This is a genomic window from Paracoccus marinus (assembly GCF_007018965.1).
GTDB classification, from domain to species: Bacteria; Pseudomonadota; Alphaproteobacteria; order Rhodobacterales; family Rhodobacteraceae; genus Paracoccus; species Paracoccus marinus.
Map to the genome: position 1 here is coordinate 54,225 of NZ_VJYZ01000033.1, position 54,795 is coordinate 109,019.

Consider the following 54,795-nt stretch of genomic DNA (forward strand, 5'->3'; position numbering starts at 1 on the left):
GACGTGGTGCTGGTGGAAACGGTGGGCGTCGGCCAGTCCGAAACGCTGGTCGCCGACATGACCGACCTGTTCGTGCTGCTGCTGGCGCCCGCCGGCGGCGACGAGTTGCAGGGCGTCAAGCGCGGCATCATGGAGATCGCGGATCTGATCCTGGTGAACAAGGCAGACGGCGACCTGCGCGCGGCGGCGACGCGGACGGTGGCGGACTATACCGGCGCGCTGCGGCTGTTGCGCAAGCGCCCGCAGGACCCGCGCGGCTTTCCCAAGGCGCTGCCCGTGTCGGCGCTTGAGGCGCAGGGGCTGGATGCCGCCTGGACCGAGATGCAGGCGCTCGCCGACTGGCGGGCGCAGAACGGGCACCTGCGCGCGCGCCGGGCCGAACAGGCGCAAGGCTGGTTTCTGGCCGAGGTGCGGGCCGGGCTGCTGGAGCGGCTGGCCCGGCCCGATGCAGCGCAGCGGATGGCGGCGCTTGGCGCCGATGTCGCCGCGGGCCGGGCCGATCCGGTCGCGGCGGCGGCGGCGATGCTGGACAGCCTGCGGTGAACCGCCGGGGATCGCACCGCGCGGGGATTAAACGCCCGATATCCGGCCACGCGGCCGCCCGAATCGGGTAGGGTCCACGGCATGGACACGCTGTTTTCACTTCCCGAGCCCGAGACGCTCTATCGCGCGCTGCTCGCCCGCGATCCCGCCTTCGAGGGCCGCGCGCTGGTCGGCGTCACGACCACGGGCATCTTCTGCCGGCTGACCTGCCCGGCGCGAAAGCCCAAGCCGGAAAACTGCCGCTGGTTCGACGCGCCGGCGGCCGCGCTGGGGGCGGGCTTTCGCCCCTGCCGCCGCTGCCATCCGCTGGGGGCCGAGGCTGCGGGGGACCCCATGGTCGCGCCCCTGCTGGCCGAGCTGCGCGCCGACCCCGGCCGCCGCTGGACCGAGGCCGACGTGGTGCGCGCGGGCTACGATCCTTCCACCGTGCGCCGCGCCTTCCGGCGGCATTTCGGGATGACCTTCCTCGACCTCGCCCGCCAGATGCGGGTGCGCGAAGGGGTGGCGGCCCTTGCCAGCGGCGAGCCGGTGATCCAGGCGCAGCTGGACGCGGGGTTCGACAGCGCGTCGGGGTTCCGCGACGCCTTTGCGCGGCTCTTCGGCCATCCGCCGCAGGCGCTGCGCAGCGATGCGCCGGGACTGTCGGCCGACTGGATCGACACGCCGATGGGCGGCATGATCGCGGTCGCCGACGCACGCAGCCTGCACCTGCTGGAGTTCGTGGGCCGAAAGGGCCTGCCGGCCGAGCTGAAGCGCCTGTCCAAGGGCGCGGGCGGCCGCATCGGGCTGGGCCGCACCGCCGTGATCGACCAGGTCGAGGCCGAGCTTGCGCGGTTTTTCGCGGGCGAGCCGGGCGGTTTTTCGGTGCCGCTGACGTTTCACGGCACCCCGTTCCAGCGCCGCGTGTGGGAGGAGCTGCGCCGCATCCGCCCCGGCGAGACGATGAGCTACGGCGCCTTGGCGCTGCGGCTGGGCCAGCCCACCGCGACCCGGGCGGTGGCGCGCGCGAACGGCGCCAACCAGATCGCGATCGTGGTGCCCTGCCACCGGGTGATCGGCGCGGACGGCAGCTTGACCGGCTATGCGGGCGGGCTGTGGCGCAAGCAGGCGCTGATCGAGGTCGAGCGCAAGCTGGCGCTGGCGCAGGCCGGGGCGGCCGAGGCCGGGGCACCTAAGGCAGGCGCGATTCGGGCTTGACGCGCGGAACCCGCGCCACTAATCACGCGCAACGGATTTCCGGGCGCTGCCTTGCGTGGCGCCCTTTCAATTTCGGCGTCTCGCGGCTCAAGCCCGTGGCCGTCGCCGCTGCAACGAAGGATAAGACCATGTCGCGCGTGTGCGAACTGACCGGCAAGGGGCCGATGACCGGCAACAACGTGTCCCACGCCAACAACAAGACCCGTCGCCGGTTCCTGCCGAACCTGAACGACGTCACGCTGATCTCGGACAAGCTGGGTCAGTCGTATTCGCTGCGGATCTCGGCGCACGCGCTGCGCTCGGTCGATCACCGCGGCGGTCTGGACGCCTTCCTGGCAAAGTCCAAGGACGACGAGCTGTCGCCCCGCGTCCTGAAGATCAAGCGCGAGCTGGCCAAGGCCTGACCGCCGCTTCGTTCCGCATTGCAGCGGCCCTGCCCTGAAACGGGGGCGGGGTCGTTTGGCGTTTTGCAGGGTGTCTGGCTGCGGTGCGGAACCTGCGGGCGCCGGGCGTGCGACATCGTGACCGCGCGCGCGCCTTTGCCTTTACGCGCCCGCCGTCCTAAGCGTCCGACAGCCTCAACACGGGACGACCCCATGAAAACCCTGATCCTCGCCGCTGCCCTGACGGCCGCACCCACGCTCGCCGCGCTCGCCGACGCCCCCGGCATCACCGTCACCGACGCTTATGCGCGCTCGACCAACCCGCGTTCGGGCGCGGTGTTCATGACGGTCGCGAACGCGAACGCCGCCGATTGCCGGATCACCGCCGCCACCGCCGACGTGACCCCCAGGGCGGAGCTTCACACCCATGCCGAGGAAAACGGCATGATGAAGATGACGCCGGTTGAGGCGGTGACGATCCCGGCGGGCGGGACCCACGCGCTGGAACGCGGCGGCGACCACGTCATGCTGATGGCGCTGGAAACGCCGCTGAAGGATGGCGACAAGGTCGCGCTGACGCTGGACCTTGGCGCCTGCGGCACGCTGCCGGTCGAGGCGGTGGTGGACAACAAGCGCCCTGCTTCCGGCCACGCGGGCGGCCATGCGGGCGGTCACGCGGGCGGCCATGCGGGCCATACGATGCCCATGCCCGCCAACTGACGCCGCGCCGTCCGTCGCGGATCAGTTCGCGGCGGCCGGCTGTCGCGCCGCCGCCTGCGCGGCGAGCGTGGCGACCTCTGGTCCCAGCCTCTCGACCAGCAGCGCCACCCCCTTGGCCGAGGGGTGGATGCCGTCGCCCAGCAGATAGGGCGCGCGTTCGGCGCGCGGGATCGCGGCCAAGGGCGCATAGAAGTCCTGCAGCAGCAGCGTTCCGTGGGTGTTGGCGAGGCGCGGCCAGATCGCGGCCCAGCGTCGGCGCAGCGCCCGGTCGCGACCCGGGGCGTGGATGCCGACCAGAAGCGCCGGTCGCCCACCCGCCGTCGCGGTGGCCAGCATCGGCCCCAGGTTTGCCTCGGCCCGTTCGGGCGACCAGCCCAGCAGCATGTCGTTGCCACCCAGTTCGACGATCACCGCGTCGGGCGCGTGGCGCCGGATCGACACCGGCAACCGGACGCGCCCGCCATAGGTCGTGTCGCCCGACAGGCCGCCGTCGATCACCTCGGCCGCGATCCCCCGCGCATCCAGCCAGGCCTGCAACTGCGGCACCAGCCCCTGACCGGCGGGCAGCCCATAGCCCGCCGTCAGGCTGTCGCCGAAGGCGAGGATGCGCGGCCCCTCGGCCTGCGCGGGCAGCGCGCCGAGCATCACGGCCAGCGCGATCCCGGCAAGGCTGCGGCGGATCTGAACACTCATGGGCCCGTCCTTCGGTTCATGTCGTACCACCATGATGTAGGCGCGCGGGCCCCGGGCCTCAATCGCGTGGCGATGCAACGTGCCGCCGACACGGCCGGCGTCACGCCGCTTTGAATTGAACTGCCGGGGCGAAGCCGCTAGTCGCCGGACAAGAAGAACGAAACAGAACCGGAGGGACGGACATGCTTCGCCGAAATCTTCTGACGCTTGGCCTCGCGCTGCCGCTGCTCGCCGTGCCGGGTGTGACGCTGGCGCAGGCCGCCCCGCCGGCCAAGGCGGCCACGGCGGCCACGGCGGCCGCCGACCCCTACGCACCCGTCGAGGTGCCGATCCGCGAGGGTTTCGAGGTCGGCTCGATCGTCGTCGTGTCGGACGACTATTTCCTCTACCACGTCATCGCGCCGGGCCGCGCGATCCGCTACGGCGTGGCCGTCGGGTCGGCCGAGCTGGTCTGGCGCGGCCGCGCGCTGGTCGGCCGCAAGACCGAATGGCCCAGCTGGACCCCCACTCCCGACATGATCAAGCGCAAGCCCGAACAATACGCCAAGTACAAGGACGGGATGCCGGGCGGGCCGAAGAACCCGCTGGGGGCGCGCGCGCTGTATTTGCACACCGAAAGCGGCAACGACACCGCGATCCGCATCCACGGGACCACCGATCCGGGCTCGATCGGCAAGTCGGTGTCGAACGGCTGCATCCGGATGCGGAACGAGGCCGTGATGGACCTGTTCGACGAAGTGCCGATCGGCACCCCGGTCTACGTGTACTGACGCGTCCGGGCGGGGCGATCTTGCCCGGTCCGCGCGTCTTTCGCCTGACGTCACTGACGGACCCCGCGCTTGCGGGGTTCGACGACGTGATCGACGTGCGCTCGCCGTCGGAATACGCCGACGACCACATGCCCGGGGCGCTGAACCTGCCGGTTCTCGACGATGCCGAGCGGGCGCGGGTCGGCACGATCTACAAGCAGGTTTCGCCATTCGACGCGCGGCGCGTGGGGGGTGCGCTGGTCGCGGCGAACGCGGCCGCGCATATCGCGGGCCCGCTGTCGCAGCGCGACGGATCGTGGCAGCCGTTGCTTTACTGCTGGCGCGGCGGGCAGCGTTCGGGGTCGTTCGCGACGATCCTGGCCCAGATCGGCTGGCGCGCCGCGTTCATCGAGGGCGGGTGGAAGACGTGGCGGCGGCTGGTCCTCGATATGGTCGAGGCGCGGGGGCCGGCGTCTCCGCTGCTGGTGCTGGACGGGAACACGGGATCGGCCAAGACGCGGATCCTTGGCCGTCTTGCGGGGCGCGGGGTGCAGGTGATCGACCTCGAGGCGCTGGCCAACCATCGCGGCAGCCTGTTCGGCGCGATGCCGGGCGGGCAGCCGCCGCAGAAGCTGTTCGAAAGCAGGCTGGCCGTGGCGCTTGCCCGGCTGGACCCCGCCCGGCCCGTGGTGGTCGAGGCCGAAAGCTCGCGGATCGGCGAGATCGTGGTGCCGCGCGCGATGTGGCGCGCGCTGTGCGCGGCCCCGCGCGTCCGGCTGGCGGTGCCGGTCGCGGCCCGCGCGGCCTTCAGCGTGGCCGACTACGCCGACATGCTGGTGGACCCCGCGCGGATCGACGCGACCGTGACGCGGCTTTCGCCGCTGCACCCGGCGACGCGGATCGCCGCGTGGCGGGCGCTGGCCGCGGCGGGCGACTGGACCACGCTTGCGGCGCAGCTGATGCGCGACCACTACGACCCGCGCTACCTGAGCCACCGCGCGCGCCACGCCGGGATGGAAATCGCGGAGATCACGCTCGGCAGCCTGGACGACGCGGCGCAGGACGTCGCCGCGGCGCGTGTCGAGGCGGTGCTGGCGAGCCCGCGGTTTACGGGCTGGGCGGCGCCTGCGGGTCCTGACCGGGGCCCATGACCTCATCGACCCAGGTCGGGACGGTGACGGTCGCCGGGCCGGCGATGTGGCGGTGGAACAGGCGCGAGGTGGGGCGGGCGTCGAGGTTGATCTCGATGCAGTCGGCGCCCGCGTCGTGCGCGATCTCGACGAATCCCGCCGCCGGATAGACCTGCCCGGACGTGCCGATCGCGGCGAAGATCCGCGCCGACTGCAGCGCGCCCAGGATCAGGTCCATCCGCTGCGGCATCTCGCCGAACCAGACGATGTCGGGGCGCAGCGCCGCCTGACCGCAGGCGCGGCACGGGTCGGCCGGATCGAGATCGCCGGTCACGTCGAGCCGGTCCCCGCAGGCGGCGCAGACCCCGCGGTTCAGCGCCCCGTGCATGTGGACGACGCCACGCGCGCCGGCGCGGTCGAGCAGGTCGTCCACGTTTTGCGTAACCAGAAGCACGCCCGGTCGCTCTGACAGCCGCGCGAGCGCCCGATGCGCGGCGTTGGGCTGCGCCAGACGCGCCTGCCTGCGCCGTTCGTTGTAGAAGCGGTGAACCAGCGCGGGGTTGCGCCGGAACGCGCCCGGGGTCGCCACGTCCTCGACCGCGTGATCTTCCCACAGGCCGCCGCCATCGCGAAATGTCTTTAGCCCGCTTTCCGCCGACAGCCCCGCGCCGGTCAGGACGACGATGTCGATGTTCGGGTCGGTGTCGGGGTTGGGGTCGTGCTGCGCCACGTCGTCAGCCATCGGGTTTGTCACGTTTGCGAACGCTGCGCGCCACGACTGCGTGCGAGCCCGCACCGATTGCGCGGGCGGCGTGGTTTCACCGCGGCCACCGTCAGCGCGAGCAGTAAGCCTGCGCGGTCGTTGCAAAGGTCTTGTAGCGCGCCCAGAACGCGTTGTCGGCGTCGCGCTTGGACATCCGCACCTCCTGCGCCCTTTCCGCGTCGCGGAAGAACCCGGCCGCGCGGCGCTGGTCGGCCCGCGACAGGGTCGCGTCGGCCACCTGCTGGATACAGCCGCACAGGCGCGCCGATCCGCTGCGTTCCGACCCGTGGCAGGCCGAATCGATGGGTCCGGCGACCGCAAGCGGCGCGGTCAGCACCACGGCGGCAACGATGACTGCGGGTTTGAGCATCATCCCTCTCCTTCAAAGGCCGCCGTTTTCCCGGCGATCCGTGTGATCCCGTGCGTGCGGGACATGCCGAGCATAGCAGATCGGCAAGGGCCTCTCAACGATCGGGATGGGGCGCGGCGCGCGTCAAATGACAAGCCGAGGTGCCCGGCGGACCGGTGCGGCGGCCGTCGCGGCAGGCTGTTGCGGTGAACCACGCGGGCGGCACGCCGCCCCGAACGGCGCGGTGAACCCGATCGCGGACGAGCGGTCCTGCCTCGGCCCCCGCCCTCACCGCAAAAGCTGCAGCGCCGTCGCGTAGCTTCCCTGCAGCCCCTGCAGCCCTTGCGCCGCCTGCGACCGGATCAGGAATCGCTGGATCAGCTTTTCCATGTTCTGCGGCTCGGCCAGTCCCTTCGGGTCGGACGTGCCGAACATCTTGTCCGCGGCCGCCTTGAACTCATCAAGCTGGCGGTCGAGCGGCAGCTTGCTGTAGGACGTCCCGAACCCGAAGGCGCCGGCAACGACCTTGCGCAGCGGCGACGAGCCGAGAATCTGGTACCATTTGGTGTTCTCGGTCGACGGCGCGGCCGCGATCGCGCCCAGCTCGCGGCGCGTGTAAAGCGCGACCCGCAGGTCGGGATCGACCGCGCCGACCCGCGCCTCCAGCTCGGCCTGCCGGTGATTGCCGACGATCCTGTCGACCGCCGGCTGGCCCTTGCTGCCCATCGCGGCGGTGACCGACCGGGCAAGCGCGGCATAGCGCTTGTCGCTCAGGCGGTTGGCGAAGCTTTTCGGATCGGCCAGGTCGGATTCCAGCACCTTGCGGATGAAGAAGCGGTTCCTGACGTCGGTTTCCAGCCCCGCCGCCGTCAACGCCGTCCGCATCAGCCGGAAGTCCGACACGAACTCCTCGGCCGAGGCGACAGAGGTCATCTTCTCGCGGAAATACGCGTGGTCGCGGTTCAGCGCCGGGTCGCGGGCGATGACGGCCTGCTGCGCCGCCATCGTGCGGTTCAGAACCCGCCACCCGGCGTAACCCGGCAGGCCGACCGCGACCCCGGTCATTGCCGCGTGACGGCCAGCAGCCGCGCTTCCCGGGGCAAGAGCCCGCGCAGACGCCGCAGCGCCTGGTAGTAGTTCGCCTGCAGCACCGCCGCGGTGGCGTCGTCCAGAATCGTTCGGCTGTCCGGGTCCGAAAACACCTGCGACAGCTGTTCCAGTCCCAGCAGCAACTGCGCATGCCCTTCCTGCAGGTCCGCGTCGCCCGACAGCATCAGCTGCGCGACATAGCAGACCCGCGCGACCGGCGTTTTCGCCTGATCGGGATGCAGCGCATCCTTGAGCCGCAGGACGTTCGCCTGCGGGCTGCGGATCGAGATCTTCGTGCGCCTGTCGCCGTTCTCGATGATCGCGCCGTTGATCAGCAGCCGCTCGTTCGGCGCCAGCTTGATGACGAGGCCGGTCATTCGGCCGCCCGCCCGCGAAGCCCGGCCATGATGCTGGTGTTGACCTCGATCAGCGCCGAAAGATCGGCGTCGCCCGCTGCCACCCGAAAGCCGTGCCGCACCGAAAACAGCGCAAGCGACAGCAGTTGCGCCTTGAGCGCATCGGGCAGGGCATTGTCGGGCAGCGCAAGGTCGGTCGCGAGCGCCGACCAGAGCTGGGTGTTCATGTGGACGGCCTCACCGGCCGCGGCGCCGCGGCCCGCAACGTCGGCGGCCTTGAGCCGCCGCGTAACGCGCGCGAACGCGTCGTATTCGTTGTCGCGGTCGGTGCGGATCTGGGTCGTGGAAAAGGGGCTGCCGGCGCGGGCAAAGGCGGGCGCATTCATCTATTCGATCCTTCGTCAGGGTGCGCGAGAGCCGGGGCGCCGTCCTGGCGCCCCGGTCGGTTCAGATCAGCGGAACAGCGACAGGATCGACTGCGGCGCCTGGTTGGCGATCGACAGCGACTGGATGCCCAGCTGCTGCTGTGTTTGCAGCGCCTGCAGGCGGGCAGAGGCCTCTTCCATGTCGGCGTCCACCAGCGCGCCGATACCGGTCTTGAGCGAGTCGGTCAGCTTCGAGACGAAGCTGGCCTGATTCTCGATCCGGCTGCCGGCCGAGCCGAAGGCGGCGGCGGCATCGGTCGCGGTCTTCATCAGCGTTTCGATCGACGCCATGGCCGCGGTCGCGCCCGCCGCCGTCGACACGTCGATCGCACCCAGCGCGCCCAGGCCGCCCGAACCGGCGTTCTGGAACTGGGCCGAGATCGCCAGGTCGTTGGCGGTTGCCGTGGCGCCCGACTTGATCGTCAGTTCGCCCGCGTTGGCCGAGTCGTAGTCGACGGCGAGGCCGGGAACGCCCAGCTTCTCGATCGCGGACTTCAGCCCGATCGCCACCACGTCGTTGGGCGTGGTGGATGCGGCGTCGGAGTCGGTGACAGTGTAGGTCGCTTCCTTGTCGCCGACGCGGATCGAGATGCTGTCGCCAGCGGCAAGGGTGCCGCCGCCGCCGCCGATGGTCAGCGTGACCCCGGTGGTGTCGCCCGCTTCAAGGGACATCACCGCGCTGTCGCCTGAAGCCGACGCGGTGCCCGAGGTGGTGAAGATGTTCTTCGCCGCGTAGTTGCCCACCGAAAGGTCCTGGCTGGCCACCGAGATGGTCGAGGTGGTCGTGCCGGTCGCCGAGCGGTCGATGGAGGCGAGGAAGTTCACCGTGCCCGCGCTGCCGTCGAGCAGGTTCAGGCCGTTCACCTGCGAGCCCTTGACGATGTTGTCGATCTGGCCGCGCAGGTTTTCCACGTCGTTCTGCAGCTTGGTGCGATCGTCGTCCGACGTCGCGTTCTGCGCCGAGATGATCGTGTCGCGGATCTTGCCCAGCGTCGCGCGGATGTCTTCCGCGCCGTTCCGGGCGGTTCCGACCGACGCGCCGGCAATCGACAGGCCCGACGAGATCGCCTTGAAGCCGCTCACGTCCGCCTCCATCGTCTTCGAGATCGCCCAGACGGCCGCGTTGTCCTTGGCCGTCGACACGGCCTTGCCGGTCGAGATCTGGTCCTGGGTCTTCGCCAGGTTCGCGTTGACGCCCTTCAGGGTCTGTAGCGCGACCATTGCGCCATTGTTGGTCAGAATGCTGGACATTTTGTCCTCCGTTCATGGGCGTGATGCGCCCGGGTTTGACGAAAAGGCCTTCTGACCTGGGGGCTTCCATTTGCCCCGCACCGCCTTGGTGCGATCACCGTTCTAGACGCGACAGCTTAATGGCTAGTGAATTGGGGCGCGCCTATCAAACGCGGAACTCGGCGAAATCGATTCAAAAACGATGCGTCTGCCGCGACGCAATCACGTCGATCTGGCGGCGGCCGCAGTTGTCGTAGGTCTGCAGGCTGCGGGCGGCGCGCTGCGCAGCCCTAACCCCGTCGATGGCCGCCGCCAGCCCCTGACTTCGCGCGGCCGTCAGCGCCATCATGCGCGCGACGACCTGACGGGATTGCAACGCCCGGGCCGGATCGACGCCGGCCGCTTCCACTTCGCCGAGCAGGGCTTCGGCCTTGTCAAGGTCGCCGTGGTCGAGAGCCGTCTGTGCATCGTTCAGGATTTCCAGCAGTTCGGTCATCATGCCACCATGAACTGCGAAAAGCCGAGGTCGACGCGCCGCGACAGGGCATCGGCCCGCTGTTCGGTCAGCCAGCTTGCGAACTGCGACTCGCCGACGCCGCCCGAAAACGACGATTCGGACGATTCGATGCCGGTATACTTCAGCATTTCGGCAAGAAAGGCCGATTCGAGCCGGTCTGCCTGTAAGGCGGAAGGCTTGCCGGGCGCGGCAGGCTGAAAACTGGCTTCAATCTTCACGAGTTATTCCTTTCCGTGTTGATGCCGCTGCAATAGCACCTAGCGGTAAATAATTTGGTAATTCGCGGGTGGTAGAAGCAGCCAAACGACGGGAATCAGATGCACCTAGCCCCGATCCAGATCGCGCTCTTTGCCGGCCAGCCGAAAACGCTGATCGAACCGCCCATTTCTTTTGGGGGTGGTTTCGAGGCGGTGCTGCAAATGCTGACGCCAGGCGCGCCGCCGGTTGCCGGTCCGCAGGTGGGGACGCTTGCCGACGGGCCGGGCGAGAATGAAAGTCTCGAAGGCGAGGAGCTCGCCGATGTTGGCTCGACTGACCGTCCGACGGTGCAGCCGAATGGCATGGAAATGCTTGTGGGCGTTCAGATCGCTGAAGCCCCGCCGATCGACAGGGCTGCCGGCAGGGCTGCGACTAGTTCTTCTTGCGAGCGGATGGTGGACGGTCGGGACGATAATCCGGCCAGCCCGGCGGAGCTGGGGTCAGCCACTCAGCCGCTGCCCTTTGGTGCGGGCGTTCAGCTTGCGTTTGCTGAGGAAAGCAGGGTTGTGCCGGCCGAGAGCTTTGCCACGAAGATCGGGGGATCGCCCGCTTCCAGCGTCAGTGAGGGCGATGTCGCGCTGGCCCGGGTTACTGCGGCAAGCGGGCCGGCGAACGTTGACGGGGACGTCGAACCCTCAGCGGCGCTGACCCTGTCACCTGCTGCCGTATCGGCGCAATCGTCTCAGGACCTGCCGAATGCGGCGGCTGATGCTTCGATATCCGTGCTGATGGAGAACCGCGACCCCGCTTCGCACGTGCAAGCCTCGTTGAGTGCCGCGCCGAAGGGCGAGGCTGTGCAAGCCGACCCCGACTTGGTGTCCGTGGGCACTTCGCAAGGTCGCGAGGCGGCGGATGCGAAGGGGAAAATAACGAGCGCGGCAAAGGCGACGATGGGCGGCGTTACACGGGTGCAGACCGACGCGCTTGAGGGTCGATCAGGTAACACCGGCACGGTCGCGCCGGCCCCGCTGATCGGCTCGACGGAGGCGGGCGCGGACGTCCAGACGCTTCGTTCTATGGCGGACCGCGGCCAATTGCTGCCTTCAGTCCAATCTGACGCGGAGGCCGAAAACTACACGCGCCCGACGCGATCGGCGGAAGCCACAGCTTCAGACGCTGCTCAGGCCGAGGCTCCACATCTCTTTAAGATGAAGTTACCCGAGTCCGCGCCCGGAGCCGCCTTTGTTAGGAACACCATTTCGACCGCAGAACATGGCTCCGAGAAGGCTGTGGTGGTCGCGCCGCTCACCTGGGAAAACGCCTTGGCCTGGCAGCCCCCGCTCGTCGCCGCCGCGCCTGATGCCAACGTTGCAGCGCCTCTCACGCAAGGCGGCACCCGCCCGATTTCCGTTCCCGCCACCATGGCGCAGATCGCGGACGTGATCGTGGCGCAGCGCGACGGCACGACCGAGATCACCCTGAACCCGCACGAACTCGGGCGCGTGAAGGTCACGATCTCGGGCGACAGTTCGGATCTGCAAGTCGGCCTGATCGTCGAGCGGCCGGAAACCCTGGATCTCGTCCGCCGCCATGCCGACCTGCTGGTGCGCGAGCTGCGCGACAACGGCGTTGCCCAGAGCCGCATCGACTTCACGGCGCAGGACGACGCGCCCCGCGGCAGTCCGGCCCAAGGCGGTGCGGATCGCGGTGGGCATGGCTCGGCTCAGCGCGACCCGCCGCGCGCGGGTTCTGGTCTGGGCGACGCTCTTCACGTGGATACAGCGAACGACTCGGGCTTGCCGATAAAGCATGCGCCGGGTGCGGCGCGGGGCGGGCAGGCGGGCAGCGGCCGCCTCGACATCAGGATATGAGGGATTTGATGGTCAATTCGGTTGCAGCAGCCAGCGCGGGCACGCCCCCGGCCGGTTCAGGCGCGGGTGCGGGCGCGCCAGCCGCGTCGTTCTCGGGTGGCGATTTTCAGACGTTTCTGAAGATGCTCACGACGCAGATCAAGAACCAGGACCCGCTGAACCCCATGGAAGGTTCGGACTTCGCGGTGCAACTCGCGACCTTTTCGGGCGTCGAGCAGCAGGTGCGGACAAACGACCTGCTGGCGCAGATCGCCGCGCACTCTGCAGGCAGTCTTTCCGCTGTGTCGCAGTGGATCGGGAAGGAGGTCCGCACGACCGACCCGGTTGCCTTCGACGGCAGCCCGCTCACGCTGACGATCGACCATGCGCCGGATGCAGACGGGGTGACGCTGGTCACCTATGACGCGGCCGGAACCGTGGTCTCGCGCGAGGAGGTCGGCCCGGGCGACGGCGAGGTCGACTGGGTCGGGCGCAGCGAGAACGGGACCACGCTGCCGGCGGGGCTATACAGTTTCCGGGTCGAAAGCACCAAGGCGGGGACGGTGATCGAAACCAGGGATGTGGGCGTCTATTCGCGGGTGATCGGCGGCGAGGTGACGGCGACCGGCATCAAGCTGTCGCTTGAAGGCGGGGCGAGCACGATGGAGGCGGACGTTACCGGCTTGCGCGAACCGGCCGACTGACGTGCGATCGCCGCGTTATCCTGCCGAAAGGGGTCGTGACGGGCTGGCGCGCGGCTGGTTCGTTCGCGTCTGTCGGGCCGTGACCACTTTGATCGGCCGGTGGTTGCTGTGGGGTGCCGCCGCAGCAGGATCTCGCCTGAACCGTTCGGGCGTTTGCCGGCAGGTCGCGTCCGCCTTGCTCTCAGCCGAGCGCGTATCCCAGCACCAGGCCCGCCGCCAGCATCGCCACCGGCACGATCCATCCGGTCGCGATCCGCGGCTGCGCGCGACGCGCCGGTTCGGGCTTGCGCGCCAGTTCGCCCAGCCGTGTCTCGATCAGGTCGGGCAGCACGGGGCCGAAGCGGAACACGGTCTGCGCGATCCGCAGCCCGTCGCGCAGCGCCGCGCGGGGGCCGAGATTGTCGCGGACATAATCCTGAACCACAGGGCGCGCGGCTTCCCACATGTTGATCTGCGGGTCGAGCGAGCGGGCGACGCCCTCGACCACGACCATCGTGCGCTGCAGCAGGATCAACTCGGTCCGGGTCTGCATGCCGAAGCGATCGGTCACGTCGAAAAGGTAGGACAGCAGGTTCGCCATCGAGATGCGGCTGGCATCCGCGCCGAAGATCGGCTCGCCGACCGCGCGAAGCGCCCTGGCGAATTCGGCCATGTTCTGGTCGCGGGGCACGTAGCCCGCTTCGAAATGGACGCGCGCGACGCGGGTATAATCGCGCTGGATGAAGCCGAGGATGATCTCGGCATAGGTGCGGCGGGTGTATTCGTCGATCTCGCCCATGATGCCGAAATCGAACGCGACGATGTCGCCGTTCGGCCCCACGCGCAGGTTCCCTTGGTGCATGTCGGCGTGGAAGAACCCGTCGCGCAGCGCATGGCTGAGAAAGAGCTGGATCATCCGCGAGGCGAGCGCGCCGGTGTCGTGCCCGGCCGCCCGGATCGCGTCCACGTCGGACATCGGCGTGCCGTGGACCCAGTCGCTGGTCATGACCCGGCGCGACGACAGCGCCCAGTGCGGATGCGGAACGGTGAAGCCCGCATCCTTCCCGATGTTTTCCGCGAAAAGCGACGCGGACGCGGCTTCAAGCCGCAGGTCCAGCTCGCCCAGCACCACCGACTGGAAATGGGACACCACGTCGCGCGGGCGAAGGCGGCGGCTTGCCGGCGACAGCCGCTCGATCAGGTTCGCGGCCAGGTGGAAGGCGTCGAGGTCGCGGCGGAACGCGGCCTCGATCCCAGGCCGCAGCACCTTGACCGCGACCTCGGCCCCGTCGTCGGCGCGCCGCGCGTAATGGACCTGCGCGATCGAGGCCGCGGCGACCGGTTCGGAGAACTCGGTGAAAAGCGCCTCGACCGGCTGGCCGAGCTCGGCCACGACCATGGCGCGGGCGGTGCTTGTGGGGAACGGGGGCAAGCGGTCCTGCAGCACGCGCAACTGTTCGGCCATCTGGGCGCCGACCACGTCGGGACGGGTGGACAGGATCTGCCCGAACTTGATGTAGGCGGGCCCCAGCGCCGTGATCGCCCGGGTGACCGGGGGCAGGGTGGGATCGCCCCGGTAGCCCAGCCACGCGAAGGGCCAGCCGAGGATCCGCGCGGCCAGCCGGACGCGCGCAGGCGCGGCCATCGCGTCAAGCGCGGCCCCCATCGCGCCGGTGCGTTCAAACGTGGCGCCGGTGCGGATCAGCCGCCAGATGTTGTGCGGTCCGCGCAACGGTCAGAGCTTCCAGCCGGAATGCAGCGCGGCGATCCCCATCGACAGGTTGCGGAACTGCACCCGGTCGAAGCCCGCGTCGCGGATCATGCCCGCGAAGGTTTCCTGGTCGGGGAAGCGACGGATCGATTCCACGAGATACTGGTAGCTGTCGCGATCGCCCGCGACGAGCTGGCCCAGGGGCGGGATCACGTTGAACGAATAGCGGTCATAGGCCCACTGCATCGCCGGCACCGGCAGCTGCGAGAACTCCAGCACCATCAGCCGCCCGCCGGGCTTGAGCACGCGAAACGCCTCGGACAGGGCCTGGGGGATGCGGGTCACGTTGCGGATGCCGAAGCTGATCGTGTAGCGGTCGAAGCTCGCATCCGCGAAGGGCAGCGCCATGGCGTCACCCGTGACCCAGTCGAGACGCCCTTCCAGACGCCCGGCCTCGGCGCGCTGACGCCCCTCGACCAGCATCGATTCGGTCATGTCGCAGACGGTGACGTGCCCGCCCGGCGCGCGGTCGAGGAACCGGAACGCGATGTCGCCGGTGCCGCCCGCCACGTCCAGCAGGCGCTGACTGTTCCGGGGCGCGAGCCAGTCCATCATCGCGGTCTTCCACAGCCGGTGGACGCCGACGCTCATCAGGTCGTTCATCACGTCGTATTTCGACGCGACGCGGGAAAAGACGCCGTGGACCAGCCCCGCCTTTTCGTCCTCGGCCACGTCGCGGAAGCCGAAATGGGTTTGCCTGCGCTCGTCGTCGTTCATAGGTCTGGGTCCGGTCGCCTGTTTCGGGCGGCACCATGCGACGAACGGGGCCCGAATGCCAGAACTGCCAGAGGTCGAGACGGTGCGCCGCGGCCTTGCACCGCATCTCGAGGGGCGCGTGATCGCGCGGGTGGACCAGCGCCGCCCCGACCTGCGCTGGCCGATGCCCGAGGATCTGGTGCAGGTGCTGACCGGGGCGCGGGTGACGGCGCTCAGGCGGCGGTCGAAATACATCCTGGCGGACCTCGACCGGGGCGGCAGCCTGCTTCTGCATCTCGGCATGTCGGGGCGGGTGCGGATCGAAGGCGCGCAGCTGGGCGAGTTCCACCACGACTCCACGAGCCTGCCCCAGCACGACCACCTGGTCCTGACCACCGACGCGGGGACGACCGTCACGCTGAACGACGCGCGGCGGTTCGGGGCGGTGGACCTGGTGCGCGACGGGCAGGATCATCCCCTGCTGGCCGCGCTGGGGCCCGAGCCGATCGATCCCGACTTCACGCCCGCGCGGCTTGCGGCGGCGCTGGCCGGCCGGCGCAGCTCGGTCAAGGCCGCGCTGCTCGATCAGCGGATCGTGGCGGGTCTGGGCAACATCTACGTGTGCGAGGCGCTGCACCGGGCGCGCATCCACCCGGCGCGCGCGGCGGGGCGGATCGGGCGCGACCGGATCGCGCTGCTGCACGGCCTCATCCGCGAGGTGCTGGCCGAGGCGATCGATGCCGGCGGATCGAGCCTGCGCGATCACCGCCAGGCGTCGGGCGAGCTGGGTTATTTCCAGCACAGCTTCCGCGTCTATGGACGCGAGGGGCAGCCGTGCCCGCGTCCCGGCTGCGCCGGCACCGTCCGCCGGATCGTGCAGGGCGGCCGCTCGACCTGGTACTGCCCCGTCTGCCAGCGCTGACTTTGGCCCGGCGTCTTACCCCGGGACCGCCACACGCCGGCGCCTTCGGGGTTCCGCGCCGCGCCGGGGTTTGCTAACGAAAGCCGATCCATGAGGGAGGGATGCCATGGCCTACCAGACGCTCATCGTTGAGGTCGAGGACAAGATCGCGCTGGTGCGCCTGAACCGGCCCGAGGCGATGAACGCGCTGAACGGCCAGCTGCTGGGCGAACTTGCCGACGCGCTGGACGCGCTGGACGCCGACGACAAGGTCCGCTGCATCGTCCTGACCGGCAGCGAAAAGGCCTTTGCGGCCGGCGCCGACATCAAGGAGATGGCGCAAAAGACCTTCGTGGACGTGTCGACCCAGGATCTGTTCGGCGCCGACATCGACCGGATCGCGCGCATCCGCAAGCCGCTGATCGCGGCCGTGTCGGGTTATGCGCTGGGCGGGGGGTGCGAGCTGGCGATGATGTGCGACTTCATCATCGCGGCCGAGAACGCGAAGTTTGGCCAGCCCGAGATCAACCTTGGCGTGGTCGCGGGCATCGGCGGCACCCAGCGCCTGACCCGCTTCGTGGGCAAGTCCAAGGCGATGGACATGAACCTGACCGGCCGCTTCATGGACGCGGCCGAGGCGGAGCGGTCGGGCCTCGTGAGCCGGGTCGTGCCCACCGACAAGCTCATGGACGAGGCGCGGGCCGCGGCCGGCAAGATCGCCGACAAGTCGCTGATCGCCGCTCGCGTCGCCAAGGAGGCCGTGAACCGCGCCTACGAGACCACCCTGCGCGAAGGGCTGCTGTTCGAGCGGCGGACGTTCCATTCGCTGTTCGCGACCGAGGACCAGAAGGAAGGGATGAGCGCCTTTCTTGAAAAGCGCGAGGCGCAGTTCCGCGACCGCTGAGCCGCGAACGCCGGGCAGTCCGCCGCCCCGCGGCGGATTGTGTGGCCGATGCCGCATCGCGGCGCTTGACTACAACGGCGCGCGCCCATAAAAGCACGTCTTCAAGAATTACCCAGTCGCTACGGAATCGCACAAGACATGGCCAACTCGCCCCAGTCCAAGAAGCGCGCACGCCAGATCGAGCGCCGCACCGCCGTCAACAAGGCGCGTCGTTCGCGCATCCGCACCTTCCTGCGCAAGGTCGAGGAAGCGATCGCCGGCGGCAACGCCCAGGTCGCGGCCGACGCGCTGAAGACCGCGCAGCCCGAACTGATGCGCGGCGTGTCGAAGGGCGTCGTTCACAAGAACACGGCGGCGCGCAAGATCTCGCGCCTGTCGTCGCGCGTGAAGGCGCTGGCGGCCGCCTGATTCCAGGCGGATCGGGCGGGATTTCCTGCCCTTCCACAACGTTCAGGACTGACCCGGGCGCGCCGCAAGGCGCGCCTTTGCTCGTTTCAAGCTACTGATTTTCCGACATTTTCTTTCAACTGTGGCGTGCAGGGGATTCGGCGCGGCAAAGAAGCTGTCAAGCGCGAAGATACGTTGCGGGGTCTTGGAGCTTGGGCGTAGCTTGACCGGAGCGATTCACGTCGCGCTGCTTTCAGGGGACCATATCGCCCGCACCCGGTTCTGCCGCCGGGACGGGGCGACCGGCAGACAAGGTCGAACGACCGCTGCCGGGAACGTCGAAGCGGATCGCCTGCCAGCGATCGGCCAGCGTTCTGTCAGGGTAAAAGTCATCGGTCGCACCGCGACCCGTCCGTAACCGGCGTTTTGCCGGGCGAACGAACTTTGCCCCGTGATCCCCTGGGCTGTGCGTGATTCGCCACCCGCCGGGCCTGCCGGCGGAAATCGGGGACAAGGAACTGACGACGATGGATAGAGTCTGGGGCCAGGCAAAGACCGAACTGGAACGCCTGGTCGGTGCGAACAACTATGCCAACTGGATCCAGCCCCTGCGGCTCGCCTCGCTTCGCGACGGGACGGCCGATCTGGTCGGGCCGACCAAGTTCCTGTCGGACTGGGTCGCGCGCCATTATGCCGAGCCGATCCTGAACGTGCTGGTGCGCCACGGCTGCGAGGTCGAGCGCCTGACCTTCCGCGTCGATCCGGCCGTCGCCCGCGGGTCCGCCGCGCCGCTCGCTTCCCCCGGTTCGACCGACGCGAGCCCCGCCAGCGCAGCCATGCCGCAGGTCCAGGCGCCGTCGCCGAAACCCGTCGGCCGCCCCGAGGAAGAACTGACCTCGACCCTCGACGCGCGCTTCACCTTCGACAACTTCGTTGTCGGCAAACCGAACGAGCTTGCCCACGCAGCCGCGCGCCGCGTGGCCGAAGGCGGCCCGGTGTCCTTCAACCCGCTGTTCCTTTACGGCGGCGTGGGCCTGGGCAAGACCCACCTCATGCACGCGATCGCGCGCGAGCGTCAGGCGCGCGACCCGCAGGCGCGGATCCTATATCTTTCGGCCGAGCAGTTCATGTACCGCTTCGTCCAGGCGCTGCGCGAGCGCACCGTCATGGACTTCAAGGAGCTGTTCCGCACCGTCGATCTGCTGATGGTGGACGACGTCCAGTTCATCGCCGGAAAGGATTCCACGCAGGAAGAATTCTTCCACACGTTCAACGCGCTGGTCGATCAGGGCAAGCAGATCGTCATCTCGGCCGACCGCGCGCCGGGCGAGATCAAGGACATGGAGGAACGGATCAAGTCGCGCCTGTCCTGCGGCCTGATCGTGGACCTGCACCCGACCGATTACGAGCTGCGCCTGTCAATCCTGCAGTCCAAGACCGACCTGTTCCGCCGCACCTATCCCGGCCTCGTCCTGAAGGACGGCGTGCTGGAGTTCCTTGCCCACCGCATCACCTCGAACGTGCGGGTGCTGGAAGGCGCGCTGCAGCGCCTGTTCGCCTTCGCGAGCCTGATGGGGCGCGAGATCGACCTGGACATGACACAGGAATGCCTGGCCGACATCCTGCGCGCGTCGGACCGCAAGGTCTCGATCGAGGAGATCCAGCGCAAGGTGGCCGAGCATTACAACATCCGCCTGTCCGACATGATCGGGCCCAAGCGGGTCCGCACGCTGGCCCGGCCGCGGCAGATCGCGATGTACCTGGCCAAGCAGATGACCAGCCGCAGCCTGCCGGAAATCGGCCGCCGTTTCGGCGGGCGCGACCACACCACGATCATGCACGGCGTCCGCAAGATCGAGGAGCTGCGCGCGCAGGATCGGGGCCTTGCCGAGGATATCGACCTGCTGCGCCGCACGCTCGAGGCGTGAGCGCGGGCGACAGCGCACATGCGTCGGGCTTGACCGCCGCAACCTATTGATCAAACTGTCCCCCGTCGCGCCGGCGCGGCGCGCGTGCGACGACAGCGAAGGGCTTAACCCATGAAATTCTCGATCGAACGGGCGGTGCTCGTGAAAGCCGTGGCGCAGGCGCAATCGGTGGTCGAACGTCGCAACACGATCCCGATCTTGTCGAACGTCCTGATCGAGGCGCAGGGCGACGGCGTCAGCTTCCGCGCCACCGACCTGGACACCGAGGTGGTGGACAAGGCCCCCGCGATGGTCGAACGCCCCGGCGCCACGACCGTGTCGGCCGCGCTTTTGAACGAGATCGCGCGCAAGCTGCCCGACGGGGCGCTGGTGTCGATCTCGACCGAAGCCGAGGGGCGGTTGACCGTGCAGGCGGGGCGGTCGAACTTCAGCCTCGCGACGCTGCCGCGCGAGGATTTCCCGGTGATGGCGTCCAGCGAATACAGCGCGAACTTCTCGGCGCCGTCGCAGCTGCTGCGGCGGCTGTTCGACAAGTCGCGCTTCGCGATTTCCACGGAGGAAACCCGCTATTACCTCAACGGCGTCTACATGCACGTGGCGGATGGGGAGGGCGGCCGCGTCCTGCGCTGCGTGGCGACCGACGGCCACCGGCTCGCGCGGATCGACGCGGCCCTGCCCGAAGGCGCGGACGAGATGCCGGGCGTGATCGTCCCGCGCAAGACCGTGGCGGAACTGAAGAAACTGCTGGACGGCGACGACGCCGAGATCGCGGTGTCGGTCAGCGAGACCAAGGTGCGGTTCGCCACGCCGACGATCATGCTGACCTCGAAGGTCATCGACGGCACCTTCCCCGACTACACCCGCGTGATCCCCCAATCGAACGCCCGCAAGCTGGAAGTTGACGCGAGCGACTTCGCCCGCGCCGTGGACAGGGTGGCGACCGTCAGTTCGGAACGGTCGCGCGCGGTCAAGCTGGCGCTGGACGACGACCGGCTGGTCCTGTCGGTGAACGCCCCCGACGCGGGCGCGGCGGACGAGGAGCTGGCGGTCGCCTATGCCGACGAGCCGCTGGAGATCGGGTTCAACGCCAAGTACCTGCAGGAAATCGCCCAGCAGGTGGACCGCGAGAACGCGGTGTTCCTGTTCAACGGCTCGGGCGACGCGGCGCTGATCCGCGAGGGCGGGGACGAATCCGCCGTCTATGTCGTCATGCCGATGCGCGTGTGACGCTGACGCGGCTGTCGCTGGCGCAGTTCCGGTCGTGGCCGCGACTTGACCTGGACCTTGGCGCGCGGCCGCTGGCGATCCACGGCGCGAACGGCGCGGGCAAGACCAACATCCTCGAGGCGGTGTCGATGCTGTCGCCTGGGCGCGGGCTTCGCGGCGCCGCGCCCGGCGAGCAGGCGCGGCAGGGACCGGACGCGGGCTGGCGCATCCGCGCGACTGTGGACGGGCGGCCGGTGGAGACGGGGGCGGCGCCGGGCGAGTCGCGGAACGTCCTGATCGACGACAAGGCCGCGCCGCAGGTGGCGCTAGGGTCGCTGATGCGGGTGGTGTGGATCGTGCCCGCGATGGACCGCCTGTGGACCGACGCGCCCGAGACGCGCAGGCGGTTCCTCGACCGGATCGCGCTGTCGTTCCACCCCGAACATGCCGACGAAACGCTTGCCTACGACAAGGCGATGCGGGAACGGAACCGTCTGCTGCGCGATCAGGTCGGCGACGCGGGCTGGTATCGCGCCCTGGAATCGCGGATGGCGCAGGCCGGCGCGGCGATCACCCGGCACCGGTTGGACGCGATCGACCGGATCGCGCAGGCGCAGCAGGGGGCGGAGACGGCGTTTCCCGCCGCGACGCTGACGCTGCTCGCGGGCGACGGACAGGCCGACGACGCGGATGCGGGCTCGATCGCGGATCGGCTGGCGGCGATGCGGCCCCGCGACATGGCCGCAGGCCGCACGCTGACCGGGCCGCACCGCGCCGACCTTGGCGCGCACTGGGGTCCGCAGGACATGCCCGCCGCGCTGAGTTCCACGGGCGAGCAAAAGGCGCTGCTGCTCTCGGTGCTCCTGTCGAACGCCCGCGCGCTGGCCCATGCGCGACCCGTGCTGCTGCTGGACGAGGTCGCGGCCCATCTCGACGCCGACCGCCGCGCCGCGCTTTACGACGAGATCGCGGCCCTGCCCGCGCAGGCGCTGCTGACCGGGACGGGGCGCGAGTTGTTCACCGCGCTGGACGGGCGGGCGGACTTCATCCACGTTCGGCGTGACGGCGGCGCGTCCTTCGCCGCGATCGAGTGAAAGGGGCCGACCATGCTGCCGAGCAACCGGGTCACGCTGATTACGCTGGGCGTCGCCGACCTCGACCGGGCGGCGCGGTTCTATGCCGAATGGGGCTGGGTCCCGCACCCGGGCTCGCCCGACGGGCTGCACCTTTTCCAGATGCACGGCGCGGCGCTGGCGCTGTTCTCGCGCGCCGAGCTTGCCGCCGACCAGAACCGCGCGGCGGGCGATCTTGGCACCGGCGCGATGACGCTGGCGCAGAATTGCGAGGATGTGGCGCAGGTGGACGCCGTGTTCCGGGCGGCGCTGGATGCGGGCGCGACCGAACTGAAGCGGCCCGAAAAGGTGTTCTGGGGCGGCTATTCGGGTTACTTCGCCGATCCCGACGGGCATGTCTGGGAAATCGCGCACAACCCGGGCTGGCCGCTCGCGCCGAACGGGACGCTGACCCTGCCGTGACCGGCTGATGCTCGACTGGCAGGGCGACGCGACCGTTCTGGCCCGGCGCAAGCATGGCGAAACGGCGGTGATCCTGACCGTGTTCGCGCGCGACGCGGGCGTCATCAACGGGGTGGTGCCGGGCGGGGCGGGGGCGCGGCGGGGGCCGATGCTGCAACCCGGCAACCGGCTGTCGCTGCGCTGGCGGGCGCGGCTTGCCGACCAGCTTGGCACCTTTACGGCCGAGCCGCTCGCATCGCGGGCGGGGCTGATGGACGATCCGGCGACGCTCGCCGGGTTGAACGCCGTGACCGCGCTTCTGGCCTATGCGCTGCCAGAGCGCGATCCGCACCCGCATCTGTGGGACCGGACCGAGGATCTGCTGGATGCCATGCAGGCGGGCGGCGACTGGGCCGGGCGGTACCTGCGTTGGGAACTGACGCTTCTGGACGAGCTGGGCTTCGGGCTGGTGCTGGACCGCTGCGCGGTGACCGGCGCGACCGAGGGGCTGGCCTATGTCAGCCCGCGCACCGGCCATGCGGTCAGCGCGGCGGGGGCAGGGGAATGGGCGCCGCGCCTGCTGCCGCTGCCGGCGTTGCTGGGCGGCCCGGACAGCAGCGCCGGCAGCGGCTCAGTCCACGGCTCGGGCGGCGGCTCAGGCGGCGGGATCGCCCAGGCGCTTGCCGTCACCGGCCATTTCCTGAACGCCAACCTCGCCGAGGCGCAGATCGGCCGTCCGCTGCCCGCCGCGCGGGACCGGCTGGTGCGGCGCCTGTCGCAGCGAAATGCGACGCCGGGTCCGTCGGCGCATGGGTCATCCGGGGCGTGACCCCGCGCCGATCGGTCCTGCGTCCGCGTCAGTCGCCGGTGCGTTCCAGCGTGATGTAGGTCGGGCCGATGATCTTCAGCACGCCCCCCTGCCACTGCGCCTGCTCGGCCTGGGTCAGGGCCTGGAACAGACGCCCCTCGAACCCCTTGTGGCCGCAGGGAATGTCGGTCCAGTTCATGGTCGAGATGTGGATCTGCGGCAGGGTCGCGGTGTTGGTCGCGGTGAAGGTGTTGCAGGGCCCGCTGCCGGCGATGGTGCCCGGCCCCAGGCGGATGCTGCCGTCGCGCGTGGGCACGGCCTCGCGCCCGAAGCCGACGACGGTGTAGGTGCCGTAGGGAACGCCCCCTTCCCAGCCGGAAGCGGCGGCGGTCGCGGCAGGATCCTCGCACGCGGAAAGGGCCGCGACGGCGGCAGCGGCCGCGGCAAGGCGAATGGCAGTCTTCATGACGGATTTTCCCCGGTGAAACATCGTGTTGGCCGAACGCTTGGTGAAGGCGTGCGTTCCCGATCTTGTCAAGGGGATGCGGCGCCGTGGCAGAAGGGTCACGGGCGCGCCTTGCCGATCCAGCCACAGGACGGTCCCGCGCGATACCCGTCGCCCCTTGCCGCGCCCCGCCCACGGGGGCAGATTCGGGTGGCGGGCGGCCCGGCCCCGCCATGCAGGATGATCCGATGACCGACGCCGCCGACCTGACCGCCCGCCTGATCCGCTGCCCTTCGGTCACCCCGGAGGAGGGTGGCGCGCTGACGCTGATCCAGTCCCTGCTGGAGCCTGCGGGCTTCGCCTGCACCCGCGTCGATCGCAACGGCACCCCGAACCTCTTTGCCCGCTGGGGCGCCAAGGGTGCGCGGACCTTCGGCTTCAACGGTCATACCGACGTGGTGCCGCCGGGCGATCCGGACAACTGGACCCACCCGCCGTTTTCCGGCGCGGTCATCGACGGCACGATCTGGGGGCGCGGCGCGACCGACATGAAATCCGGCGTCGCGGCCTTTGTCGCCGCCGCAATCGACTTCGTGACCCGCACCCCGCCGGACGGCGCCGTGATCCTGACCGTCACCGGCGACGAGGAAGGGCCGTCGCGCGACGGCACCCCCGCGCTGCTGGACTGGATGGACGCCAACGGCGAGCGGATGGACGTCTGCATCGTGGGCGAGCCCTCCAACCCCGAGGTGATGGGCGAGATGATCAAGATCGGCCGCCGCGGCAGCCTGACCGTCCACGTCACCGCCATCGGCAAGCAGGGTCACGCGGCCTATCCGCACAAGGCGCTGAACCCGCTGCATCCGCTGCTGATGCTGCTGGCCGACCTGACCGCCGCCCCGCTTGACGAAGGGACCGAGCATTTCCAGCCGAGCGGCCTTCAGGTCACGACCATCGACGTGGGGAACCCCGCGTCCAACGTGATCCCCGAACGGGGCCGCGCGACGGTCAACATCCGCTTCAACGACCTTCATTCCGGCGACAGCCTGACCGCGATGCTGCGCGAACGCGCGGCGGCGGTCGAGGAACGCACCGGCGTCCGGTTCGAGCTGGATTTCCACGTCTCGGGCGAAAGCTTCCTGACCGCGCCGGGACCGTTCGTGGACCTGGTCCGCGACGTGGTGGCCGAGGCGTGCGGCCGGGTGCCGGTGCTGTCCACCTCGGGCGGGACATCGGATGCGCGCTACGTCAAGAACCACTGCCCGGTGCTTGAATTCGGCCTTGTCGGCGCTTTCATGCACCAGGTGGACGAGCGCGTGCCTCAGGCGCAGGTGCGGCAGTTGCAGGACATCTATCACACCATCCTCGCCCGGTATTTCGCATGACCTCGGCCCCTTCCATCTCGCGCACCGACGATCTTGCCGCCTGCCACGCGATCCGCCGCGCGGTGTTCATCGAGGAACAGGCGGTCCCCGAGGACCTCGAGATCGACGATCTGGACGGCGAGGCGATCCACCTACTGGCCGTGACCGGGGGGCGGGCGGTGGGAACCGCGCGGATCCTGTTGGCGGGCGAGACGGGCAAGATCGGGCGCGTGGCGGTGTTGGCCGATCAGCGCGGGACCGGCCTTGGCGCGGCGCTGATCCGGGCTGCGCTGGACGAGCTGCGCGCGCAGCCCGGCGTCACCACCGCGAAGCTCGGCGCGCAGACCCACGCGCTGGGGTTCTATGAACGGCTGGGGTTCGTCGCCTTCGGTCCGGTCTACGACGACGCGGGCATCCCGCACCGCGACATGTCGCGGCCGCTCTGACATGCGGCGATGGCGCTGATCCGGCCCGAACTCGCGCTGCGGCTGCACGACTGGCGCGAGGTGATCGCGGCCGGGTTGCTGGGCCTTGCCGGCGCGTGGGTGTTTTCGCTGGGCGGGCTGGTCTTTCGTCCGCTGGGCCTTGCGGCCATGGTGGTGGCGGTCGCCTGGGGGATTGACGCGCGCCGCCGGATGCGGTTCCGGCGCGAGATCGCGGCACCGGGCGTCGTGGAACTGATCGAGGGCGCGATCCGCTACTACGGCGCGCGGGCGCTGGGCGGCGAGATCGCGCTGCGCGACCTGGTCGAGGTGCGGCTTCTGACCCTGCGCGGGCATCCGCACTGGCGGCTGCGCAGCGATGCGGGCGAGGCGCTGCTGATCCCGGTCGAAGCGGCGGGCGCATCGGCGCTGGCCGATGCCTTTGCCACGCTGCCGGGGTTCGACATGGCGGCTGCCGCGCGGGCGCTGCAGGCGCGGGCGGACGTCGCGGCGGTGCAGACGGTCTGGCGGCGGCGCTGAAAGGATAGATACCCAGATGAACGAAGGGCCGCAGGATCACCTGCGGCCCTTTGCCTGTCGTGGGTGGGCGGCGCTTATTCCTGTTGCGCCAGCAGGTCCGTGATCCGGCGGATCGAGGCGCGGCGGTTTTCGCGCACATCGCCTTCGGCCGGCACCCGCAGGATCTGCTCGCCATAGCCCTGCACGACCATGTTCTCGGGCGGAACCTGGAAGTATTCCGTCAGCGCGAGCGCCACCGACTCGGCCCGCCGGTCGGACAAGGCGAGGTTCGCGGCATCCGAGCCGACCGTGTCGGTGTGACCCTCGACGATGAAGATTTCCTTCGGATTGTCGCGCACCGCGTCGGCGATCACGTTGCCCAGCACCGACAGCTGCTGCGCCTGTTCGGGCACGATCGCGGCCGATCCGGTGTCGAAGGTGATCGCCTGGATGTCCACCGGCGCGACCAGCGCCCGCACCGCCGGGATGTTGCGGATCTGGCTTAGCGTGAAGCGGCGGTCCACGCCGACCTCGCGCTGAAGCGCCTGGCGCAGTTCATCCTCGGTGAAGGGGCGGCTCGTGTCGAGGACCGGGCGCGCGGGCGGCGGCAGGTCGGCCACGTCCACGGGTTCCACCTCGACCGTGTCGTCGATCAGGGTGGTGACGGTGCCGTCCGCGCGTACGAGCGAGCGGCGCAGCACCCGCAGGTCGGCATCGCGGATCGTGACGACGCGGCTGCCATCCTCGCGCAGCACGCTGGTCCGGGTCGAGCCGTCCTGGAAGTTTTCCGTCTGGACGGTCGCACCAGGCCGCAGCAGCAGCGCGTTGTCGTTCTTGATGACTTCCTGGCTGCCGTCGGGCCGGGTGACGATCACCCGGTCGCCCGTGTTCAGCGCGACCTGCCGGTTGTTCGACAGCATCTGCCCGACGACCAGCCCGGCGACGCCCGCCAGCGCGATCTTGGCCAGGTCGCTGTTGTCGTTGTCGTCATCGTCGTTTTCCGCCCCGTCTTGCGCCCGGCGGGCCGCGTCCTTGGCGGTCGCGCCGGTCGCCCCTGCGGTCAGGGCGTCGCGCACGCTGGTCTCGAAGTCCTCGCTCGACGAGCGGGCGTTTTCCTTGGTGACGAGCGTTTCGATGATGTCGCCCGCGGCCGCCTCGTCCGCGCTGAGCGCGGCGGCGCTCGGCGGGGCGGTTTCGGTTGCGGCCTGCTTGGCGGCCTCGGTCACGGCCGCCCGCGTTTCGGGGACCGCGTCGGCGGCTCCGGCGGCACCGGCGGCACCCGCCGCACCGGCGGCACCGGTCTTGCCAAGCGCGTCACGCAGCTGGTCGGCGGTGGGGGTCGAGGCGCCGGGGGCGCCGGGCGCGGTTGCCCCGGCTCCGGCAACGTTTGGCTGCGGGGCGCCCGGGACTGGCGGGGTCTGTCCGCCCGGCACAGGGGCACCGGGGGCACCGGGCGCGGCAGGGTTCGTCGGCGTGGCCGTCGCCCCGCCGGCGGTGGCGCCCGGTGCCGTCGCGCCGGGGGCCGTGGCGTTGGTCCCGGGCGCGGCAGGCGCACCGGGCGCACCGGGCGCGGGCGGCGTCGCCGTTTTCCCTTGCTGAATTTCCTTCAGCTTCCGCTCAAGCTCGGCCGCATCGGGACGAGCGGGATCGGCCGCCGCAGGGGCGGCTTTCGCATCGGGCGCGGGCGTCGCCGGCGCGGTTGCTGCGGGGTCCGGCACCGGGACCGCAGGTTTCTGGTCGATGGGCGCGACCGCATCGGCGTCCCCTGCCGACGGGGCCGCGGGCGGGATCGCAACAGGGGTCGGCGGCGTGTCCGTCGCCGAACCGGGCGCGGGGGCGTCTGGCGTCGCCTCGGTTACCGCGTCGGCGGTGGTCGAGTCGTCGTTGGCCGCGTCGTCATTCTGATCGGCCTGCAACGCGCGTTCCAGCGCGGCCGGGTCGGGCCGGTCGGCGGCGGGCGCATCGGGGTTGGGGGCGTCCGCTGCGGGGGCGGCGTCGGCCGGTGCCGGTTCGGGCGAGGCTTCGGCAGCAGGCTCGGTCGCGGCGGCGGGTTCAGGCTCGGCCGCGGGTTCGGGCGCGGCGGCGGGTTCGGGGGTGGGTTCGGGCGCTGGCGCAGCCTCAGGTTCCGGTGCGGGGGTGGCGGGTTCGGCTGCCGCCGCCGGTTCGGCGGCGGGTTCCGGGGCCGGTTCGGGCTCTGCCGCCGGCGCCGGCGCGGCTTCGGCCGCAGGCTCAGGCGCAGCCTCAGGCTCTGGCGCAGCGGGGGCCTCGGCCGATGGCTGCGGGTCGGCCGCCGGGGGGATCGGCGGGACGGCGGCGGGCGCGGCGTCGGTCTGGGTTGCGGGCGGGGTCGCGTCATTCTGCGCGGTCCGCGCGACCGGCGCGAATGTCGTGAGCGCGCCGTAGGTCGCAGCCCCGGTCTTGTCCGTTTCGGGAATGGGCGGCGACATCATCACCGCGTTCGGATCGAGCGTCAGGTTCCCCTCGGCATCGGCCCGGTGCGTCTGCATCAGCCGCGGCGCAAGGAAGATCGTGCCATCCTGCGCCACCTCGACCGCGACCCCGCGCGGGGTGAAGCGCAGCGTGGTCGGGCACGCCACCGGCGCGTTGCCGGGGCACGACAGCTGGTCGGCGGTCAGGCCCGCGTCCAGTTCCATCCGCAGCGCCTTGTGCAGTTCCGGCATCTCGGTCGCGCGGTCGGTGGCGGCGCTTGCCGCCTTGGCGTCCGGGACAGGGGTGATCGCGGCCTGGGCCACGCCTGTCTGGGGCAGCATCAGCGCCACGCCCACGGCGATCGCCGTCGAGTTGTTGAAGATCCGACGCATGTTATCCTCCGGGTGAAAGGCAGGTGTAAGGCGGGATCCGCCCATCGGCTTGCGACCGTAACGACCAAAATCCCGCCGCGTTCCCGACAACTGCGTGACAGCCCCCGACAACTGCGTGACGGGGGCGTGATGCGGGTCCCGGATGCGTCCCGATCCGGGTCCGGCGTGCGGCACCCGCCATTGATCCCCGCACGCGGAGGCTTTATCCCGATGGCGTCACGCAGGAGGAAACGATGGCCCTCAAGCCCAAGGATGCGCCCGACCTGAACCGGTTCGACTGGGAAGATCCGTTTCGCCTGAGCGACCAGCTGGCCGAGGACGAGCGGATGCTGCGCGACGCGGCCCGCGCCTATGCGCAGGAAAAGCTGCAGCCCCGCGTGATCCATGCCTACCGCGAGGAACACACCGATCCGGCGATCTTCCGCGAGATGGGCGAAATGGGCCTTTTGGGCGTCACCATCCCCGAGGAATACGGCGGTCTCGGCGCGTCCTACGTCGCCTATGGCCTTGTCGCGCGCGAGGTCGAGCGGGTGGATTCGGGCTACCGGTCCATGATGTCGGTGCAGTCGAGCCTCGTGATGTATCCGATCTACGCCTACGGGTCGGAAGAACAACGCATGAAGTACCTGCCGAAGCTCGCCAGCGGCGAGTTCATCGGCTGCTTCGGCCTGACCGAACCCGACGCAGGCTCCGACCCCGGCGGGATGAAGACGACCGCGCGCAAGACCGCCGGCGGCTACGTGCTCAACGGCGCGAAGATGTGGATCTCCAACTCGCCCATCGCCGACGTGTTCGTCGTCTGGGCCAAGTCCGACGCGCATGGCGGCAAGATCCGCGGCTTCGTGCTGGACAAGGGCATGAAGGGCCTGTCCGCGCCCAAGATCCAGGGCAAGCTGAGCTTGCGCGCATCGATCACCGGCGAGATCGTGATGCAGGACGTCGAGGTGGGTGAGGACGCGCTGCTGCCCAATGTCGAGGGGCTGAAGGGCCCGTTCGGCTGTCTCAACCGCGCCCGCTACGGGATCAGCTGGGGCGTGATGGGCGCGGCCGAGTTCTGCATGCACGCCGCGCGCCAGTACGGGCTGGACCGCAAGCAGTTCAACCGCCCGCTGGCCAACACCCAGCTGTTCCAGCTGAAGCTCGCCAACATGCTGACGGAAATCAGCCTTGGCCTGCAGGCATCGTTGCAGGTGGGGCGGCTGCTCGACGCGGCGCAGGCGGCGCCCGAGATGATCTCGGTCGTCAAGCGCAACAACTGCGGCAAGGCGCTGGAAATCGCGCGGACGGCGCGCGACATGCACGGCGGCAACGGGATCTCGGAGGAGTTCCAGGTGATGCGCCACGCGGCGAACCTGGAAACGGTGAACACCTACGAGGGGACGCACGACGTCCACGCGCTGATCCTGGGCCGGGCGATCACCGGGCTGCAGGCCTTCGGCTGAAACGCCCCTCCCGGGGGCTTCGCGCCCCCGGACCCCCGCGGGATATTTCCGCCCGCCCGAGAGGGCGCGGGGGTGCCCGGTCGAATCAGCTTGAAAAAACCTTGGTCCGGCCGCATATCGCAGCGGCCCGCAACTGAGCGGGGCGCTTTCAGGAGAGATCATGGCCAAGGAAGAGATGCTCGAATTCCCCGGCGTCGTGACGGAACTCCTGCCCAACGCGACATTCCGGGTCGAGCTCGAAAACGGCCATGAGATCATCGCGCATATGGCAGGCAAGATGCGCAAGAACCGCATCCGCGTTCTGGCCGGCGACAAGGTGCAGGTCGAGATGAACACCTACGACCTGTCCAAGGGGCGGATCAATTACCGCTTCAAGTGACGTGGCGCAGGGTTCGGACCGGCCGCGTCTGGTGCTGGCGTCGGCCAGCCCGCGGCGTCTGGACCTGCTCGCCCAGATCGGCATCGTCCCCGACGCCGTGACCCCCGCCGACATCGACGAGACGCCCCTGAAGGGCGAGCCGCCGCGCGATTACGTGCGGCGCATGTCGTCTGAAAAGGCGGCGGCGGTGCCGTGCGCGGACGACGCGGCGGTGCTGGCGGCCGACACCGTGGTGACTGCGGGGCGGCGCATCCTGGGCAAGCCCGCCGATGCGGACGAGGCGGCAGGGTTCCTGCGGCTTTTGTCCGGGCGGCGGCACAAGGTGATGACATCGGTGACGCTGGTCCATGCGGGCCGCGCGCGCGACCGGCTGGTCGAGACGACGGTGCGCTTTCGGCCGCTGACAGCTGCGGAAATCGCGGCCTACGTCGCTGGCGGCGACTGGCACGGCAAGGCGGGCGGTTACGGGATCCAGGGGCCCGCCGCGGCCTTCGCGCCGTGGATACAGGGGTCGTTCACGGCCGTCGTCGGGCTGCCGCTGGCGGAGACCGCGGCGCTGCTGGCCTCGGTCGGGATCAGGGGGCGCGCATGAAGGGCACGCAGGTCGTTCTGGGGCATCTCTGGGGGCGCGAGGCCGCCGCGCTGATGGTGGACGGGCGGGTCGAGGATCTGGCGCTGGACGCATCCGCCCTGACGCCGCTGCCGCCGGGCGCGATCTGCCGCGCCGTCGTGGACCGGCTGGTGAAAGGGCAGGGCGGCGTGTTCCTGCGCCTGCCCGACGGCCAGCGCGGCTTTCTGCGCGAGGCCAAGGGCATGGCCGAGGGGCAGTCGCTGATCGTGCAGGTGACGGGTGTGGTCGAGGACGGCAAGGCCGTTCCGGTGACGCAGCGCGTTCTTTTCCGCGGCCGCAGCGCCATCGCGACGCCGGGCGCGCCGGGCGTCAACGTCTCGCGCCGCATCCGTGACGAGGGCGAGCGGGCGCGCCTCGTCGCCCTGGGCGAGGCCGCGCTGGCCGATGCGGGCGCGCCCGAGGGCTTGGGCTTCGTTGTCCGCACCGCCGCCGCGCTGGCCGACGACGACCAGATCGCGGCCGAGCTGTCCGACCTTGCCGGGCTTGCCATGCAGGTCACCGCCGACGCGCAGGGCGGGCCCGAACTGCTGCTGGACGCCGAGCAGCCGTGGCGCGCGGCGTGGATCGACTGGGCAGACCCGGTGCCCGACGCGATCGACGATGCCCCTGGCGCGTTCGACGACCACGGCGTCAGCGAGGCGGTCGAGGCGCTGCTGTCCGCCGACGTGCCCCTGCCCAATGGCGGCCGCGCGGTGATCGAGCCGACCCGCGCGCTGGTCGCCGTGGACGTGAACACCGGCCCGGACAATTCGCCCGCCGCCGCGCTCAAGGCCAACATCGCGCTGGCCCGCGACCTGCCGCGGCAGCTGCGGCTGCGCGGCCTGGGCGGGCAGGTGGTGATCGACTTCGCCCCGATTTCCAAGCGCGACCGGGGCACGCTGGACCAGGCATTGCGCGCGGCTTTCCGCGCCGAGGGGACCGAAACGACGCTGATCGGCTGGACCGCGATGGGGCTTTACGAACTCAGCCGCAAGCGCGACCGGGTGCCGCTGGCGGCGTTGGCCGCCGTTGGAAGGGGGCGCTGATGGCCTGTCCGATCTGCGGCAAGGAGGCGGACCCGAAATACCGCCCGTTCTGCTCGCGCCGCTGCGCCGACGTGGACCTGGCGAAGTGGCTGCGCGGCGACTATGCCATCCCGGGCGAGCCGGTCCCGCCGTCCACGCGGGACGACTGACAGGGCCCCGGGCGGCGCGTCGATTCGGGCTGGACAGCGGCCACGGCGTTGTCTAGTTACGCCCCACTTCGGGCGGCATGGCCCGACCCCGAACGGGGCCCGGATAGCTCAGTTGGTAGAGCAGCGGATTGAAAATCCGCGTGTCGGCGGTTCAAATCCGTCTCCGGGCACCACAATCTCTGGATTTTGCTGGTATCTGGTCACTCACCGCGCAGACGGCCATCGCTTATTGGCGGCGCTGACTACGTGAACCGGCTGTCACCCGCGTCAGAACCGCGATAAGCCGTCGTCATGAGCGGGATGGGGTCAAACGCATGCTAAGACAGAGCGACTTTTCACTTTTCTTCGTCATCGATCCGCCTGCGCTGCTTCTGGACAGCGTGATCCTCGCCAGCACGGCCAGGTATCACCTGCCCGACGTGGAACTCGTCGCCTACTGCCCCGACGCCAAGCGCGAGTTTGTCCCCGAATTTCTGAAGGAACTGTATTCCTCTCTGAATGTCGATCTTTCACGTGGGGAAAACCGCAAAGCCTCTGGTCGCGTGTCTACGCAATGTTCGACATGGACGTGCCTGATGAACGTGTGACCCTGAGCCGCTCGAACCTGCAGAGCATTCCGTACTTCAACGCTGGTGTCGTAAGTTTTCCGTCGAACTCTTCGTTTGCAGAAATGTGGATGGAAACCGCCAAGGCGATCGACGGAAATGACGAGATACGTCATCGCCGTCCATGGCTCGACCAGATTGCGTTGCCCCTTGCCATAACACGGTCGGGCATGAGCGCACACGTGATGGAACCCGGTTTCAACCTTTCACTCAGCCGTAATCTGGACAAGCCGCATCTGGCGGCGCGTGACGTTTCAAAAATGAACGCCACAGACGGGAGAGTTATCCATTACCATGATCCCGTCTATATCGAGGGCACCCGTTATGCCGCGGATATCGACAAGGCGATCAGCACCTTCACGAAGTATCCAGGCGCCGCCGCACTGACCCAGCAGACGCGAGACCGTCGCGCGGAGGCCGCAAGGGTCTGGAGGGTTTTCGACTCGCTGAAGAAAAAGAAGCGCACGGAAGAAGAAGACGTTCTTTTCCGTGAAGCGCGGCAGAGAAAAAGCGAGATCAAGGCATCCCGCATCAATACCGTTGCCAGCCTGTCGCGCTATCCCGGGACAATTTTGCCCTCGGGCTAAGACGAGGGCATGCTGGCTGCCAAGCAGCGGCTGAAATCCGCAACGTCTGGCTGAGGGTGTCCCGCGCTCAGCCTGGCGCAGCCGATCCGCATGCCCATGCGCGTGGCTGCCCCCATTCCGCTTTCGCGCGCAGGCTGATACTCGACCCTCGCGCCACCTCGCCAGCGTCGGAGTCTGCATGAAGTCGGGTCTTTCATCGAAATCTTCGCCCACGCGGGCCATCGCGGACGTTCCGGCGATCGTGGGTGTCGTCGTCGCGATCGCGTTCTTCGTCGTCAGCGGCGCGGTGGTCGCCACGAACATCCGGACGATGCGCGATCACAACCGCGAAATCATGCACTCGCACGAGGTCATCAAGGGCCTGGGCGACCTGCAGTCGTCGATGCTGGATGCCGAGACCGGGCAGCGCGGGTTCCTGCTGACCGGCGATCAAAGCTATCTCGAGCCCTACGTCGCCGCCATGACCGACATCGAGCAAAGCCTCGACACGCTCGGCGTGCTGACCGCCGGGGACGAGGTGCAGCGCGCCAACCTCGAGCCGCTGCGCCGCCACGTCGCGGCGAAGATGGAGGAACTGCGGGAGACCATCGACCTGTACCGCACGGGCGGGATTTCGGCCGCGCTTCCGCTGGTCACGACCGACCGCGGCAAGGCCGAGATGGACGCGATCCGCGGGCTTCTGGACAGCATGCGGCAGGAAATGACGCGCCAGCGCGAGCAGCGGGTGCTTGAACTGGCCGACGCCTATCAGCGGGCTTGGGTCAGCGGCGTCATGTCGGCGCTTCTGGGGATCGCGCTGGCGCTGGTGATCGGGTACCTGACGCGGCGCGCGGCGACCGCGCGGGCGCGGCAGGACTGGTTGCAGCAGGGGCAGGTCGGGCTTGCGGGCGTCTTGCAGGGCGACAAGTCAACCACGCAGCTGGGCGACGGCGTGCTGAGCTTCCTTGCCGATTATGCCGGCGCGCAGGCGGGCGCGCTGTTCGCGGGCGAGCGCGGTTATTTCCAGCGCAGCGCGACGCTGGGCGTCGCCGCCGGCGGCAGGGTCGCCGACAGCTTCACCCTGGGTGACGGGCTTCTGGGACGGGTGGCAAGGGACGGCAAGCCGGTCCTGATCGAGAACGTGCCCGACGGTTACCTGACCATCGGCTCGGCACTGGGCGAGGACCGGCCACGCCACCTCGTCATCGCGCCGCTGGTCGCGGACGAGGTCGTCAACGGCGTGATCGAGCTTGGCTTCCTGCAGGCCGTCGATCCGGCGACGCTGGACCTTTTGCAGGAAGGCGCGGGTGCCATCGGGGTCGCGCTGCGGTCCGCCAACTTCCGCACCGAACTGAAGGACCTGCTGGAGGAGACGCAGCGCCAGTCCGAGGAACTGCAAGTGCAGAGCGAGGAGCTGCGCGTTTCCAACGAGGAACTCGAGGAACACGGCCGCGCGCTCAGGGAATCGCAGGTGCGGCTGGAACAGCAGCAGGTCGAGCTGGAGCAGACGAACGTCCAGCTCGAGGAACAGGCGCAGCGGCTGGAGGCGCAGGCCGAAGGGCTTGGCCGCGCCAAGGCCGCGACCGAACTGAAGGCGCGCGAGCTTGAGCAGGCGAGCCGCTACAAGACCGATTTCCTCGCCAACATGTCCCATGAATTGCGCACGCCGCTCAATTCGCTGCTGATCCTGTCGAAGCTGCTGGGCGACAACGCCGACGCCAACCTGACCGACGAGCAGGTGCGATTCGCGCGCACGATCCAGGCGTCGGGCAACGACCTTCTGACGCTCATCAACGACATCCTCGACCTGTCCAAGATCGAGGCGGGCCACCTTCAGGTGCAGGCCGATCCGCTGCCGCTGCATGTGCTGGCGGCCGATCTTGAACGCATGTTCCGGCCCGTGGCCGACGACCGCGGGATCGGGTTCAGGATCGAGATCGCACCCGATTGCCCGGCGTCCATCACCTCGGACCGGCAACGGCTGGAACAGGTGCTGAAGAACCTTCTGTCGAACGCCTTCAAGTTCACGGAAGCGGGCAGCGTCACGCTGGCGGTCCGTCCGGCGGATGGCGAGCGCGTCGCGTTCGCGGTGACCGATACCGGGATCGGGATTTCCGAGGACCAGCAGGCAAGCATCTTCAACGCGTTCCACCAGGCCGACGGCGCGATCAGCCGCAAGTACGGGGGGACGGGCCTCGGGTTGTCGATCTCGCGCGAGCTGGCGCGGCTGCTTGGCGGGGCGATCACGCTCGACAGCACGCCGGGCGAGGGCAGCACCTTCACCGTGACGCTGCCCGTGACCTACGACCCCGCCGGCGTCGCGCCGCGCGATGCCCGGCAGGCGCCGGCCCCGGCCGCGATGCCGCGATCCGTGCCGCGCATGTCGGCGACCACGCCTTCGCAGGTCCGCGCGCCCGTGCGGGTCGAGGATGACCGCGACAACCTGACCGGCGGCCGCCGCGTCCTGCTGATCATCGAGGATGACGGCACATTCGCCGAAATCGTCCGCGACCTGTCGCGCGAGATGGATTTCCAGTGCCTCGTCGCCGGCACCGCGGAAGAGGCGCTGCGCCTTGCCCGCCAGTACAGGCCCAACGCCATCGTCATGGACGTGGGCCTGCCCGACCATTCCGGGCTGACCGTCCTTGACCAGCTGAAACGCGACGACGCGACCCGGCACATCCCCGTCCACGTGGTCTCGGCCGCCGATCACAGCCAGACGGCGCTGTCGCTGGGCGCCGTCGGCTACCGCGTCAAGCCGGTCCCGCGCGAGGAATTGGCCGAGGTGCTGCAGACGCTCGCGTCCAAGCTGACGCACAGCCTGCGCCGGGTGCTGATCGTCGAGGACGATCCGGTGCAGCGCGACGCGGTGGGGGCGCTTCTCGCCTCGCGCGATGTGGAAACGGTGGGGGTCGGCACGGCCGCCGAGTGCCTGGAACGGCTGCGGCACGAGACGTTCGACTGCATGGTCCTTGACCTGTCGCTGCCCGACGCCTCGGGCTATTCGCTGCTGGAAACGCTCAGCGGCGACGACGGCCAGGCGTTCCCGCCGGTGATCGTCTATACCGGCCACGACCTGTCGCCCGACGACGAACAGCGCCTGCGCCGGTATTCGAACTCGATCATCATCAAGGGCGCGAAGTCGCCCGAGCGGCTGCTGGAGGAAGTGTCGCTGTTCCTGCACCAGGTCGTGTCGGACCTGCCGCCCGAGCAGCAGAAGATGATCCGCAGCGCCCGCAACCGCGACGCCGTGCTGGAGGGCCGCCGGATCCTCATCGTCGAGGACGACATCCGCAACGTCTATTCGCTGTCGAACGTACTGGAACCGCGCGGCGCCAAGGTCGAGATCGCGCGGAACGGGCAAGAGGCGATCGCCGCGCTCGACGCCTCGGCAAAGGACCCGGACAAGGCGATCGACCTTGTGCTGATGGACGTGATGATGCCGGTCATGGACGGCCTGACCGCCACGCGGGAAATCCGCGGCGATCCGCGGTGGGCGTCGCTGCCGGTCATCGCGCTGACCGCCAAGGCGATGCCGGACGATCAGGCGCGCTGCATCAGCGCGGGCGCGAACGACTACATGGCCAAGCCCCTCGACGTGGACAAGCTGCTCTCGCTGGTCCGCGTCTGGATGCCGAGATAGGCGCGCGGGCATGGACGACAGGGTCGAGGACATCGAAATCCAGCTGCTGCTGGAGGCGCTGTTCCAGCGCTATCACTACGACTTTCGCAACTACGCCCGCGCCTCGATCAAGCGGCGGCTGCGGCAGGCGCGCGATCAGATGGGGTTCGCCAGCTTCTCGGCCCTGCAGGAAGGGCTGCTGCACGACCCCGCGCGGCTGCCCCGGCTGCTCGACTACCTGACCGTCCAGGTCAGCGAGATGTTCCGCGACCCGTCCTATTACCGCGCGATCCGCGAAAAGGTGATCCCGCACCTGCGAACCTACCCCTCGCTCAAGGTGTGGATCGCCGGCTGCAGCGAGGGGGAGGAGCTTTATTCCTTCGTCATCATGTTCCGCGAGGAAGGGCTGGAAAAGCGGACGCTGTTCTACGCGACCGACATCAACCCCGATGCGCTGGACGCGGCGGCGCGCGGGATCTATCCGCTTGACCGGATCAGCGCCTTCACATCCAATCACCGGCACTCGGGGGGCAAGTCGTCCCTGTCGGACTATTACCGCGCGGATTACGGCCGCGCCGTGTTCGACAAGTCGCTGCGGGATCGTGTGGTCTTTTCCGACCACAGCCTCGTCACGGATGCCGTTTTCGCGGAGATGCACCTGATTTCCTGCCGCAACGTCCTGATCTATTTCGACCGCAAGTTCCAGGACCGCGCCATCGGCCTGTTCCGGGGATCGCTGGCGCGCAAGGGGTTCCTGGGGCTGGGGTCCAAGGAAAGCCTGCACTTTTCCGAACACGCCGACGCCTTTGCGCCGTTCGTGCGGGATGAAAAGATTTATCAAAGGCACGAGCAATGATCGCGTCCGCGCAAGCGAATGGGGCCAGTCCCACGCCCGTCACCGAGGCGGTCGTGATCGGCGCGTCGGCGGGCGCGGTGCAGGCGCTCGCGCGCATACTGCCTGCGCTGCCCGCCGATTATCCGCTGCCGGTGCTGGTCGTGGTCCATGTGCCCGCCGACCGCGACAACATGCTGGTGCCCCATTTCGCCGCGACCTGCCGGATCGCCGTGCGCGAGGCCGAGGACAAGGAAGCGATCCGCGCGGGCACCGTCTATTTCGCGCCGTCCGACTATCACATGCTGGTGGAACCGGACCGCACGATCTCGCTGTCGCTCGATCCGCTGGTGCATTACTCGCGCCCCTCGATCGACGTCCTGTTCGACAGCGCGGCCGACGCCTATGGACCGGCGCTTGCCGGGGTCGTGCTGACCGGCGCGAACGACGACGGCGCGGCGGGGCTGAAGGCCGTGGCCGACGCGGGCGGCGTCGCGCTGGCCGAGGATCCGGCGACCGCCTATTCCCCCGCGATGCCACGCGCGGCCCTTGACGCCTGCCCGGCGGCAAGGTCCATGTCGCTGGACCAGATCGCCTCATTCCTGGCCGCCTTGGGCGGTGCGAGACCGTCATGACCGAACCCGTGAACATCCTGCTGGTCGACGACCTCGAGGAAAACCTGCTGTCGCTCGAGGCGCTGTTGCGCCGGGACGGGCTGACGCTGCTCAAGGCGCGGTCGGGCGAGCAGGCGCTGGAACTGCTGCTGCGCCACGACATGGCGCTGGCGCTGCTGGACGTGCAGATGCCGGGGATGGACGGGTTCGAACTGGCCGAGCTGATGCGCGGGAACGAACGCGCGCGGCATATCCCGATCATCTTCCTGACCGCCGGCACCACCGACGAACGCCGCCGCTTCCGGGGTTACGAGGCGGGGGCGGTGGATTTCCTGCAAAAGCCGATCGAGCCCGACATCCTGCGCAGCAAGGCCAACGTGTTCCTCGATCTCTACCGCCAGCGCCAGCAGCTCGCCGCGCAGCGCGACGCGCTGGAAGCGCAGGCCGAGACGCTGAAGCGGTTCGAGGCGCTGACCCGCCAGCAGCTGGCGCAGGAACAGGAAACCGCGCGCCTGCGCGAGCAGTTCATCGCCGTTCTGGGCCACGACCTTCGCAACCCGGTCGCCGCGGTCGGCGGCGCGGCCCGGATCCTGCGCCGCCAGCCGCAGGACGAACAGTCGCTTGAGGTCATCTCGCTGATGGAGGAAAGCGTCGGGCGCATGTCGCGCCTGATCGACGACGTGATGGACTTCGCCCGCGCGCGCATGGGCAGCGGCATCGCCCTGAACCGGCGGCCCGCGGCGCTGGAACAGGTGCTGCGCCACGTCGTGGCCGAACTCGAGGCCGGCAATCCCGGCCGTCGGATCGACAGCGAGATTGCGCTGCCCGAGCGGATCTGGGTCGATGACGGGCGGATCGGCCAGCTTGTGTCGAACCTGCTTGCCAACGCGCTGGCCCACGGCGACCCCGAAAAGCCCGTGGAACTGGACGCGGCGTTCGACGGGGGCGAGTTGACGATCTGCGTGACGAACACCGGCCCCACCATCCCTGACCCGGTGATGGAGCGGCTGTTCCAGCCCTTCGTGCGCGGCGAGGTCGGGACCAACCAGGCGGGGCTTGGCCTGGGCCTGCACATCGCGTCCGAGATCGCCAAGGCGCATGAGGGCACGCTGTCCGCCACGTCGGCGTCGGAGCGCACCTGCTTTACGCTGACCATCCCTGCCGAGGTCGAGGCAAAGGCGCTGCTGAACCGCGCCTGACGACGGCGCGGGCCGCCGCGCCCGCGCCACGGACCTGTCACCTCATTCCGCCAGCAGTGTCGCGTTGCCGCCTGCGGCGGTGGTGTCCACGCACAGGTGGCGTTCGTGCGCGACATGGGCCAGGTCCGGGATCGCGGTCACAAGCTGCACGATCTCGCCCTCGCGTTCCGCCAGCGCCCTTGCGCGGGCGCGGCCCTGCGCCTCGTCGCCCCACCACAGCACGGCCGCCATGGCGGGCAGGCGGGTCAGCGCGCCCGGCGCAAGGTCGCCGTCCACGCCCACGGCGTCGCCGCCCAGCGCGGTGACGGCCGCGACCTGCGCCGCGACCGCCTGCGGCCCGGGGCCGAGGCACAGGACCGGCGGGCGGGTGTGGGCGGTCAGGCGATTCATCTCTCCGGTCGGGCCGGGCATCAGGCGCTCGTCGATCTTTCTGGACCGGAAGGCGGCAAGCTGGCGGGCGATCCGGTTCTCGTCGGCCTGCGCCTGCCACCCGGTCCCGGTCGCCTTCGGGGCTTCTGGCGCGAAGAACCGGCGCACGTATTGCGGCCCGCCCGCCTTGGGGCCGGTGCCCGACAGCCCCTCGCCGCCGAACGGCTGGCTGCCGACGACCGCGCCGATCTGGTTGCGGTTGACGTAGATGTTGCCGACCCGGACCGCGTCGCTGACCGCCTGGACGCGGCTGTCGATGCGGGTGTGCAGCCCGAAGGTCAGGCCGTAGCCGCGCGCGTTGATGTCGTCCACCACCCGGTCCAGCCCGTCCCCCTTGAAGGTCGCAACATGCAGGACCGGGCCGAAGATCTCGCGTTCAAGATCCGCGATGCCGTCCACCCGCAGCATGGTGGGGGGAACGAAGGTGCCGTGGGCCGGAACGCCAAGCCCGTGGATCACGCGGTTTCCGTTGGCGGCAAGGTAGCCCGCGATGTCGTCCCGCGCGGCTTCGTCGATCACCGGACCCACGTCGGTCGCAAGGTCGCGCGGATCGCCCACCACCAGCTCGTCCATGGCGCCCCGGATCATCTCGATCACGTGCGGGGCGATGTCTTCCTGCACGTAAAGGCAGCGCAGCGCCGAGCAGCGTTGCCCGGCCGAGCGGAAGGCGCCGTTCACCACGTCGCGCACCGCCTGTTCCGGCAGCGCCGTGCTGTCCACGACCATCGCGTTCAGCCCGCCGGTTTCCGCGATCAGCGGCGTGCCGGGGCGCAGGTTCGCGGCCATCGTCGCGGCGATGGTGCGCGCCGTGTCGGTCGATCCGGTGAACACCACGCCCGCGATGCGCGGGTCCGAGGTGATGGCGGTGCCCACCACGCCGCCGCGCCCCGGCAGCAGTTGCAGCGCGCTCGCAGGCACACCCGCCTCGTGCAGCAGCCGGACGGCCAGCGCGGCGATGGCGGGCGTCGCCTCGGCGGGCTTTGCCAGCACCGCGTTCCCCGCCATCAGCGCCGCCGCGATCTGGCCGGTGAAGATCGCCAGCGGAAAGTTCCACGGGCTGATCGCGCCGACGATGCCACGCGGGGCGGCCGTGACCTGTTCCCCTTCGGCGGCGTAGTAGCGCAGGAAATCCACCGCCTCGCGCAGTTCGGCCACGGCGTCGGCCAGCGTCTTGCCCCCTTCGCGGGCGAGGATGCCGAAGATCGGGCCGAAGTTTTGTTCGTAAAGGTCAGCGGCCCGGCGCAGGACGGCGGCGCGTTCCGGGGCCGGCGCAACCCAGACGCGGGCGTCGTCGATGGCGCGGGCGGCGGTTTCGGCGTCGGTCATCGTCACCGTGGCGATCCGCTCGCCCGTGGCGGGGTCCACCACGTCCCGCACCTCGCCCGAGGGCGGGGACACCGTCAGCGGCACCACGTCCGGGATCGCCGCGTCGCGCGCGGCCATGATCGCCGCAAGCGTTTGCTCGTCGGCAAGGTCGAACCCGGCCGAGTTGCGGCGCGCGGGCGCGAACAGGTCGGCGGGCGGGCGCAGCGATGCAGGCGGCCGGGCCGTGGCCAGCGCGTCGAAGGGGTCCCTGGCGATATCCTCGGGGGTGACCTCCTCGTCCACGATCTGGTTCACGAAGCTGCTGTTGGCGCCGTTTTCCAGCAGGCGGCGCACCAGATAGGCCAGCAGGTCGCGATGCGGCCCGACCGGCGCATAGATGCGGCACCGGCCGCCGGTCTCGTCCATGACGATGCCGTGCAGGCGCTCGCCCATGCCGTGCAGGCGCTGGAACTCGAACGGCGCGTCGCCCGCCATGTGCAGGATCGCGGCGACGGTATGGGCGTTGTGGGTCGCGAACTGCGGATAGATGCGGTCGGCCATGCCGATCAGCTTGCGGGCGTTGGCGATGTAGCTCACGTCGGTCGCGGCCTTGGCCGTGAACAGCGGAAAGCCCGGATGCCCCTCGACCTGGGCGCGCTTCATCTCGGTGTCCCAGTAGGCGCCCTTGACCAGCCGCACCATGATCCGCCGGTCCAGCCGCGTTGCGGTCTCGTAAAGCCAGTCGATGGTCTGGGCCGCGCGCTTGCCATAGGCCTGGACCACCACGCCGAACCCGTCCCAGCCGGCGAGCGAGGGGTCCGACAGCACCGCCTCGATTACCTTGAGCGAGATCACCAGCCGGTCCTGTTCCTCGGCGTCGATGTTCATGCCCATGTTCGCGGCCGCGGCCTGCCGCGCGAGCCGCAGCACCACCGGCACCAGGTCGCGCATGACCCGCGCCTCTTGCGCGACCTCGTAGCGCGGGTGCAGCGCCGACAGCTTGATCGAGATGCCGGGGTTCCGTTCGACCGATCCCTTGCCGCAGGACCGCGCGATCGCCGCAATCGCGTCGGCATAGGCGCGGGCGTAGCGCGCCGCGTCGGCCGCCGTCATCGCCGCCTCGCCCAGCATGTCGTAGCTGTAGGTGTAGCCCTGCTTTTCCAGCACCCGGGCGCGGTCCAGCGCGTCGCCGATGGTCTGGCCCAGTACGAACTGGCGCCCCATCTCCTTCATCGCCCGGCCGACTGCGGTGCGGATCACCGGCTCGCCCAGCCTTCGGACCAGTCGGCGCAGCGTTCCGGTGTAATCGTCGTCCAGCACCTTGCCGGTCAGCATCAGCGCCCAGGTCGAGGCGTTGACGAGGCTGGACGACGCCTCGCCCAGGTGACGGCCCCAGTCCGAGGGGGCGATCTTGTCCTCGATCAGCGCGTCGATGGTGGTGCGGTCGGGCACGCGCAGCATCGCCTCGGCCAGGCACATCAGCGCCACCCCCTCGCGGGTGGACAGGCCGTATTCGGCCAGGAAATGTTCCATCAGCGACGGGCGCGCCTTGGCCCGGATGCCGCGCACCAGACCGGCGGCCCGCGCGCCGATGGCCGCGCGGGCGTCGGGCGGCAGCGCCGCCCCGGCGGTCAGGCGTTCCAGCAGCCGCGTCTCGTCCGCGAACTTTGCATCCGTGGAAAACACGCTGGACGGGACAGAGGTCATGCCGATCTCCTTGACTGATCGAAGCCTTCTACCATAGATCGCGCAGTCCGTTCGCCTGAAGACAGGCACGGCGGTGGTCCGATGGACCAATTTCGGGGACGGAAACATGGTCATCAAGCTGGACGCGCAGGACCACAAGATCCTGGCCGAACTGACCCGCAACGCCCGCGTCCCGATTGCCGAGCTGGCGCGGCGGGTCGGCCTGTCCAAGACGCCCGTGGCCCAGCGGATCAGGCATCTGGAACAGATCGGCCTGATCACCGGCTATCGCGCCGTCCTGTCGCCGCTGAAGCTGGGGCTGACGCACGTCACCTATGTCGAGGTCAGCATGAGCGACACGCGCGAGGCCGCGTTGCAGCAGTTCAACACCGCCGTCCGCGCGATCCTGGAAATCGAGGAATGCTACATGATCGCGGGCGGCTTCGACTATCTGGTCAAGGTCCGCTCACGCGACATCGCCGACTTCCGCCGCATCATGGCCGAGAAGATCTCGACCCTGCCCCACATCAGCAACACGTCGAGCTACGTCTCGATGGAGGCGGTGGTGGAGCAGAACTTTCATCTGGGCTGAGCTGGCGCGTGGGCGGCCCGTCAGCGGCCCGCCACGGCCCGCCGCACCGCCAGCTCCAGCGCGTCCAGAAACCGCGACCGGTCCGCCTTGGTGAAGCCGCGTCCGCCGCCCTGCCGGAACGGATCGGCGGCGCGCAGGTCGGCCATCAGGTCGCGCGACGCCAGCACGTTGCCGATGTTGTCCGGGCCAAGCCGGGTGCCGTCGTGCTTGAGCACCTGCGCCCCCGCCCCGACCGCGCGGGCGGCAAGGGGGATGTCGCCGGTCACGACGATGTCGCCCGCACCCGCGCGTTCGGCGATCCACTTGTCGGCCTCGTCCGGGCCGTCGGGAACGATCACCGTCTCGATCAGCGGGTTGGGCGAGGGCCGGATGCCGCCGTTCGACACGACCAGCACCCGCAGGCGGTGGCGGGTCGCCACGCGCTCGATCTCGGCCTTGACCGGGCAGGCGTCGGCGTCGACGTAGATTGCCATGTGGGACCGCCTTTCGCCGCCGCATGGATCGCGGCCCGCCACCGCCTAGCGCCGGGCCCGGCCGCGATCAAGGTCGGGCGGCACGAACGCGCGATCCGTAGCGGCCGGCCCGGGGCGCGGTCAGGCGGCCGCGGTCGCCTCGATCTCGAACATCAGGCCGGGGATCGCCAGCCGCGCCATGCCCAGCAGGGTCATCGGCGGGGCCACCCCGGCTGCGCCGAAGCGCGATCCCAGCAGGTCGAAGTTCTTCAGGGCCTCGTCCACGTCGGTAGTATAGACCCCCAGCCGCACGACGTCGCCAAGCCCCATCCCGGCACCCGCCAGCACCGCCTGAAGGTTGTCGAGCGCAAGCGCGATCTGCGCCCGCATGTCGCCGTCATGCTGCGGCGCGCCGGTGCCGTCCACGGCGGTCTGCCCCGCGCAGATCAGCTGCCTCGTCGCGCCCTCGATCACTTCGGCCTGGTTGTAGCCATACGCCAGCGACCACGGCCACGGATTCACGGGGGTTCTGTTCATCTCGGGCATCCTTCGTCGGGGTTTGCATGGCCCAAGCATGCACGGCGATGCTGACAGAACGCGTCAGGACGGAGCGCGGCCGCCGGGTCGCCGGGTCGGCGGTGCGCTGATCGGTGCGGTGACGCCGGCTACTCCGCCGCGACGGCGCCGGGGTTGTTGGGGTGCGTCGTCCAGTCGGCGTGGTCGAACGACACCACCCGGCCGGTGCGGGGGTCCACGTCCCCTTCGGCCATCCGTTCCATGGTGATGCAGTCCTCGACCGGGCAGACGTTGACGCAGAGGTTGCAGGCGACGCACTCGTCGTCCTTCACCGCGAACACGCGGCCGGGCAGCATCGCGATGGCCTGGTGGCTCGTGTCCTCGCAGGCCGCATAGCAGCGCCCGCACTTGATGCAGAGGTCCTGGTGGATGCGCGCCTTGCTGACCGCGTTCAGGTTCAGGTCCTTCCAGTCGCAGACGTTCGGGACCGCGCGCCCGGTCAGGTCCGACAGCGCCATCCCGCGCTCGTCGAGATATTCCGACAGGCCCGAGATCATCTCCTGCACGATGCGGAAGCCGTAGGTCATGGCGGCGGTGCAGACCTGCACGTTGCCCGCGCCCAGCGCCATGAACTCGGCCGCGTCGCGCCAGGTGGTGATGCCGCCGATCCCGCTGATCGGCAGGCCGTGCAGGTCGGGGTTGCGCGCGATCTCGGCCACCATGTTCAGCGCGATGGGCTTGACCGCCGGGCCGCAATAGCCGCCATGCGCGCCGCGCCCGTCGATCGTGGGTTCGGGCGCGAACAGGTCCAGATCGACCGAGGTGATCGAGTTGATGGTGTTGATAAGGCTGACCGCGTCTGCGCCCCCCGCCTTCGCCGCGCCGGCGGGTTTCCTGATATCGGTGATGTTCGGCGTCAGCTTCACGATCACCGGCATCCGGGTGTTCGCCTTGACCCAGCGCGTCACCATCTCGATGTATTCGGGGACCTGCCCCACGGCCGACCCCATGCCGCGTTCCGACATGCCGTGCGGGCAGCCGAAGTTCAGTTCGACCCCGTCGGCGCCGGTCGCCTCGACCTGCGGCAGGATGAGCTTCCACGGTTCTTCCTCGCAGGGGACCATCAGGCTGACGACCACCGCCCGGTCGGGGTAGTCGCGCTTGACCGCCAGGATCTCGTCCAGGTTCACCTGCAACGGCCGGTCGGTAATCAGCTCGATGTTGTTGAGGCCCAGAAGCCTGCGGTCCGCGCCCCAGATCGCGCCGTAGCGGGGGCCGTTCACGTTGACGACATGCGGGTCGAGGCCAAGGGTCTTCCAGACGACCCCGCCCCAGCCCGCCTCGAACGCGCGGCGGACGTTGTATTCCTTGTCGGTGGGCGGGGCCGAAGCGAGCCAGAACGGGTTCGGCGACCGGATACCGGCAAAGGTCGATGCCAGGTTTGCCATGGCGTTTCTCCTCAGCTCATCAGGCTGGTGTGGATGTCGAGCGCGGCGTCGCGTCCCTGCGCCACCGCCGTGACGGTCAGGTCGTCGCCGCCCGTCGCGCAGTCGCCGCCCGCCCACACGCGGGCGGTGCGGGTGCGGCCGGGGCCTTCGGTGACGATCTTGCCGCCTTGCGTCGCGGGCAGGGCGTCGGGGTCGAGCCGCTGGCCGATCGCGAGCAGCATCTGGTCGGCGGGGATGCTCACCCGCTCGCCCAGCCGGTCGAAGACGACCGCCGCGACGTGGCCCTGGCCCTCCACCGCGATGGGCATCGCCTCGTGGATCACGTGCACCCCGCGCGCGGCGGCGAGGTCCTGTTCGTATTGGCTCGCCTTCATCCGCACCTGCGGGCCGCGATAGGCGAGGGTGACGTTGGTCGCCCCCAGCAGCTTCGCCTGCACCGCGGCGTCCACCGCGGTCATGCCGCCGCCGATCACGACCACGTCGCGCCCGATCGGCACCGCGCCCGGGTCGGACTGGCGCAGCGCGGCGATGAAATCGACCGCGTCGTCCACGCCGGGCAGGTCGATCCCTGGGATGTCGAGTCCGTTCGTCGCGGCGAGGCCGACGCCCAGAAACACCGCGTCGAACTGAGAAAGCAGGCTCTCGACGGTGAAGTCGCGTCCAAAAGCGACCCCGTTCGACAGGGCGATGCCGCCGATGCCCAGCAGCCATTCGACCTCGGCCTGGGCGAAGCCGCCGGTGGTTTTGTAGGTGGCGATCCCGAACTCGTTCAGGCCGCCCGGCTTGGGGCGCGCGTCCAGCAGCGCCACCCCGTGCCCCAGCATCGAGAGCCGGTGCGCGCAGGCAAGGCCCGCGGGCCCCGCGCCGACGACGGCGATGCGCTTGCCGGTTTCCGCCGCGCGCGCGAAGGGGTGCGCCCCCTGCCGCTGCAGGTGGTCGGTGGCGTAGCGTTGCAGGCGGCCGATCTGAACCGGCTTGCCCTCGGCCGCCTCGCGGACGCAGGCCTGTTCGCACAGCGTCTCGGTCGGGCAGACGCGGGCGCACATGCCGCCGAGGATGTTCTGCGTCAGGATCGTCCTGGCCGAGGCGTCGGGCGTCCCGGTCGCGATCTGCCGGATGAACAGCGGGATGTCGATCGAGGTGGGGCAGGCCGTGACGCAGGGCGCGTCGTGGCAGAAATAGCAGCGATCCGCGGCGACTTGCGCCTCGTGCGGGTCGAGGGCCGGGTGCAGGTCGGCGAAGTTCGCGGCGTAGGCGTCGGGCGTCAGGCGGCCGGCGGTGATCCCACCCCGTGTGCCGCTGCTCGCCCCCGTGATCGGGGTGTCCATCGTGGTCTCCTGCTGGCGAGGCACGAATCGACGCTACGTCCGGTCCGGTTTTTATCAAAAGGTAAAATGCACGCGGCGACGTTTTCGCATCCCGCGCCTAGGGCGTGAGCAGCCTGCGATACAGCTGGTCAAGGAACGCGCCCGCGTCGCCCGCGCGGTCCCCCGGCGCCACGATCTCGATCTGCGCGGCGAAGTCGGCATGGTGCTGGGTCAGCGCCCAGATCGAAAAGATCAGCTGCACCGGATCGACCGGCGAGATCCTCCCCTGCGCGATCCAGCCGCGGATCAGCCCCACCGTCTCGTCCACCAGCGGCCGCAGCCCGTCCGCGAGAAAGCCGGAAATCCGCGGCGCGCCCGCGATGATCTCGCCCGCGAACAGGCGGCTTTCGCGCGGATAGTCGCGCGACATGGCGAGCTTGCGGCGGACGTAGCGCAGGATTTCCTCGACCGGCTCGCCCGCAGGGTCGATGCCGCGCAAGGGGGCGAGCCAGTGGTCCAGAAGGTCGCCCAGCAGGCGCGCGTGCACGTCGTCCTTGCTGGCAAAGTAGTAAAGCAGGTTCGGCTTCGACATGCCCGCGCGCTCGGCGATCCGGTCCAGCGTCGCGCCGCGAAAGCCGTCAACCGCGAACACGTCGAGCGCGGCTTCGAGGATCGCCGATTCGGTCTGCTGCCTGCGGGCGCTGCGGACGGGGCCGGCGGCTGGCTGATCGTCGGCCGGGGGCATCGATGCTCCTTTCCCGGGCAATCCGGGGATGGTTGCGGGCGGCCTTGCGAAATCGTTGACAGCGGGAATGGCCGCTCCCTACGCTGATCCTGACCGGGTGGTCAAATCAAGTCACGGGAGCCGCGATGCCCTCAGCCACCGACGACGAGCCAGCCACCGAAGCCGACAGCACTGCCGCCACCCACGTCACCGCCAACCTGCGGATCGACGGCGGACGGCTGTGGGACAGCCTGATGGAGATGGCGAAGATCGGCCCCGGCGTCGCGGGCGGCAACAACCGCCAGACCCTGACCGACGCCGACGGCGAGGGCCGCGCCCTGTTCCGCCGCTGGTGCGAGGATGCCGGGATGACCGTCGCCGTGGACCGCCTGGGCACCATGTTCGCCCGCCGCGAGGGGACCGACCCGGATGCCGCACCGGTCTGGATGGGCAGCCACCTCGACACCCAGCCCACGGGCGGCAAGTACGACGGCGTGCTGGGCGTCCTCGGCGCGCTGGAAGTCGTGCGGACGCTCGACGACATGGGCGTCCGCACCCACCGCCCGATCGTCGTGGTGAACTGGACCAACGAGGAAGGCACCCGCTTTGCCCCCGCGATGCTCGCCTCGGGCGTCTATGCGGGCATCCACGACCTCGACTGGGCGCTGGACCGCACCGACGCCGAGGGCAAGCGTTTCGGCGACGAGCTGGAACGGATCGGCTGGGCCGGGGACGAGCCGGTCGGCGGCCGCCCGATCCACGCGCTGTTCGAGCTGCACATCGAGCAGGGCCCGATCCTTGAAGCCGAGGGGCGTGAGATCGGCGTCGTCACCCACGGCCAGGGGCTGTGGTGGCTGCAGGTCACGCTGACGGGGAAAGAGGCGCATACCGGATCGACCCCCATGGACATGCGGGTGAACGCGGGCCTCGGCATGGCGCGGATCATCGAGGCGGTGCATCGCATCGCGATGGACAACCAGCCGGGCGCGGTCGGCGCGGTAGGCCACGCCAACGTCTACCCCAACAGCCGCAACGTGATCCCGGGCCGCGCGGTCTTCACGATCGACTTCCGCAGCCCCGACCGCGAGAAGCTGGACACGATGCGGACGCGGCTTGAGGCCGAGGCGCCCCGGATCGCCGCCGAGCTGGGGCTGGGGATCGAGATCGAGTCCACCGGCCACTTCGACCCGGTGACGTTCGATCCCGGCTGCGTCGAGGCGGTCCGGGGGGCGGCGGAGCGGCTGGGCCTCTCGCACCGCGACATCGTCTCGGGCGCGGGCCACGACGCCTGCTGGATCAACCGCATCGCGCCCACGGCGATGATCATGTGCCCGTGCGTGGACGGCCTGAGCCACAACGAGGCCGAGGAAATCACGGAAAGCTGGGCCCGGAACGGGACCGACGTGCTACTGCACGCGGTGCTGGATGCGGCGGAGGTGGAGGGGTGAATCCTTTTGATGCCGAGGACGGTATCGTTGTTGCTCCGGTAGGTGATACGCGGGACGACAATTTACGCTCGCGTATTTTCTTTGATGTTAACGCTTTTCAGGCCCGTTTCATCGGCCTTTACGATGATAAGGAAGTATTCGCGATTGGGCTAATCCAATCTGTAGTTCTAAGATACGGGCACGGACGTTTAGAAACACTAGGTGCTGCCCGCCTGTACCCAACGAGCATCGAAAAGATGGCGTTGCGGTACCTCGAATTCGGGCCGGAGTCGGACTTGGAACCGTGGTACTTTTACATAGTGAAGGAATTTTTCCCGACCTCGCTCAAGAAGAGTACTAAATTTGGCGTGCCAAGAACCCGCGTATTTTCCGTTCGCGATTTGACGGGTCAAGACGCAATGTTCGAGGACGCAGAGACGCTCAGCGCCGCTCTCAAGGACATAACCCATCCGCTAGGGGGCAGACAACAATGACCACCGTCATCCGCAACGGCACCATCGTCACCGCCGACCTCACCTACAAGGCCGACGTGCTGATCGAAAACGGCCGTATCGCCGCAATCGGGCAGGGCCTCACCGGCGACACGACGCTCGACGCGACCGGGTGCCTCGTCATGCCGGGCGGGATCGACCCGCACACGCATCTGGAAATGCCGTTCATGGGCACCTATTCCGCCGACGACTTCGACAGCGGCACCCGCGCCGCGCTCGCGGGCGGGACGACCATGGTCGTCGATTTCGCGCTGCCCGCGCCGGGGCAGGGGTTGCTGGACGCGCTCAAGATCTGGGACAACAAGACCGCCCGCGCGCATTGCGATTACAGCTTCCACATGGCCGTGACCTGGTGGGGCGAGCAGGTGTTCGACGAGATGGCCGACATCGTCGATCGCGGCATCACCAGCTTCAAGCACTTCATGGCCTACAAGGGCGCGCTTATGGTGAACGACGAGGAGATGTTCGCCAGCTTCACCCGGGTCGGCGATCTCGGCGGCGTGGCGCTGGTCCATGCCGAGAACGGCGACGTGGTGGCGGAACTGTCCGCGCGCCTGCTCGCGCATGGGAACACCGGCCCCGAGGCGCACGCCTATTCCCGCCCGCCGCAGGTCGAGGGCGAGGCGACCAACCGCGCGATCATGATCGCCGACACGGCGGGGGTGCCGCTTTATGTCGTCCACACCTCGTGCGAGGACGCGCACGAGGCGATCCGTCGCGCCCGCCAGGCCGGCAAGCGGGTGTGGGGCGAGCCGCTGATCCAGCACCTCGTGCTGGACGAAAGCGAATACGCGAACCCCGACTGGGACCATGCCGCGCGGCGGGTCATGTCGCCGCCGTTCCGCAACAGGCGCCACCAGGACAGCCTGTGGGCGGGGCTGGCGGCGGGCAGCCTGTCCTGCGTCGCGACCGACCACTGCGCCTTCACGACCGAACAGAAGCGCACCGGGATCGGCGACTTCACCAAGATCCCGAACGGCACCGGGGGATTGCAGGACCGGATGCCGGTGCTGTGGACCGAAGGGGTCGGTACGGGGCGGCTGACGCCGAACGAGTTCGTCGCCGTCACCTCGACCAACATCGCCAAGATCCTCGGAATGTATCCGCGGAAGGGGGCGGTGCTCGTCGGATCGGATGCCGACCTGGTGGTCTGGGACCCGGAGGCGGAGAAGACGATCTCCGCGCAAGACCAGCAATCCGCCATCGACTACAACGTGTTCGAGGGGCGGCACGTGAAGGGCCTGCCGCGCTACGTCCTGACGCGGGGCCATGTCGCGGTGACGGACGGCGCGATGTCGTCCCGCGAGGGGCACGGTGAGTTCGTCGCCCGCGAGCCGCGCGGCGAGGTGAACCGCGCGCTGTCCAGCTGGAAGGCGCTGACCGCCCCGCGTCCTGTCCCGCGCGGCGGCATTCCGGTGAGCGGGGTGTGATGAACCGCCCCCGGCCCGCGCTGCGCCCCGTGCCCGCCGCGGCCACCGCCGCCCCGGTGATCGAGGCAAGGGGCGTCTCGCTTACCTTCCCCACCGCCGACGGGCCGGTCCACGCGCTGAAGGACGTGAACCTGACCATCGGCCAGGGGGAGTTCGTCAGCTTCATCGGCCCCTCCGGCTGCGGCAAGACGACGTTCCTGCGCGCCATCGCGGCGCTGGAAAGCCCGACCTCGGGGCAGCTGACGGTCAACGGGATGACGCCCGACGCGGCGAGGCGCGCGCGGGCCTATGGCTATGTGTTCCAGGCGCCGGGGCTCTATCCATGGCGGACCATCGCCGGGAACGTCTCGCTGCCGCTGGAGATCATGGGCTTCGACCGCGCCGACCGGCAGCAGCGGATCGCCCGGGTGCTGGAGCTGGTGGAGCTGTCGCAGTTTGCCGGGCGCTATCCGTGGCAGCTGTCAGGCGGGATGCAGCAGCGGGCATCGATCGCGCGGGCGCTGGCGTTCGACGCCGACATCCTGCTGATGGACGAGCCCTTCGGCGCGCTGGACGAGATCGTGCGCGACCGCCTGAACGAAGCCCTGCGGGCGCTGTGGGCGCGGACCGGCAAGACCATCGGCTTCGTCACCCATTCCATCCCCGAGGCGGTCTACCTGTCCACCCGCATCGTCGTCATGTCGCCGCGCCCGGGCCGGATCACCGACGTGATCGAAAGCCCCTTGCCGCGCGACCGCCCGCTGGAGATCCGCGACAGCAAGGAGTTCGCGGAGATCTCGCACCGCGTCCGCGAGGGGCTGCGGGCCGGGCATTCGGATCACGGCGATGCATGATCCTGCGGTCCCGACCGGCATCGTCGCGGCGTCCGCCGCACGGCGCGGTCGGGGTTTGGGAAAGGCGGGGCGGGCGATTATGCCGGTCCTGGCCGTCCTCGGCGCGATCGTCGTGGCGTGGTATCTCGCCGCGGTCTGGATGAACGCGCCGTGGGTGCGCGACCAGGCCGCGCGGGCGGGCGAGACGGTGACCGCCGGGCAGGTGGTGCGCGCGACGATGGCGCAGGAACGCCCCGTGCTGCCTGCGCCGCATCAGGTCGCGGCAGGGCTGTGGGACGGCGTGACGGGGCAAAAGATCACGTCCAAGCGCAGCCTCGTCTGGCATGGCTGGATCACGCTGTCGGCGACGCTCGCGGGCTTCGCGCTGGGGTCGGCGGCGGGTATCCTGCTGGCCGTGGGGATCGTCCACAGCCGCGTCATGGACCTGTCGATCATGCCGTGGGCGGTCGCATCGCAGACCGTGCCGATCCTCGCCATCGCGCCCATGGTGATCGTGGTGCTGGCCAGCATGGGCGTCACGGGGCTGCTGCCCAAGGCGCTGATTTCCGCGTGGCTGTCGTTCTTTCCGGTGCTGGTCGGGATGGTGAAGGGCCTGCGCGCGCCCGATCCGATGCAGTTCGACCTGATGCGGTCGTGGAACGCGGGCGGGGGGCAGGTGCTGCGCCACCTGCGGCTGCCGTCGTCGCTGCCGTGGCTGTTCGCCTCGCTCAAGGTCGCGATCGCGGCGGCGCTGGTCGGGACGATCGTGGGCGAGTTGCCGGCGGGCGCGACGCAGGGCCTTGGCGCGCGGCTGCTGTCGGGCAGCTATTACGGACAGACGATCCAGATCTGGTCGGCGCTGTTCGCGGCCGCGATCCTCGCCGCCGCGCTGGTCTGGCTGATCGGCGCCATCGAGCGTGTGACGCTGCGCCGGATGGGGCTGGCGCGATGACGGCGGCCGCCCCGCGCCTGGGCATCGTTGCGCTGGCGGCGCTGGTCGTGGCGGCGACGCTGTGGGACGCGCGGCTGGGGTTGCTGGGCGCGGTCTGGGCGGCGGGGTGGATCGTCAACGGGTTCCTCGCGCGGGCGGGCGGAGCGGCGGCGCGCGCGGCGATCCCGCTCGTGTTCGGGGTGACGATCCTGGCGCTGTGGGAGATCGGGGTGCGGCTTTACGCCGTTCCCTCGGTCATCCTTCCGGCGCCCTCGGACATCGGCGCGCGCTTTGCGGGCAGCCTGCCGATGATCCTGTCGGACCTGTGGCAGACGCTGGTCAAGGGCGCGCTGACCGGCTGGCTGACCGGCGCGGCGCTTGCGGTCGCCACCGCCATCGCCATCGACCGGGTGCCGTTCCTGCAACGCGGGCTCTTGCCGGTCGGGAACTTCGTCGCCGCCCTGCCCATCGTGGGGATCGCGCCGATCCTGGTGATGTGGTTCGGGTTCGACTGGCAGTCCAAGGCGGCGGTCGTGGTGGTGATGGTGTTCTTCCCGATCCTCGTGAACATGGTCGCGGGGCTTGCCGCGACCGACGCGATGCAGCGCGACCAGATGGCGACGTGGAGCGCGGGCTACTGGGAAAGCCTCGCGAAACTGCGCCTGCCCGCGGCGATGCCGTTCCTGTTCAACGGGCTCAAGATCACCACAACGCTCGCCCTGATCGGCGCCATCGTGGCCGAGTTCTTCGGCAGCCCGACCCGCGGCATGGGGTTCCGCATCTCGACCGCGGTGGGGCAGATGGACCTCGCGCTGGTCTGGGCCGAGATCCTGATGGCCGCGCTGGCGGGGTCGGCGCTTTACGGGGTCGTCGCGCTGGTCGAACGGCAGGCGACCTTCTGGCACCCGTCGCAACGAACATGACGGGCAAAGATCATAACGGGCGAAAACGCCCCCAACAGTGGAGTGGAGAATGACCAGACTGATGATCTCGTCCGCCGTGCTGGCGCTGCTCGCCGGTGCCGCGAACGCGGCCGACCCGCTGACCCTGCAACTGAAATGGGTCACGCAGGCCCAGTTCGCGGGCTACTACGTCGCCAAGGACAAGGGCTTCTATGACGAGGAAAACCTCGACGTCACGATCCAGCCCGGCGGCCCGGACATCGCGCCGACGCAGGTGCTGGCGGGCGGCGGTGCCGACGTGACGGTGGAATGGATGCCCGCCGCGCTCGCCGCGCGCGAGAAGGGGCTGCCGATCGTCAACATCGCGCAGCCGTTCAAGTCGTCGGGGATGATGCTGACCTGCCTCAAGGAAAGCGGCGTCACCGATCCCAAGGCCGACTTCAGGGGCAAGACGCTGGGGGTGTGGTTCTTCGGGAACGAGTATCCGTTCCTCAGCTGGATGGCGCATCTGGGCGTGCCGACGGCCGGCGGCGCGGACGGCGTCACCGTGCTGAAACAGGGCTTCAACGTCGATCCGCTGCTGCAGAAGCAGGCGGCCTGCATTTCCACCATGACCTACAACGAATACGGGCAGGTGCTGGACGCGGGGCTGAAACCCGAGGATCTCGTGACCTTCAAGTATGAGGATCAGGGGGT

Annotated in this window: 57 protein-coding genes and 1 tRNA gene (2 of these 58 running past the window's edge); 39 read left to right on the forward strand and 19 right to left on the reverse strand. The window is 69.5% G+C overall.

Annotated features, from left to right (window positions below; genetic code table 11):
• The 4 genes from meaB to FNF32_RS12470 form a co-directional block, all read left to right on the forward strand.
• Positions 1-543, forward strand: partial view of a methylmalonyl Co-A mutase-associated GTPase MeaB gene (gene meaB, locus FNF32_RS12455; protein ID WP_131674007.1) — the 3' portion only. It extends 429 nt beyond the left edge of the window; only the last 543 of its 972 coding nucleotides appear in the window; its start codon lies off the left edge, out of view; the stop codon is at positions 541-543.
• 81 nt (positions 544-624) lie between these two features.
• Positions 625-1,740 (forward strand): bifunctional transcriptional activator/DNA repair enzyme AdaA, encoded by a 1,116-nt coding sequence (locus FNF32_RS12460; protein WP_131674006.1) that lies wholly within the window; start codon positions 625-627, stop codon positions 1,738-1,740.
• Positions 1,741-1,868: 128 nt separating this feature from the next.
• Complete coding sequence (gene rpmB, locus FNF32_RS12465; protein WP_131674005.1) at positions 1,869-2,144, forward strand: 50S ribosomal protein L28; 276 nt, start codon at positions 1,869-1,871, stop codon at positions 2,142-2,144.
• A 192-nt stretch (positions 2,145-2,336) separates the two neighbouring features.
• A complete protein-coding gene (locus tag FNF32_RS12470) occupies positions 2,337-2,843 on the forward strand; it encodes a copper chaperone PCu(A)C (RefSeq protein WP_131674004.1) in 507 nt (168 codons plus the stop codon).
• 21 nt (positions 2,844-2,864) lie between these two features.
• Here the strand turns inward: FNF32_RS12470 and FNF32_RS12475 are convergent, their stop codons facing one another.
• On the reverse strand, positions 2,865-3,536 hold the full coding sequence (locus FNF32_RS12475) for an arylesterase (protein WP_131674003.1): 672 nt from the start codon (positions 3,534-3,536) through the stop codon (positions 2,865-2,867).
• Between the two features lie 182 nt (positions 3,537-3,718).
• On the opposite strand from FNF32_RS12475, the gene FNF32_RS12480 reads away from it, so the two are divergent.
• Both FNF32_RS12480 and mnmH read left to right on the forward strand, forming a co-directional pair.
• Positions 3,719-4,306 (forward strand): L,D-transpeptidase, encoded by a 588-nt coding sequence (locus FNF32_RS12480; RefSeq protein WP_131674002.1) that lies wholly within the window; start codon positions 3,719-3,721, stop codon positions 4,304-4,306.
• Positions 4,307-4,326: 20 nt separating this feature from the next.
• On the forward strand, positions 4,327-5,436 hold the full coding sequence (gene mnmH, locus FNF32_RS12485; protein ID WP_131674001.1) for a tRNA 2-selenouridine(34) synthase MnmH: 1,110 nt from the start codon (positions 4,327-4,329) through the stop codon (positions 5,434-5,436).
• Here the strand turns inward: mnmH and FNF32_RS12490 are convergent.
• From FNF32_RS12490 to FNF32_RS12525, 8 genes are all read right to left on the reverse strand, one after another.
• Complete coding sequence (locus FNF32_RS12490) at positions 5,393-6,157, reverse strand: NAD-dependent deacylase (protein ID WP_131674000.1); 765 nt, start codon at positions 6,155-6,157, stop codon at positions 5,393-5,395. The two genes, mnmH and FNF32_RS12490, sit on opposite strands and share 44 nt — an antisense overlap.
• Before the next feature lie 91 nt (positions 6,158-6,248).
• Entirely contained in the window at positions 6,249-6,548 is a 300-nt protein-coding gene (locus FNF32_RS12495; protein WP_131673999.1) for a hypothetical protein, read from the reverse strand.
• Between the two features lie 267 nt (positions 6,549-6,815).
• Positions 6,816-7,592: a DUF1217 domain-containing protein gene (locus tag FNF32_RS12500; protein WP_131673998.1), complete on the reverse strand. Its 777-nt coding sequence runs from the start codon at positions 7,590-7,592 to the stop codon at positions 6,816-6,818.
• Positions 7,589-7,993 (reverse strand): flagellar biosynthesis repressor FlbT, encoded by a 405-nt coding sequence (gene flbT, locus FNF32_RS12505; RefSeq protein ID WP_143796676.1) that lies wholly within the window; start codon positions 7,991-7,993, stop codon positions 7,589-7,591. The genes FNF32_RS12500 and flbT overlap by 4 nt, the downstream gene beginning before the upstream one ends.
• A complete protein-coding gene (flaF, locus tag FNF32_RS12510; protein WP_131673997.1) occupies positions 7,990-8,358 on the reverse strand; it encodes a flagellar biosynthesis regulator FlaF in 369 nt (122 codons plus the stop codon). Before flaF ends, flbT begins: the two co-directional genes overlap by 4 nt.
• A 66-nt stretch (positions 8,359-8,424) precedes the next feature.
• Positions 8,425-9,648 carry a flagellin gene (locus tag FNF32_RS12515; RefSeq protein WP_143796677.1) on the reverse strand — a complete coding sequence of 408 codons (1,224 nt, stop codon included), beginning with the start codon at positions 9,646-9,648 and terminating at the stop codon, positions 8,425-8,427.
• A 172-nt stretch (positions 9,649-9,820) separates the two neighbouring features.
• Positions 9,821-10,123: a hypothetical protein gene (locus tag FNF32_RS12520; protein WP_143796678.1), complete on the reverse strand. Its 303-nt coding sequence runs from the start codon at positions 10,121-10,123 to the stop codon at positions 9,821-9,823.
• The gene (locus FNF32_RS12525) at positions 10,123-10,362 is read right to left on the reverse strand and encodes a hypothetical protein (RefSeq protein WP_131673994.1); all 240 of its coding nucleotides are present in this window, start codon (positions 10,360-10,362) and stop codon (positions 10,123-10,125) included. The genes FNF32_RS12520 and FNF32_RS12525 overlap by 1 nt, the downstream gene beginning before the upstream one ends.
• A 99-nt stretch (positions 10,363-10,461) precedes the next feature.
• On the opposite strand from FNF32_RS12525, the gene FNF32_RS12530 reads away from it, so the two are divergent.
• Entirely contained in the window at positions 10,462-12,213 is a 1,752-nt protein-coding gene (locus FNF32_RS12530; RefSeq protein ID WP_131673993.1) for a flagellar hook-length control protein FliK, read from the forward strand.
• Positions 12,214-12,221: 8 nt separating this feature from the next.
• Entirely contained in the window at positions 12,222-12,896 is a 675-nt protein-coding gene (locus tag FNF32_RS12535; protein WP_131673992.1) for a flagellar hook capping FlgD N-terminal domain-containing protein, read from the forward strand.
• A gap of 181 nt (positions 12,897-13,077) precedes the next feature.
• On the opposite strand, the gene ubiB is transcribed toward FNF32_RS12535, so the two are convergent.
• Together ubiB and ubiE are read right to left on the reverse strand one after the other, a co-directional pair.
• Complete coding sequence (gene ubiB / locus FNF32_RS12540) at positions 13,078-14,607, reverse strand: 2-polyprenylphenol 6-hydroxylase (RefSeq protein WP_131673991.1); 1,530 nt, start codon at positions 14,605-14,607, stop codon at positions 13,078-13,080.
• Positions 14,608-14,610: 3 nt separating this feature from the next.
• The gene (gene ubiE, locus FNF32_RS12545; RefSeq protein WP_131673990.1) at positions 14,611-15,363 is read right to left on the reverse strand and encodes a bifunctional demethylmenaquinone methyltransferase/2-methoxy-6-polyprenyl-1,4-benzoquinol methylase UbiE; all 753 of its coding nucleotides are present in this window, start codon (positions 15,361-15,363) and stop codon (positions 14,611-14,613) included.
• Positions 15,364-15,418: 55 nt separating this feature from the next.
• On the opposite strand from ubiE, the gene mutM reads away from it, so the two are divergent.
• The 8 genes from mutM (at position 15,419) to recO (ending at position 23,011) form a co-directional block, all read left to right on the forward strand.
• Positions 15,419-16,264 (forward strand): bifunctional DNA-formamidopyrimidine glycosylase/DNA-(apurinic or apyrimidinic site) lyase, encoded by an 846-nt coding sequence (mutM, locus tag FNF32_RS12550; protein ID WP_131673989.1) that lies wholly within the window; start codon positions 15,419-15,421, stop codon positions 16,262-16,264.
• A 106-nt stretch (positions 16,265-16,370) separates the two neighbouring features.
• The gene (locus tag FNF32_RS12555) at positions 16,371-17,147 is read left to right on the forward strand and encodes an enoyl-CoA hydratase (protein ID WP_131673988.1); all 777 of its coding nucleotides are present in this window, start codon (positions 16,371-16,373) and stop codon (positions 17,145-17,147) included.
• Positions 17,148-17,285: 138 nt separating this feature from the next.
• Entirely contained in the window at positions 17,286-17,555 is a 270-nt protein-coding gene (gene rpsT, locus FNF32_RS12560) for a 30S ribosomal protein S20 (protein ID WP_131673987.1), read from the forward strand.
• A gap of 506 nt (positions 17,556-18,061) precedes the next feature.
• Positions 18,062-19,462: a chromosomal replication initiator protein DnaA gene (gene dnaA / locus FNF32_RS12565; RefSeq protein ID WP_131673986.1), complete on the forward strand. Its 1,401-nt coding sequence runs from the start codon at positions 18,062-18,064 to the stop codon at positions 19,460-19,462.
• 111 nt (positions 19,463-19,573) lie between these two features.
• Positions 19,574-20,689, forward strand: coding sequence for a DNA polymerase III subunit beta (gene dnaN / locus FNF32_RS12570; protein WP_131673985.1), 1,116 nt, complete (start codon positions 19,574-19,576; stop codon positions 20,687-20,689).
• Positions 20,686-21,762: a DNA replication/repair protein RecF gene (gene recF / locus FNF32_RS12575; RefSeq protein ID WP_131673984.1), complete on the forward strand. Its 1,077-nt coding sequence runs from the start codon at positions 20,686-20,688 to the stop codon at positions 21,760-21,762. Before dnaN ends, recF begins: the two co-directional genes overlap by 4 nt.
• A 15-nt stretch (positions 21,763-21,777) precedes the next feature.
• The gene (locus FNF32_RS12580) at positions 21,778-22,203 is read left to right on the forward strand and encodes a VOC family protein (RefSeq protein ID WP_131674032.1); all 426 of its coding nucleotides are present in this window, start codon (positions 21,778-21,780) and stop codon (positions 22,201-22,203) included.
• Between the two features lie 7 nt (positions 22,204-22,210).
• Positions 22,211-23,011, forward strand: coding sequence for a DNA repair protein RecO (gene recO, locus FNF32_RS12585; protein WP_131673983.1), 801 nt, complete (start codon positions 22,211-22,213; stop codon positions 23,009-23,011).
• Positions 23,012-23,039: 28 nt separating this feature from the next.
• Here recO and FNF32_RS12590 read toward each other — a convergent pair whose 3' ends face one another.
• Positions 23,040-23,456, reverse strand: a complete 417-nt coding sequence (locus FNF32_RS12590; protein ID WP_185961956.1) for an META domain-containing protein — start codon at positions 23,454-23,456, stop codon at positions 23,040-23,042.
• A gap of 227 nt (positions 23,457-23,683) precedes the next feature.
• Here FNF32_RS12590 and dapE point away from each other — a divergent pair, with 227 nt between their 5' ends.
• Genes dapE through FNF32_RS12605 form a run of 3 tightly spaced genes read left to right on the forward strand, consistent with a single transcriptional unit; the run spans position 23,684 to position 25,761 of the window.
• Positions 23,684-24,820 carry a succinyl-diaminopimelate desuccinylase gene (dapE, locus tag FNF32_RS12595; protein WP_131673981.1) on the forward strand — a complete coding sequence of 379 codons (1,137 nt, stop codon included), beginning with the start codon at positions 23,684-23,686 and terminating at the stop codon, positions 24,818-24,820.
• Positions 24,817-25,245, forward strand: a complete 429-nt coding sequence (locus FNF32_RS12600; protein ID WP_131673980.1) for a GNAT family N-acetyltransferase — start codon at positions 24,817-24,819, stop codon at positions 25,243-25,245. The genes dapE and FNF32_RS12600 overlap by 4 nt, the downstream gene beginning before the upstream one ends.
• A gap of 9 nt (positions 25,246-25,254) precedes the next feature.
• Complete coding sequence (locus tag FNF32_RS12605) at positions 25,255-25,761, forward strand: hypothetical protein (protein WP_131673979.1); 507 nt, start codon at positions 25,255-25,257, stop codon at positions 25,759-25,761.
• A gap of 74 nt (positions 25,762-25,835) precedes the next feature.
• Here FNF32_RS12605 and FNF32_RS15770 read toward each other — a convergent pair whose 3' ends face one another.
• A complete protein-coding gene (locus FNF32_RS15770; RefSeq protein ID WP_281285680.1) occupies positions 25,836-28,562 on the reverse strand; it encodes an OmpA family protein in 2,727 nt (908 codons plus the stop codon).
• 233 nt (positions 28,563-28,795) lie between these two features.
• Between FNF32_RS15770 and FNF32_RS12615 the strand changes: the two genes are divergently transcribed.
• The 12 genes from FNF32_RS12615 (at position 28,796) to FNF32_RS12670 (ending at position 39,626) form a co-directional block, all read left to right on the forward strand.
• Positions 28,796-30,004 carry an acyl-CoA dehydrogenase gene (locus FNF32_RS12615; protein ID WP_131674128.1) on the forward strand — a complete coding sequence of 403 codons (1,209 nt, stop codon included), beginning with the start codon at positions 28,796-28,798 and terminating at the stop codon, positions 30,002-30,004.
• A 160-nt stretch (positions 30,005-30,164) separates the two neighbouring features.
• Positions 30,165-30,383 carry a translation initiation factor IF-1 gene (gene infA, locus FNF32_RS12620; RefSeq protein ID WP_131674129.1) on the forward strand — a complete coding sequence of 73 codons (219 nt, stop codon included), beginning with the start codon at positions 30,165-30,167 and terminating at the stop codon, positions 30,381-30,383.
• Position 30,384: 1 nt separating this feature from the next.
• Complete coding sequence (locus tag FNF32_RS12625) at positions 30,385-30,975, forward strand: Maf family protein (RefSeq protein ID WP_131674130.1); 591 nt, start codon at positions 30,385-30,387, stop codon at positions 30,973-30,975.
• A complete protein-coding gene (locus tag FNF32_RS12630; protein WP_131674131.1) occupies positions 30,972-32,039 on the forward strand; it encodes a ribonuclease E/G in 1,068 nt (355 codons plus the stop codon). Before FNF32_RS12625 ends, FNF32_RS12630 begins: the two co-directional genes overlap by 4 nt.
• Entirely contained in the window at positions 32,039-32,188 is a 150-nt protein-coding gene (locus tag FNF32_RS12635; RefSeq protein WP_131674132.1) for a DNA gyrase inhibitor YacG, read from the forward strand. The genes FNF32_RS12630 and FNF32_RS12635 overlap by 1 nt, the downstream gene beginning before the upstream one ends.
• A gap of 97 nt (positions 32,189-32,285) precedes the next feature.
• Positions 32,286-32,361 (forward strand) — tRNA-Phe (locus FNF32_RS12640).
• Between the two features lie 141 nt (positions 32,362-32,502).
• Positions 32,503-32,775: a hypothetical protein gene (locus FNF32_RS12645; protein ID WP_131674133.1), complete on the forward strand. Its 273-nt coding sequence runs from the start codon at positions 32,503-32,505 to the stop codon at positions 32,773-32,775.
• Positions 32,742-33,380, forward strand: a complete 639-nt coding sequence (locus tag FNF32_RS12650; protein WP_131674134.1) for a hypothetical protein — start codon at positions 32,742-32,744, stop codon at positions 33,378-33,380. Before FNF32_RS12645 ends, FNF32_RS12650 begins: the two co-directional genes overlap by 34 nt.
• A gap of 178 nt (positions 33,381-33,558) precedes the next feature.
• On the forward strand, positions 33,559-37,002 hold the full coding sequence (locus FNF32_RS12655; protein WP_131674135.1) for a response regulator: 3,444 nt from the start codon (positions 33,559-33,561) through the stop codon (positions 37,000-37,002).
• Positions 37,003-37,012: 10 nt separating this feature from the next.
• Positions 37,013-37,837: a CheR family methyltransferase gene (locus FNF32_RS12660; RefSeq protein WP_131674136.1), complete on the forward strand. Its 825-nt coding sequence runs from the start codon at positions 37,013-37,015 to the stop codon at positions 37,835-37,837.
• Positions 37,834-38,448 carry a chemotaxis protein CheB gene (locus tag FNF32_RS12665; RefSeq protein ID WP_131674137.1) on the forward strand — a complete coding sequence of 205 codons (615 nt, stop codon included), beginning with the start codon at positions 37,834-37,836 and terminating at the stop codon, positions 38,446-38,448. The genes FNF32_RS12660 and FNF32_RS12665 overlap by 4 nt, the downstream gene beginning before the upstream one ends.
• The gene (locus tag FNF32_RS12670) at positions 38,445-39,626 is read left to right on the forward strand and encodes a hybrid sensor histidine kinase/response regulator (protein ID WP_131674138.1); all 1,182 of its coding nucleotides are present in this window, start codon (positions 38,445-38,447) and stop codon (positions 39,624-39,626) included. Before FNF32_RS12665 ends, FNF32_RS12670 begins: the two co-directional genes overlap by 4 nt.
• Positions 39,627-39,668: 42 nt before the next feature.
• On the opposite strand, the gene putA is transcribed toward FNF32_RS12670, so the two are convergent.
• Entirely contained in the window at positions 39,669-43,067 is a 3,399-nt protein-coding gene (gene putA, locus FNF32_RS12675; RefSeq protein WP_131674139.1) for a bifunctional proline dehydrogenase/L-glutamate gamma-semialdehyde dehydrogenase PutA, read from the reverse strand.
• A 106-nt stretch (positions 43,068-43,173) separates the two neighbouring features.
• Between putA and FNF32_RS12680 the strand changes: the two genes are divergently transcribed.
• The gene (locus tag FNF32_RS12680) at positions 43,174-43,638 is read left to right on the forward strand and encodes an Lrp/AsnC family transcriptional regulator (protein WP_131674140.1); all 465 of its coding nucleotides are present in this window, start codon (positions 43,174-43,176) and stop codon (positions 43,636-43,638) included.
• Positions 43,639-43,658: 20 nt separating this feature from the next.
• On the opposite strand, the gene FNF32_RS12685 is transcribed toward FNF32_RS12680, so the two are convergent.
• From FNF32_RS12685 to FNF32_RS12705, 5 genes are all read right to left on the reverse strand, one after another.
• Positions 43,659-44,111 (reverse strand): YaiI/YqxD family protein, encoded by a 453-nt coding sequence (locus FNF32_RS12685; protein ID WP_131674141.1) that lies wholly within the window; start codon positions 44,109-44,111, stop codon positions 43,659-43,661.
• Between the two features lie 120 nt (positions 44,112-44,231).
• Positions 44,232-44,627 (reverse strand): RidA family protein, encoded by a 396-nt coding sequence (locus FNF32_RS12690; protein ID WP_131674142.1) that lies wholly within the window; start codon positions 44,625-44,627, stop codon positions 44,232-44,234.
• A gap of 128 nt (positions 44,628-44,755) precedes the next feature.
• The gene (gene preA / locus FNF32_RS12695; RefSeq protein WP_131674143.1) at positions 44,756-46,054 is read right to left on the reverse strand and encodes an NAD-dependent dihydropyrimidine dehydrogenase subunit PreA; all 1,299 of its coding nucleotides are present in this window, start codon (positions 46,052-46,054) and stop codon (positions 44,756-44,758) included.
• An 11-nt stretch (positions 46,055-46,065) separates the two neighbouring features.
• Positions 46,066-47,382, reverse strand: a complete 1,317-nt coding sequence (locus FNF32_RS12700; protein WP_131674144.1) for an NAD(P)-dependent oxidoreductase — start codon at positions 47,380-47,382, stop codon at positions 46,066-46,068.
• A gap of 97 nt (positions 47,383-47,479) precedes the next feature.
• Positions 47,480-48,106, reverse strand: a complete 627-nt coding sequence (locus tag FNF32_RS12705) for a TetR family transcriptional regulator C-terminal domain-containing protein (protein ID WP_131674145.1) — start codon at positions 48,104-48,106, stop codon at positions 47,480-47,482.
• A 125-nt stretch (positions 48,107-48,231) separates the two neighbouring features.
• On the opposite strand from FNF32_RS12705, the gene FNF32_RS12710 reads away from it, so the two are divergent.
• From FNF32_RS12710 to FNF32_RS12740, 7 genes are all read left to right on the forward strand, one after another.
• Positions 48,232-49,533, forward strand: a complete 1,302-nt coding sequence (locus tag FNF32_RS12710) for a Zn-dependent hydrolase (RefSeq protein WP_131674146.1) — start codon at positions 48,232-48,234, stop codon at positions 49,531-49,533.
• Complete coding sequence (locus tag FNF32_RS12715; RefSeq protein ID WP_131674147.1) at positions 49,530-50,006, forward strand: hypothetical protein; 477 nt, start codon at positions 49,530-49,532, stop codon at positions 50,004-50,006. The genes FNF32_RS12710 and FNF32_RS12715 overlap by 4 nt, the downstream gene beginning before the upstream one ends.
• Entirely contained in the window at positions 50,003-51,454 is a 1,452-nt protein-coding gene (gene hydA, locus FNF32_RS12720; RefSeq protein WP_246087828.1) for a dihydropyrimidinase, read from the forward strand. Before FNF32_RS12715 ends, hydA begins: the two co-directional genes overlap by 4 nt.
• Positions 51,454-52,287, forward strand: coding sequence for an ABC transporter ATP-binding protein (locus FNF32_RS12725; protein ID WP_131674149.1), 834 nt, complete (start codon positions 51,454-51,456; stop codon positions 52,285-52,287). The genes hydA and FNF32_RS12725 overlap by 1 nt, the downstream gene beginning before the upstream one ends.
• A 79-nt stretch (positions 52,288-52,366) precedes the next feature.
• Positions 52,367-53,218, forward strand: a complete 852-nt coding sequence (locus tag FNF32_RS12730) for an ABC transporter permease (protein WP_246087829.1) — start codon at positions 52,367-52,369, stop codon at positions 53,216-53,218.
• The gene (locus FNF32_RS12735; protein WP_131674151.1) at positions 53,215-54,120 is read left to right on the forward strand and encodes an ABC transporter permease; all 906 of its coding nucleotides are present in this window, start codon (positions 53,215-53,217) and stop codon (positions 54,118-54,120) included. The genes FNF32_RS12730 and FNF32_RS12735 overlap by 4 nt, the downstream gene beginning before the upstream one ends.
• A 49-nt stretch (positions 54,121-54,169) precedes the next feature.
• Positions 54,170-54,795: the 5' portion of an ABC transporter substrate-binding protein gene (locus tag FNF32_RS12740; RefSeq protein ID WP_131674152.1), read on the forward strand. It continues 361 nt past the right edge of the window; the window shows 626 of its 987 coding nt (coding positions 1-626); its start codon is at positions 54,170-54,172; its stop codon lies off the right edge, out of view.

What these genes read in the sequence shown, in the direction of transcription:
- FNF32_RS12460 (WP_131674006.1), top strand. Translation starts at nt 625, where the DNA reads ATGGACACGCTGTTTTCACTTCCCGAGCCCGAGACGCTCTATCGCGCG.
- rpmB (WP_131674005.1), top strand. Translation starts at nt 1,869, where the DNA reads ATGTCGCGCGTGTGCGAACTGACCGGCAAGGGGCCGATGACCGGCAAC.
- FNF32_RS12470 (WP_131674004.1), top strand. Translation starts at nt 2,337, where the DNA reads ATGAAAACCCTGATCCTCGCCGCTGCCCTGACGGCCGCACCCACGCTC.
- FNF32_RS12475 (WP_131674003.1), bottom strand. Translation starts at nt 3,536, where the DNA reads ATGAGTGTTCAGATCCGCCGCAGCCTTGCCGGGATCGCGCTGGCCGTG.
- FNF32_RS12480 (WP_131674002.1), top strand. Translation starts at nt 3,719, where the DNA reads ATGCTTCGCCGAAATCTTCTGACGCTTGGCCTCGCGCTGCCGCTGCTC.
- FNF32_RS12490 (WP_131674000.1), bottom strand. Translation starts at nt 6,157, where the DNA reads ATGGCTGACGACGTGGCGCAGCACGACCCCAACCCCGACACCGACCCG.
- FNF32_RS12495 (WP_131673999.1), bottom strand. Translation starts at nt 6,548, where the DNA reads ATGCTCAAACCCGCAGTCATCGTTGCCGCCGTGGTGCTGACCGCGCCG.
- FNF32_RS12500 (WP_131673998.1), bottom strand. Translation starts at nt 7,592, where the DNA reads ATGACCGGGGTCGCGGTCGGCCTGCCGGGTTACGCCGGGTGGCGGGTT.
- flbT (WP_143796676.1), bottom strand. Translation starts at nt 7,993, where the DNA reads ATGACCGGCCTCGTCATCAAGCTGGCGCCGAACGAGCGGCTGCTGATC.
- flaF (WP_131673997.1), bottom strand. Translation starts at nt 8,358, where the DNA reads ATGAATGCGCCCGCCTTTGCCCGCGCCGGCAGCCCCTTTTCCACGACC.
- FNF32_RS12515 (WP_143796677.1), bottom strand. Translation starts at nt 9,648, where the DNA reads ATGTCCAGCATTCTGACCAACAATGGCGCAATGGTCGCGCTACAGACC.
- FNF32_RS12520 (WP_143796678.1), bottom strand. Translation starts at nt 10,123, where the DNA reads ATGACCGAACTGCTGGAAATCCTGAACGATGCACAGACGGCTCTCGAC.
- FNF32_RS12530 (WP_131673993.1), top strand. Translation starts at nt 10,462, where the DNA reads ATGCACCTAGCCCCGATCCAGATCGCGCTCTTTGCCGGCCAGCCGAAA.
- FNF32_RS12535 (WP_131673992.1), top strand. Translation starts at nt 12,222, where the DNA reads ATGGTCAATTCGGTTGCAGCAGCCAGCGCGGGCACGCCCCCGGCCGGT.
- ubiE (WP_131673990.1), bottom strand. Translation starts at nt 15,363, where the DNA reads ATGAACGACGACGAGCGCAGGCAAACCCATTTCGGCTTCCGCGACGTG.
- mutM (WP_131673989.1), top strand. Translation starts at nt 15,419, where the DNA reads ATGCCAGAACTGCCAGAGGTCGAGACGGTGCGCCGCGGCCTTGCACCG.
- FNF32_RS12555 (WP_131673988.1), top strand. Translation starts at nt 16,371, where the DNA reads ATGGCCTACCAGACGCTCATCGTTGAGGTCGAGGACAAGATCGCGCTG.
- rpsT (WP_131673987.1), top strand. Translation starts at nt 17,286, where the DNA reads ATGGCCAACTCGCCCCAGTCCAAGAAGCGCGCACGCCAGATCGAGCGC.
- dnaA (WP_131673986.1), top strand. Translation starts at nt 18,062, where the DNA reads ATGGATAGAGTCTGGGGCCAGGCAAAGACCGAACTGGAACGCCTGGTC.
- dnaN (WP_131673985.1), top strand. Translation starts at nt 19,574, where the DNA reads ATGAAATTCTCGATCGAACGGGCGGTGCTCGTGAAAGCCGTGGCGCAG.
- recO (WP_131673983.1), top strand. Translation starts at nt 22,211, where the DNA reads ATGCTCGACTGGCAGGGCGACGCGACCGTTCTGGCCCGGCGCAAGCAT.
- FNF32_RS12590 (WP_185961956.1), bottom strand. Translation starts at nt 23,456, where the DNA reads ATGAAGACTGCCATTCGCCTTGCCGCGGCCGCTGCCGCCGTCGCGGCC.
- dapE (WP_131673981.1), top strand. Translation starts at nt 23,684, where the DNA reads ATGACCGACGCCGCCGACCTGACCGCCCGCCTGATCCGCTGCCCTTCG.
- FNF32_RS12600 (WP_131673980.1), top strand. Translation starts at nt 24,817, where the DNA reads ATGACCTCGGCCCCTTCCATCTCGCGCACCGACGATCTTGCCGCCTGC.
- FNF32_RS12605 (WP_131673979.1), top strand. Translation starts at nt 25,255, where the DNA reads ATGGCGCTGATCCGGCCCGAACTCGCGCTGCGGCTGCACGACTGGCGC.
- FNF32_RS15770 (WP_281285680.1), bottom strand. Translation starts at nt 28,562, where the DNA reads ATGCGTCGGATCTTCAACAACTCGACGGCGATCGCCGTGGGCGTGGCG.
- FNF32_RS12615 (WP_131674128.1), top strand. Translation starts at nt 28,796, where the DNA reads ATGGCCCTCAAGCCCAAGGATGCGCCCGACCTGAACCGGTTCGACTGG.
- infA (WP_131674129.1), top strand. Translation starts at nt 30,165, where the DNA reads ATGGCCAAGGAAGAGATGCTCGAATTCCCCGGCGTCGTGACGGAACTC.
- FNF32_RS12630 (WP_131674131.1), top strand. Translation starts at nt 30,972, where the DNA reads ATGAAGGGCACGCAGGTCGTTCTGGGGCATCTCTGGGGGCGCGAGGCC.
- FNF32_RS12635 (WP_131674132.1), top strand. Translation starts at nt 32,039, where the DNA reads ATGGCCTGTCCGATCTGCGGCAAGGAGGCGGACCCGAAATACCGCCCG.
- FNF32_RS12645 (WP_131674133.1), top strand. Translation starts at nt 32,503, where the DNA reads ATGCTAAGACAGAGCGACTTTTCACTTTTCTTCGTCATCGATCCGCCT.
- FNF32_RS12650 (WP_131674134.1), top strand. Translation starts at nt 32,742, where the DNA reads ATGTTCGACATGGACGTGCCTGATGAACGTGTGACCCTGAGCCGCTCG.
- FNF32_RS12655 (WP_131674135.1), top strand. Translation starts at nt 33,559, where the DNA reads ATGAAGTCGGGTCTTTCATCGAAATCTTCGCCCACGCGGGCCATCGCG.
- FNF32_RS12660 (WP_131674136.1), top strand. Translation starts at nt 37,013, where the DNA reads ATGGACGACAGGGTCGAGGACATCGAAATCCAGCTGCTGCTGGAGGCG.
- FNF32_RS12665 (WP_131674137.1), top strand. Translation starts at nt 37,834, where the DNA reads ATGATCGCGTCCGCGCAAGCGAATGGGGCCAGTCCCACGCCCGTCACC.
- FNF32_RS12670 (WP_131674138.1), top strand. Translation starts at nt 38,445, where the DNA reads ATGACCGAACCCGTGAACATCCTGCTGGTCGACGACCTCGAGGAAAAC.
- putA (WP_131674139.1), bottom strand. Translation starts at nt 43,067, where the DNA reads ATGACCTCTGTCCCGTCCAGCGTGTTTTCCACGGATGCAAAGTTCGCG.
- FNF32_RS12680 (WP_131674140.1), top strand. Translation starts at nt 43,174, where the DNA reads ATGGTCATCAAGCTGGACGCGCAGGACCACAAGATCCTGGCCGAACTG.
- FNF32_RS12685 (WP_131674141.1), bottom strand. Translation starts at nt 44,111, where the DNA reads ATGGCAATCTACGTCGACGCCGACGCCTGCCCGGTCAAGGCCGAGATC.
- FNF32_RS12690 (WP_131674142.1), bottom strand. Translation starts at nt 44,627, where the DNA reads ATGAACAGAACCCCCGTGAATCCGTGGCCGTGGTCGCTGGCGTATGGC.
- preA (WP_131674143.1), bottom strand. Translation starts at nt 46,054, where the DNA reads ATGGCAAACCTGGCATCGACCTTTGCCGGTATCCGGTCGCCGAACCCG.
- FNF32_RS12700 (WP_131674144.1), bottom strand. Translation starts at nt 47,382, where the DNA reads ATGGACACCCCGATCACGGGGGCGAGCAGCGGCACACGGGGTGGGATC.
- FNF32_RS12705 (WP_131674145.1), bottom strand. Translation starts at nt 48,106, where the DNA reads ATGCCCCCGGCCGACGATCAGCCAGCCGCCGGCCCCGTCCGCAGCGCC.
- FNF32_RS12710 (WP_131674146.1), top strand. Translation starts at nt 48,232, where the DNA reads ATGCCCTCAGCCACCGACGACGAGCCAGCCACCGAAGCCGACAGCACT.
- hydA (WP_246087828.1), top strand. Translation starts at nt 50,003, where the DNA reads ATGACCACCGTCATCCGCAACGGCACCATCGTCACCGCCGACCTCACC.
- FNF32_RS12725 (WP_131674149.1), top strand. Translation starts at nt 51,454, where the DNA reads ATGAACCGCCCCCGGCCCGCGCTGCGCCCCGTGCCCGCCGCGGCCACC.
- FNF32_RS12730 (WP_246087829.1), top strand. Translation starts at nt 52,367, where the DNA reads ATGCCGGTCCTGGCCGTCCTCGGCGCGATCGTCGTGGCGTGGTATCTC.
- FNF32_RS12735 (WP_131674151.1), top strand. Translation starts at nt 53,215, where the DNA reads ATGACGGCGGCCGCCCCGCGCCTGGGCATCGTTGCGCTGGCGGCGCTG.